57 protein-coding genes, 1 pseudogene and 1 riboswitch (1 of these 59 only partly in view) are annotated in these 57671 nt (G+C 61.8%); of the genes and pseudogenes, 24 read left to right on the top strand and 34 right to left on the bottom strand.

Annotated features, from left to right (window positions below):
* Positions 1-1093, top strand: partial view of an AAA family ATPase gene (locus QM600_RS13235; RefSeq protein ID WP_283261908.1) — the 3' portion only. The gene continues 1064 nt to the left of window position 1, outside the view; the window shows 1093 of its 2157 coding nt (coding positions 1065-2157); its start codon lies off the left edge, out of view; its stop codon occupies positions 1091-1093.
* 9 nt (positions 1094-1102) lie between these two features.
* Entirely contained in the window at positions 1103-2725 is a 1623-nt protein-coding gene (locus tag QM600_RS13230) for an amidohydrolase (protein ID WP_283261907.1), read from the top strand.
* Positions 2726-2825: 100 nt separating this feature from the next.
* On the opposite strand, the gene QM600_RS13225 is transcribed toward QM600_RS13230, so the two are convergent.
* From QM600_RS13225 to QM600_RS13210, 4 genes are all read right to left on the bottom strand, one after another.
* Positions 2826-3734 carry a hypothetical protein gene (locus QM600_RS13225; RefSeq protein WP_283261906.1) on the bottom strand — a complete coding sequence of 303 codons (909 nt, stop codon included), beginning with the start codon at positions 3732-3734 and terminating at the stop codon, positions 2826-2828.
* A 163-nt stretch (positions 3735-3897) separates the two neighbouring features.
* The gene (locus tag QM600_RS13220; RefSeq protein WP_283261905.1) at positions 3898-4920 is read right to left on the bottom strand and encodes a DUF2804 domain-containing protein; all 1023 of its coding nucleotides are present in this window, start codon (positions 4918-4920) and stop codon (positions 3898-3900) included.
* Positions 4917-5669, bottom strand: coding sequence for an isocitrate lyase/PEP mutase family protein (locus QM600_RS13215; RefSeq protein ID WP_283261904.1), 753 nt, complete (start codon positions 5667-5669; stop codon positions 4917-4919). Before QM600_RS13215 ends, QM600_RS13220 begins: the two co-directional genes overlap by 4 nt.
* Before the next feature lie 42 nt (positions 5670-5711).
* Entirely contained in the window at positions 5712-6980 is a 1269-nt protein-coding gene (locus QM600_RS13210; protein ID WP_283261903.1) for a cytochrome P450, read from the bottom strand.
* 129 nt (positions 6981-7109) lie between these two features.
* Here QM600_RS13210 and QM600_RS13205 point away from each other — a divergent pair, with 129 nt between their 5' ends.
* The 3 genes from QM600_RS13205 to QM600_RS13195 are packed head-to-tail and all read left to right on the top strand — an operon-like array spanning position 7110 to position 10475.
* Positions 7110-7724: a TetR/AcrR family transcriptional regulator gene (locus QM600_RS13205; protein WP_283261902.1), complete on the top strand. Its 615-nt coding sequence runs from the start codon at positions 7110-7112 to the stop codon at positions 7722-7724.
* 26 nt (positions 7725-7750) lie between these two features.
* A complete protein-coding gene (locus QM600_RS13200; protein ID WP_283261901.1) occupies positions 7751-9106 on the top strand; it encodes a hypothetical protein in 1356 nt (451 codons plus the stop codon).
* A 28-nt stretch (positions 9107-9134) separates the two neighbouring features.
* Positions 9135-10475, top strand: a complete 1341-nt coding sequence (locus tag QM600_RS13195) for a hypothetical protein (protein ID WP_283261900.1) — start codon at positions 9135-9137, stop codon at positions 10473-10475.
* On the opposite strand, the gene QM600_RS13190 is transcribed toward QM600_RS13195, so the two are convergent.
* Positions 10432-10845, bottom strand: coding sequence for an NUDIX hydrolase (locus tag QM600_RS13190; protein ID WP_502942962.1), 414 nt, complete (start codon positions 10843-10845; stop codon positions 10432-10434). The genes QM600_RS13195 and QM600_RS13190 overlap by 44 nt on opposite strands.
* A gap of 180 nt (positions 10846-11025) precedes the next feature.
* Between QM600_RS13190 and QM600_RS13185 the strand changes: the two genes are divergently transcribed.
* The 6 genes from QM600_RS13185 to mnhG are packed head-to-tail and all read left to right on the top strand — an operon-like array spanning position 11026 to position 17269.
* Positions 11026-13860, top strand: a complete 2835-nt coding sequence (locus QM600_RS13185) for a Na+/H+ antiporter subunit A (RefSeq protein ID WP_283261898.1) — start codon at positions 11026-11028, stop codon at positions 13858-13860.
* Positions 13857-14462 carry a Na(+)/H(+) antiporter subunit C gene (locus tag QM600_RS13180; RefSeq protein ID WP_283261897.1) on the top strand — a complete coding sequence of 202 codons (606 nt, stop codon included), beginning with the start codon at positions 13857-13859 and terminating at the stop codon, positions 14460-14462. The genes QM600_RS13185 and QM600_RS13180 overlap by 4 nt, the downstream gene beginning before the upstream one ends.
* Positions 14459-16096, top strand: a complete 1638-nt coding sequence (locus tag QM600_RS13175) for a Na+/H+ antiporter subunit D (RefSeq protein WP_283261896.1) — start codon at positions 14459-14461, stop codon at positions 16094-16096. The genes QM600_RS13180 and QM600_RS13175 overlap by 4 nt, the downstream gene beginning before the upstream one ends.
* Complete coding sequence (locus tag QM600_RS13170) at positions 16093-16662, top strand: Na+/H+ antiporter subunit E (RefSeq protein ID WP_283261895.1); 570 nt, start codon at positions 16093-16095, stop codon at positions 16660-16662. The genes QM600_RS13175 and QM600_RS13170 overlap by 4 nt, the downstream gene beginning before the upstream one ends.
* The gene (locus QM600_RS13165) at positions 16659-16928 is read left to right on the top strand and encodes a monovalent cation/H+ antiporter complex subunit F (protein ID WP_502942961.1); all 270 of its coding nucleotides are present in this window, start codon (positions 16659-16661) and stop codon (positions 16926-16928) included. Before QM600_RS13170 ends, QM600_RS13165 begins: the two co-directional genes overlap by 4 nt.
* Positions 16925-17269 carry a monovalent cation/H(+) antiporter subunit G gene (gene mnhG, locus QM600_RS13160; RefSeq protein ID WP_094271617.1) on the top strand — a complete coding sequence of 115 codons (345 nt, stop codon included), beginning with the start codon at positions 16925-16927 and terminating at the stop codon, positions 17267-17269. The genes QM600_RS13165 and mnhG overlap by 4 nt, the downstream gene beginning before the upstream one ends.
* On the opposite strand, the gene QM600_RS13155 is transcribed toward mnhG, so the two are convergent.
* From QM600_RS13155 to napA, 5 genes are all read right to left on the bottom strand, one after another.
* Positions 17235-18527, bottom strand: coding sequence for a phosphatase PAP2 family protein (locus QM600_RS13155; RefSeq protein WP_283261894.1), 1293 nt, complete (start codon positions 18525-18527; stop codon positions 17235-17237). The two genes, mnhG and QM600_RS13155, sit on opposite strands and share 35 nt — an antisense overlap.
* A gap of 165 nt (positions 18528-18692) precedes the next feature.
* A complete protein-coding gene (locus QM600_RS13150) occupies positions 18693-19817 on the bottom strand; it encodes a glutamate--cysteine ligase (protein WP_283261893.1) in 1125 nt (374 codons plus the stop codon).
* 88 nt (positions 19818-19905) lie between these two features.
* A complete protein-coding gene (gene sodC, locus QM600_RS13145; protein WP_283261892.1) occupies positions 19906-20610 on the bottom strand; it encodes a superoxide dismutase[Cu-Zn] in 705 nt (234 codons plus the stop codon).
* A gap of 116 nt (positions 20611-20726) precedes the next feature.
* A complete protein-coding gene (locus QM600_RS13140) occupies positions 20727-21305 on the bottom strand; it encodes a LytR C-terminal domain-containing protein (protein ID WP_283261891.1) in 579 nt (192 codons plus the stop codon).
* 89 nt (positions 21306-21394) lie between these two features.
* Positions 21395-21742, bottom strand: a complete 348-nt coding sequence (gene napA / locus QM600_RS13135; protein WP_283261890.1) for a nucleoid-associated protein NapA — start codon at positions 21740-21742, stop codon at positions 21395-21397.
* A 214-nt stretch (positions 21743-21956) separates the two neighbouring features.
* On the opposite strand from napA, the gene QM600_RS13130 reads away from it, so the two are divergent.
* From QM600_RS13130 to QM600_RS13120, 3 genes are read left to right on the top strand one after another with little or no spacing between them, the layout of a single operon-like run.
* Positions 21957-22556: a peptide deformylase gene (locus QM600_RS13130; protein ID WP_283261889.1), complete on the top strand. Its 600-nt coding sequence runs from the start codon at positions 21957-21959 to the stop codon at positions 22554-22556.
* A 3-nt stretch (positions 22557-22559) separates the two neighbouring features.
* The gene (locus QM600_RS13125; RefSeq protein ID WP_283261888.1) at positions 22560-23429 is read left to right on the top strand and encodes a GNAT family N-acetyltransferase; all 870 of its coding nucleotides are present in this window, start codon (positions 22560-22562) and stop codon (positions 23427-23429) included.
* A 16-nt stretch (positions 23430-23445) separates the two neighbouring features.
* Positions 23446-24249, top strand: a complete 804-nt coding sequence (locus tag QM600_RS13120; protein ID WP_283261887.1) for an exodeoxyribonuclease III — start codon at positions 23446-23448, stop codon at positions 24247-24249.
* Between the two features lie 5 nt (positions 24250-24254).
* Here QM600_RS13120 and QM600_RS13115 read toward each other — a convergent pair whose 3' ends face one another.
* Positions 24255-24608, bottom strand: a complete 354-nt coding sequence (locus QM600_RS13115) for a GNAT family N-acetyltransferase (protein ID WP_283261886.1) — start codon at positions 24606-24608, stop codon at positions 24255-24257.
* Positions 24609-24766: 158 nt separating this feature from the next.
* Here QM600_RS13115 and thiD point away from each other — a divergent pair, with 158 nt between their 5' ends.
* Positions 24767-25609 (top strand): bifunctional hydroxymethylpyrimidine kinase/phosphomethylpyrimidine kinase, encoded by an 843-nt coding sequence (gene thiD / locus QM600_RS13110; protein ID WP_283261885.1) that lies wholly within the window; start codon positions 24767-24769, stop codon positions 25607-25609.
* Here thiD and QM600_RS13105 read toward each other — a convergent pair.
* From QM600_RS13105 to thiO, 7 genes are all read right to left on the bottom strand, one after another.
* Positions 25606-26463: an adenylate/guanylate cyclase domain-containing protein gene (locus tag QM600_RS13105; RefSeq protein WP_502942960.1), complete on the bottom strand. Its 858-nt coding sequence runs from the start codon at positions 26461-26463 to the stop codon at positions 25606-25608. The genes thiD and QM600_RS13105 overlap by 4 nt on opposite strands.
* 61 nt (positions 26464-26524) lie before the next feature.
* On the bottom strand, positions 26525-27928 hold the full coding sequence (locus QM600_RS13100) for a M28 family metallopeptidase (protein WP_283261884.1): 1404 nt from the start codon (positions 27926-27928) through the stop codon (positions 26525-26527).
* Between the two features lie 89 nt (positions 27929-28017).
* Positions 28018-28794 carry an ABC transporter permease gene (locus QM600_RS13095; protein ID WP_283261883.1) on the bottom strand — a complete coding sequence of 259 codons (777 nt, stop codon included), beginning with the start codon at positions 28792-28794 and terminating at the stop codon, positions 28018-28020.
* A complete protein-coding gene (locus QM600_RS13090; protein ID WP_283261882.1) occupies positions 28794-29744 on the bottom strand; it encodes an ABC transporter ATP-binding protein in 951 nt (316 codons plus the stop codon). The genes QM600_RS13095 and QM600_RS13090 overlap by 1 nt, the downstream gene beginning before the upstream one ends.
* 107 nt (positions 29745-29851) lie before the next feature.
* Positions 29852-30604, bottom strand: coding sequence for a thiazole synthase (locus QM600_RS13085; RefSeq protein ID WP_283261881.1), 753 nt, complete (start codon positions 30602-30604; stop codon positions 29852-29854).
* Complete coding sequence (thiS, locus tag QM600_RS13080) at positions 30597-30812, bottom strand: sulfur carrier protein ThiS (RefSeq protein ID WP_283261880.1); 216 nt, start codon at positions 30810-30812, stop codon at positions 30597-30599. Before thiS ends, QM600_RS13085 begins: the two co-directional genes overlap by 8 nt.
* Positions 30809-31888, bottom strand: coding sequence for a glycine oxidase ThiO (thiO, locus tag QM600_RS13075; protein WP_283261879.1), 1080 nt, complete (start codon positions 31886-31888; stop codon positions 30809-30811). Before thiO ends, thiS begins: the two co-directional genes overlap by 4 nt.
* A gap of 173 nt (positions 31889-32061) precedes the next feature.
* Here thiO and thiE point away from each other — a divergent pair, with 173 nt between their 5' ends.
* Positions 32062-32754, top strand: coding sequence for a thiamine phosphate synthase (gene thiE / locus QM600_RS13070; protein ID WP_283261878.1), 693 nt, complete (start codon positions 32062-32064; stop codon positions 32752-32754).
* A 195-nt stretch (positions 32755-32949) separates the two neighbouring features.
* Positions 32950-33078 carry a hypothetical protein gene (locus QM600_RS13065; protein WP_283261877.1) on the top strand — a complete coding sequence of 43 codons (129 nt, stop codon included), beginning with the start codon at positions 32950-32952 and terminating at the stop codon, positions 33076-33078.
* A gap of 103 nt (positions 33079-33181) precedes the next feature.
* Here the strand turns inward: QM600_RS13065 and QM600_RS13060 are convergent, their stop codons facing one another.
* Positions 33182-33742, bottom strand: a complete 561-nt coding sequence (locus tag QM600_RS13060) for an NUDIX hydrolase (RefSeq protein ID WP_283261876.1) — start codon at positions 33740-33742, stop codon at positions 33182-33184.
* 211 nt (positions 33743-33953) lie between these two features.
* On the opposite strand from QM600_RS13060, the gene QM600_RS13055 reads away from it, so the two are divergent.
* The 3 genes from QM600_RS13055 to QM600_RS13045 are packed head-to-tail and all read left to right on the top strand — an operon-like array spanning position 33954 to position 38612.
* A complete protein-coding gene (locus tag QM600_RS13055; RefSeq protein ID WP_283261875.1) occupies positions 33954-35306 on the top strand; it encodes a GlnX family signal transduction membrane protein in 1353 nt (450 codons plus the stop codon).
* A complete protein-coding gene (locus tag QM600_RS13050) occupies positions 35303-36280 on the top strand; it encodes a glutamate ABC transporter substrate-binding protein (RefSeq protein WP_283261874.1) in 978 nt (325 codons plus the stop codon). Before QM600_RS13055 ends, QM600_RS13050 begins: the two co-directional genes overlap by 4 nt.
* A gap of 7 nt (positions 36281-36287) precedes the next feature.
* Positions 36288-38612: a serine/threonine-protein kinase gene (locus QM600_RS13045; protein WP_283261873.1), complete on the top strand. Its 2325-nt coding sequence runs from the start codon at positions 36288-36290 to the stop codon at positions 38610-38612.
* 22 nt (positions 38613-38634) lie between these two features.
* Here the strand turns inward: QM600_RS13045 and QM600_RS13040 are convergent, their stop codons facing one another.
* The 6 genes from QM600_RS13040 to QM600_RS13015 all read right to left on the bottom strand — a co-directional run bounded on the left by QM600_RS13040 (position 38635) and on the right by QM600_RS13015 (position 44769).
* The gene (locus QM600_RS13040) at positions 38635-39828 is read right to left on the bottom strand and encodes an acetate kinase (RefSeq protein WP_283261872.1); all 1194 of its coding nucleotides are present in this window, start codon (positions 39826-39828) and stop codon (positions 38635-38637) included.
* A complete protein-coding gene (gene pta / locus QM600_RS13035; RefSeq protein WP_283261871.1) occupies positions 39825-41909 on the bottom strand; it encodes a phosphate acetyltransferase in 2085 nt (694 codons plus the stop codon). Before pta ends, QM600_RS13040 begins: the two co-directional genes overlap by 4 nt.
* A 179-nt stretch (positions 41910-42088) precedes the next feature.
* Positions 42089-43102 (bottom strand): glucose-6-phosphate dehydrogenase (coenzyme-F420), encoded by a 1014-nt coding sequence (gene fgd, locus QM600_RS13030; RefSeq protein WP_283261870.1) that lies wholly within the window; start codon positions 43100-43102, stop codon positions 42089-42091.
* 135 nt (positions 43103-43237) lie between these two features.
* On the bottom strand, positions 43238-43585 hold the full coding sequence (locus QM600_RS13025; RefSeq protein WP_243618116.1) for a YidH family protein: 348 nt from the start codon (positions 43583-43585) through the stop codon (positions 43238-43240).
* Positions 43582-44055 (bottom strand): RDD family protein, encoded by a 474-nt coding sequence (locus QM600_RS13020; RefSeq protein ID WP_283261869.1) that lies wholly within the window; start codon positions 44053-44055, stop codon positions 43582-43584. Before QM600_RS13020 ends, QM600_RS13025 begins: the two co-directional genes overlap by 4 nt.
* Positions 44056-44769: a hypothetical protein gene (locus tag QM600_RS13015; RefSeq protein ID WP_283261868.1), complete on the bottom strand. Its 714-nt coding sequence runs from the start codon at positions 44767-44769 to the stop codon at positions 44056-44058. It lies immediately after the preceding gene.
* A 226-nt stretch (positions 44770-44995) separates the two neighbouring features.
* Here QM600_RS13015 and QM600_RS13010 point away from each other — a divergent pair, with 226 nt between their 5' ends.
* Entirely contained in the window at positions 44996-45904 is a 909-nt protein-coding gene (locus QM600_RS13010) for an alpha/beta hydrolase (RefSeq protein WP_283261917.1), read from the top strand.
* A gap of 115 nt (positions 45905-46019) precedes the next feature.
* Here QM600_RS13010 and QM600_RS13005 read toward each other — a convergent pair whose 3' ends face one another.
* The 9 genes from QM600_RS13005 to QM600_RS12965 form a co-directional block, all read right to left on the bottom strand.
* Positions 46020-47162: an LLM class flavin-dependent oxidoreductase gene (locus tag QM600_RS13005; protein ID WP_283261867.1), complete on the bottom strand. Its 1143-nt coding sequence runs from the start codon at positions 47160-47162 to the stop codon at positions 46020-46022.
* Complete coding sequence (locus QM600_RS13000) at positions 47159-47989, bottom strand: DUF1684 domain-containing protein (RefSeq protein ID WP_283261866.1); 831 nt, start codon at positions 47987-47989, stop codon at positions 47159-47161. Before QM600_RS13000 ends, QM600_RS13005 begins: the two co-directional genes overlap by 4 nt.
* Complete coding sequence (locus tag QM600_RS12995; protein WP_283261865.1) at positions 47986-49356, bottom strand: NtaA/DmoA family FMN-dependent monooxygenase; 1371 nt, start codon at positions 49354-49356, stop codon at positions 47986-47988. Before QM600_RS12995 ends, QM600_RS13000 begins: the two co-directional genes overlap by 4 nt.
* 20 nt (positions 49357-49376) lie before the next feature.
* A complete protein-coding gene (locus QM600_RS12990; protein WP_283261864.1) occupies positions 49377-50495 on the bottom strand; it encodes an LLM class flavin-dependent oxidoreductase in 1119 nt (372 codons plus the stop codon).
* Between the two features lie 179 nt (positions 50496-50674).
* Positions 50675-51247: a GNAT family N-acetyltransferase gene (locus tag QM600_RS12985; RefSeq protein ID WP_502942959.1), complete on the bottom strand. Its 573-nt coding sequence runs from the start codon at positions 51245-51247 to the stop codon at positions 50675-50677.
* The gene (locus QM600_RS12980) at positions 51244-52359 is read right to left on the bottom strand and encodes an FAD-dependent oxidoreductase (RefSeq protein WP_283261862.1); all 1116 of its coding nucleotides are present in this window, start codon (positions 52357-52359) and stop codon (positions 51244-51246) included. The genes QM600_RS12985 and QM600_RS12980 overlap by 4 nt, the downstream gene beginning before the upstream one ends.
* A gap of 10 nt (positions 52360-52369) precedes the next feature.
* Positions 52370-53341, bottom strand: coding sequence for an ABC transporter substrate-binding protein (locus QM600_RS12975; protein ID WP_283261861.1), 972 nt, complete (start codon positions 53339-53341; stop codon positions 52370-52372).
* Between the two features lie 33 nt (positions 53342-53374).
* Complete coding sequence (locus QM600_RS12970) at positions 53375-54160, bottom strand: amino acid ABC transporter ATP-binding protein (RefSeq protein WP_502942958.1); 786 nt, start codon at positions 54158-54160, stop codon at positions 53375-53377.
* Positions 54157-55131 (bottom strand): amino acid ABC transporter permease, encoded by a 975-nt coding sequence (locus QM600_RS12965; protein ID WP_283261860.1) that lies wholly within the window; start codon positions 55129-55131, stop codon positions 54157-54159. The genes QM600_RS12970 and QM600_RS12965 overlap by 4 nt, the downstream gene beginning before the upstream one ends.
* Positions 55132-55304: 173 nt before the next feature.
* Positions 55305-55399, bottom strand: a riboswitch (SAM riboswitch).
* 201 nt (positions 55400-55600) lie between these two features.
* Between QM600_RS12965 and QM600_RS12960 the strand changes: the two genes are divergently transcribed.
* The 3 genes and pseudogenes from QM600_RS12960 to QM600_RS12950 all read left to right on the top strand — a co-directional run.
* Positions 55601-56368, top strand: coding sequence for a sulfite exporter TauE/SafE family protein (locus QM600_RS12960; protein WP_283261859.1), 768 nt, complete (start codon positions 55601-55603; stop codon positions 56366-56368).
* 37 nt (positions 56369-56405) lie between these two features.
* Positions 56406-57224: an HAD-IIA family hydrolase gene (locus tag QM600_RS12955; protein WP_283261858.1), complete on the top strand. Its 819-nt coding sequence runs from the start codon at positions 56406-56408 to the stop codon at positions 57222-57224.
* A 188-nt stretch (positions 57225-57412) separates the two neighbouring features.
* A pseudogene (locus tag QM600_RS12950) lies at positions 57413-57671 on the top strand (alkaline phosphatase D family protein); the annotation flags it as partial.

The raw sequence follows: 57671 nt of genomic DNA, 5'->3' as shown, positions 1-57671 counted from the left end.
GTGCGACCGCGAACTGTCCCTGACGTTGCCCGACGGCGCAACACGCCGGGCACTCCTCGAACTGCTCCTTCGCAGAGTCCCCACCGGCACACTCGAACTGGACGCCATCGCCTCCCGAGCCCCCGGATTTGTGGTCGCCGACCTCGCGGCACTATGCCGAGAAGCCGCACTGCGCGCCGCAACCCGCGCATCCAAGTCAGGTGAGGCACCCGAAATCACTCAGGAAGACCTAGTCGGTGCACTCAAAGTGATTCGCCCACTGTCCCGTTCGAGTACCGAAGAACTCTCCATCGGCAGTGTCACCCTCGACGATGTCGGCGATATGGTCGAAACCAAACAGGCACTCACCGAAGCCGTGCTGTGGCCGCTGCAGCACCCCGATTCCTTTGCCCGCCTGGGCGTCGACCCGCCCCGCGGCGTCCTCCTCTACGGCCCACCCGGCTGCGGAAAAACGTATCTTGTTCGCGCCCTTGCCAGCTCAGGCCACCTCAGCGTCCACGCCGTCAAAGGTGCAGAGCTCATGGACAAATGGGTCGGCGCTTCGGAAAAAGCGGTGCGCGAATTGTTCCAGCGCGCCCGCGACTCCGCCCCCTCCCTCATCTTCCTCGACGAAATCGACGCCCTCGCCCCGCGTCGCGGGCAGAGCTCCGACTCCGGCGTATCGGATCGCGTCGTCGCAGCATTGCTGACCGAGATGGACGGCGTCGAACCGCTGCGTGATGTTGTGGTGTTGGGCGCCACCAACCGCCCCGATCTGATCGACCCCGCACTCTTGCGTCCGGGAAGATTGGAACGACTGGTGTTCGTGCCGCCGCCGGATGCCGAGGCCCGCAAGGCAATTCTGCGAGCCTCCGGCAAGTCCGTGCCACTCGCCGAAGACGTCGACTTGGACGCCCTGGCCGTCGATCTCGAAGGCTACTCGGCTGCAGACTGCTCGGCACTGTTGCGCGAAGCCGCGCTCACTGCCATGCGGCGCGACATGGACGCTGCCGACGTGAGCGCAGCCGACGTAGCGACGGCACGCAAAACAGTAAGGCCCTCACTCGATCCCGAGCAGGTAGCACACCTACAGGCATATGCGGACAACCGGTAAGGACTGAACATGGATGCAGATCTGGTGCTGTACGGCGACGTCGTCACGATGAACGACTCGCTACCGCGTGCGGAAGGCCTGGCCGTCACGGGCGGGCGGATCACGGCGGTAGGACCTCGAGCTGAGATCGAGACGCTCATCGGGACAGGCACCCGAGTTGTAGATGTCGGAAGTGCTTGCATCCTACCAGGATTCATCGAACCGCACGGGCATCCACTGGAAGAAGCAATCGTGCTCGGCCCCGCCGTCGTCGATATACGACCGGTCACGATCGCCGACGCCGATGCTGTGGTGGCTGCGATCACCGACACCGTCGCTGATCGTGGCGCAGCAGGCGCTGCCCTCAACGGTTGGGATCCGTTACTGCAGAAGGGCCTCCCCGAGCCCACACTCGAGTGGCTCGATACCGTCGCACCGGATCACCCCCTGGTGATCTTGCACAACTCCGGTCACGTCGCCTACTTCAACACTGCCGCAGCAGCACAAGCCGGAATCACCCGGGACACACACGATCCCGTCGGCGGCTCGTACGGCCACGACGCATCGGGCGCCCTGGACGGCACGGCCTACGAAACTCCCGCAGTGTTCACTGTTGCCGGACATGCCATGACCATCGGAGACGATTTCCCGGCGTTGTTAGCCGCTGAGTGTGCGCGTCTGAATGCTGCGGGTATCACCACCGTCGCAGAAATGTCGTTCGATCCACGAATGCGACCGGCGCTCAAAGCTATCGCCGACGCCGGACTGCTCACTACCCGGTTTCGCCTCTACGAAATGTCGACACCTGCCCGCACAACCGAAGCCGCACCCGGCGACGGCAACGACCTGGTCCGGCAAATCGGAATCAAGGTGTGGTCCGACGGTTCGCCGTGGGTGGGCAACATCGCCACCAGCTTCCCGTACCTGGACACCGAGGCAACCCGCGGCCTCGGAATCGCCTGCACCCACGGCCATGCCAACTACACGGGTGAGCAGATCCACGACATCAGCGCCGCCTACTTCGACAAGGGCTGGCAAATTGCATGCCACGCTCATGGCGACGACGCAATCACGATGGTCCTCGATGCGTGGGAACAACTCCTGCGGGAGTATCCACGACCGGATCACCGATTGCGTCTCGAACACGTCGGCGCAATGCGTCCGGATCAGTTCCAGCGAGCTGCAGATCTTGGGGTCACGGTCAGTATCTTCATCGACCACCTGCACTACTGGGGTGACGTACTGGTCGACGACCTCTTCGGGCCCGAACACGGCAGTGTCTGGGCCGCAGCAGGTTCCGCTCTTGCCGCCGGTCAACGCTTCACCTTCCACAACGACGGTCCGGTCACTCCCGCCAACCCCTTGCGGAACATGCAGGACGCCGTCACCAGGCTCTCGCCCAGCGGCCGCGTCATCGCGCCGCAGGAACGGATCCCGGTGGATGCTGCGCTGCGCGCTCATACCGTCAACGCTGCCTGGCAGCTGTTCAGCGAGGAGCACCTCGGCGCGATCTTCCCCGGCGCCTATGCGGATCTTGTTGTCCTGTCGGCAAATCCCCTCGACACGGAGCCCACCTCGTTGTCCGACCTGAAGATCCGTGCCACGATGCTGGAAGGGCGGACCGTGTACGGAGAATTGAGCGCTATCGGCTAGCCGCCGGAAGCTGGCACCCTTTGTGCGCAGTGAGCACCCCTTTCAGCACGCTGGAAAAGGTGCTCACTGCACAAAGACGGTGCTCACTTCGGGGAAACTGTCATGCACCGCGGCCACGCTCGAACGCCGCCGTGATCCGGCGCGCCACCAGCGACGGCGTCGACAAGTCCGCCCACGTCCACCGCGCAACCTGCCAGCCGGCTTCGCGCAGACGGTCTTCGCGAAGCTTCTCCTCCCACAGAACATCCTCGGCGGAGCGGCCCGCGGGCACCAGACGGCCGTACTTGACACGACCGTCAAACTCGCCGATGGTGCGGTGCTCACGCCACAGAAAGTCAACTCTGGCATTGCCGATTTGTACCTGCGGCTGCGGTATCGGAAGTCGCTCGCGTACGAAGAGCGCCAGGCTCCGAGACTCGCCGACGCTTTCGATACGTGCATCCATCGAGCTCACCGCATGGAATGCGTGGCGATGCAATGGGTGCCGCGGCACGCGGGACAAAGTGCCCTTGATTTCGTCGATCCCCACCGGAGTGCGTCGCAGCGCAGAGTTTCCCGCTACCAACGCCTGCTCGAAGGGCAGTGAGCGCGCAAGATCCACCACTGTGCGCCCTGGTGTCGTGACTGCAAGGCCGTCGACAGTAGTGACTTCGTCGTCTGCGAACTGCGCAGAATGCACGTGCCTGTCCGGGGACTGCCGACTGCCCCCACGGCGGTTCCGGCTGAGATGAACTCGATCGAGCGGCGTGTTCCAGAGCTCGAATCCGTGGATCACCGCAGCCGACGTGTGGCTGACGATTGAGCCTACGTGGGCAGCATTCGCCACGGCACGAACGCGTACACGATGCCGCTCGTGTACTGCCAGATCGGACAGTTGAGCTCTGGATACGTAGGCGCCGCGATGGATTCGGGTCCACTCGCCATTTGAGCAGGTCCTGCGGATCTCGGCGTCCGTACCGCCGATAGCAAGATGCTCAGGTCTGCGGATGATGTGCAGTTGTTCCCCCATGACCAGTGATCCTCGCGCATCCCGGCGGTGGAAAGCGGACACGATTCGGATCTGTGGATAACTCTTTGAAGTGAGCACCCTCTGTGCACAGTGAGCACCCCTTTCAGCAGACTGGAAAAGGTGCCCACTACACAGAAGCGGTGCCAGCTTCAGCAAAGCAGCCTTACCAGCGGTTCTGAACTTCCTCCGCAAACCCGAGGAGATCATGAACCGCGACAGTGCTTCCGTCGTCGAGAACAACAGTGCCGGAGAACTTTCCGAATACCTGGTGCTGGATCGAGCGCAGTACACCGACATTGAACGTCGCGGCTCTGTCGATGATCGGCTCGAACTTCATCTCGAAGCGGCCGTCGTTGCTCGTGAACTTCCACGGTGCGCCGTCGTAGGTTCCCTGTGGCATCTCGAACTCCAGCCGATCCAGTTTGTGCGCAACACCATTCACAAAAACGATATTCTCGCTGGCCGCTGAGGTATCACCGAATCCGTAACCGATGTTGAAGCCGAACCGCTCGCCGTTCACCAACCCCGATGCCGAACCCCAGTACCAGGTGTTGTCATACGTCCAGACGCCGCGACCCCAATCGAGCACGCCGAAAGCGTCTTCCGACCGAAATGCGAAATCCTGCTCCCCAACCCGAACCGTTCCCGCAGCGGGTAGGCAGTTGACCTTCTGGTTGTAGTAGAACGAGCGCGGAGCCTTCGCAAACGGCGTCGCTATCACCATGCGATCATCGGGAGGACTCTGCAAAAACAGGTCGACAGAGAACCCCTTCCCACCGTCAAACGCCGGATAGTCGACAACTAGCCGGCGCCCACCATCCACATGCCGAAACTCGAAGCACGCCTTACCCTTCGATACAACAACATCACCGGAATCAGCACTTCCCGGCAGACCCAGTTTGCCCATCGGAAACGGCAGCATCACGTTTTCCGTAACCTCACGCGGCGTCGTGAAATCCAACCACGACACACCGAGCAAGCCCATGTAACCGTTGTCCGCAACGGTCAACGCGATGCCGTAATCCGGCGTGAGCACGCAATAGTAGTCCCACTCCTTGAGTCGGAACTTGGGTGCCTTCACAGCCGAACGCTGATACCTCCGAACCTCCGAGGGCGCCCAGCCCGCCTCCACGAGCTGCCCACGAGCATCAAGAAGCGGGCCGGGCGCCAGAACCTGGTTGCTCAAGCCCAGCGTCCCAGAATCTCGGTGCCGCGATTCGACAGCGCCATCTGGAAGAACGGACCGAAACTCACACGGGCCACTCCGAGCGGCCCGAAGCTGGCCGGGTCATCCTGATCCGGGATACCGATTGCGTTGACCGGCAACGGAAGTTCCGACGTCAGACGAAGCTGAGTAGCCTCGTCGTGCCGTCCGACGGGATACAGAACATCAGCGCCCGCATCAGCTGCCAGCTTGAGGCGTGCAATTGCGCGGTCCACCCGATCAGACTCGTCGCCCACCTGCTTCACAAACAGATCGGTACGGGCATTGACAACGACGTGCACGCCGGCGTCGTCGGCAGCCTGCCGAAGCCCACCCACAAAATCGGCATGCTCTTGTGCCTCGCGCAACCGCCCGCCCTCGCTGTGCACGGTGTCCTCGATATTGAGGCCGACAGCACCGGCGTCGATCAAGCCTTCGATCAGAACAGCGGGCTCGAGCCCGTAACCACTCTCGATGTCCACCGAGACGGGAGCGTCGACGGCGCCGGTGATCTGCTTGATTCGACGCACCAACTCGCCGAACGTGATGCCCTCGTTGTCGGGCTTACCGATGGAATCTGAAACCGGATGGCTGCCGACGGTCAGGGCTGCAAAACCCGCAGCCACCGCAAGATTCGCCGACCACGCGTCCCACACCGTGGGGAGGATTACTGGGTTGCCTGGCTTATGTAACGCCAGTAAAGCGGTGGCCTTGTCATTGATCGATGTCATGCGGTGGCTCCTCGAGTCGTAGGAAATACCTCTCAACTCACCCTAGTGAGCTACCGGGCAACCTGTCCCCTTGTAATCCACCTGAAATTCCTTGATCGCGTTGATCCAGCCGGAACGCAGACGGCGCGGGTCACCGATCTTGCTGATATCCGGGACATTGTCGGCAATAGCGTTGAACATCAAATCGATTTCCATGCGCGCAAGGTTGGCGCCGATGCAGAAGTGCGCGCCAGTGCCACCGAAACCCAAGTGCGGATTGGGGTTACGGGTGATGTCGAAGGTCATCGGGTTCTCGAAGACGTCCTCGTCGAAGTTGGCGGAGCTGTAGAGCATGACAACGCGCTGGCCCTTCTTGATCGAGACGCCGGCCAGTTCGGTGTCTTCGGTCGCAGTGCGCTGGAAGGACACCACGGGGGTGGCCCAGCGGACAATCTCGTCGGCCGTGGTCTTGGGGCGGTCCTTCTTGTACAGCTCCCACTGATCGGGGTTGTCGAGGAACGCAATCATGCCGTGGGTGATCGCATTTCGGGTGGTCTCGTTGCCGGCCACCGCGAGGATCATCACGAAGAAACCGAATTCCTCGGAACTGAGTGATTCGCCGTCGATGTCGGCCTGAACGAGGGTAGTGACGATGTCGTCGGCCGGCTCGTTACGCCGAGCGTCGGCCATCATGTAGGCGTAGCCGAGCACCTCGGTGGACGCCACGGCCGGGTCACCCTCGTAATCGGGATCGTCGTAGCCGAGCATTTCGTTGGACCACTTGAACAGCTTGTCGCGATCTTCCTGCGGCACACCGATCAAATCGGCGATGGCCTGCAGGGGCAGTTCACTGGCGACCTGCGAGACAAAGTCTCCGGTTCCCGCGGACGCAGCTTCGCCGACGATGGATCGGGCGCGTCGGTCCAGTTCGTCCCGCATGCCGTTGATTGCGCGCGGGGTAAACAGCTTGGAGATCAGCTTGCGCAGCTTGGTGTGCTCGGGCGCGTCCTTGTTGAGTAGGAGGTGGCGCAGCATCTCGATCGCCTCACGCGGCATGTCATCGGCGAATCGCGTAATTGCAGTGTTTTCCCAGCTCGAGAAGATATCACTGCGCTGGCTGACCTCTTTGACGTCTGCATGACGCGAAACAACCCAGTAACCCTCGTCCTGGAACCCGCCGACGGTGGGCGACTGCTCGCACCACCACACGGGTGCGCTGCGACGCAGTTCCGCGAATTCCTCGAACGGAATTCGATCCATCAGGATGTCGGGATCGGTGACATCGAAGCCGGCCGGCAGGTCAGGTGTGCGAGTTGTTTCCGAGATGGTCATGGCGTCCTCTGATCGGTCGGTTTGTGCCCTGCACCACAGAGTAGCTTTCACTGACGCGCTGTCAAGTAAAAGACGGTAAGTCTCGCCCAACTACCCCAACCGGCACCTCGTCGCCGTAAGATTCCGCTAATGACCAACACTGCGGCCAAGCCAACTCTGCGCGAAAAGCAGAAGCAGCAAACACGCGCAGACCTCGTAGAAGCTGCCGACGCACTCTTCACCGAACGCGGATACGCGGCCGTCACCGTGGAGGACATCGTCGGCCGTGTCGGATGCAGCCGAGCCACCTTCTACCTGCACTTCCCCGGTAAACTCGACATCCTCAAAGCCCTCGGATCGAATACCGTCATGTCCAGCACACTCGCGATTTTCACCGACCTGGACCGCGTACTCGAATCCGGCTCACGCGAGGAATTCGCCGGATGGATCAACCGCGCCCTCGACTGGTGCCGCGATCACCACCACCTGATGCGCGCCTGGGACGAGGCCATGGTTCTCGAACCCGAATTTCGCGCCCTCGCCCGCGCCGGCATCTCCGCCCTACCCAATGCGATGACGTCGTACCTCGCTCGCTGGCCCGAAGAACGACGCGACGAAGCAAAACTTCGAGTTGAACTGCTACTCACCCAGATCGAGCGTTTCTTCATCCGCTGGGCCGAGCAGGGTGCCATCACCACCGGCGCCGACGTGGCCGCCGACGTTCTGACCGACATCTGGTTCCCCGCACTGACACCCCCGGTCTGAGGCCGAACCCGCGATAGGTTGGTTCGATGCCAGTCGATTTTCGAGCGATCCTCACCGCCTTCGCAGCCATGCACGCGGGTGTTCTCGCAGCCGTTGCTCTGACCAATCCAGCACTGAGCGACTGGGCGATCGTTGCCTCGCAATCAGAAGTCGATCGCTGGATCAGCACCGGACCAACCGCCGTGGGACTCGGCGCCGTGGTCGCGGTGCTCGCCTGCGCGCTGGTACAACGACGCGGTTCGCGCAGAGCTGCCTGGATTGCCGTGGCAGTAGCAACATTGGTGATCGCCGCAATCAGCGCAGTAGTACGCGACGTTGCGGTACTCGACTTGCTGATTTCCCTGATCATCATCAAAAGCATTGCAGCCGGGATCATCTTGGGTTGCGCAGTCGCGGCAGTGTGGGACCGGACCACCACCAGAAACATTCTGATGCTGGGTGCGCTCACTACCTTTCTCTCGATTCGAGTGTTCGCGAACGGGATGGGCAGCATGAGCACCTCGGCAGTCGGTGAACCGTCCTGGATACTCCTCGGCGGAATGACGATCGCCGCAATCGCTTGTGCCGCAACAGCGCAGGCCGAGTTCCGGATCAGGCGCCCCGACGCCGGCGAAATCCGCATCGCACTTGTCGTCATCGCCGCTCTGGCCATCGGGCACCGCGTGCTCGGATCCGTGATCGACCGACAGGAATATGCCAGCGAGGGCACCGCCTGGTTTGTGATGGCCGCGTGCGCCGCCGCAGCATTGGCGCTCACCGCAATTGCTGCACGCAGGCTCGGCGATCAGTCCGGAGCGGGCGGCACATTCCTCTGGGCAGCAACGGCACTCGCAGCCGCATCAGCCCCCGTCTTCGTTGATCTGGCGAAGCAACAAGACCTGTGGAGATCCCCCTGGAGACTGATTTTGGTTGCGGGAGTGGGAGTTGCACTGGGACTGCGACTGCGACTGGGCCGGAACCTACACAACCGACCCCTTCGGCTTGTCGCCCTCGCCATTCTTGTAGCCGTGCCACTATCCGCAGTACTACCCATGCAGGCCGCCCACGGAACCATCGCACTCGCGGTCAAGCTCGCCGCCCTCGGATTCGGTGGAGCATTGTTGATGAGCGCCCTCGCTCCCGGCAGCCTGGTCGACGCGACCCTGGGCCTCACGATTCCCTTTGCCGCGATGACCTTCTCCTCAATCGCCATCCTCGCCGATCAACTCACATGGGCACCGACGCGCGTGAACTTCAGCTTCGTGGGACAACCGACAGAGTTCACCTCCATCCCCGTCGACTACTTCACCGCCCAGACGATCGGTACAGCACTCCTCTTCACCGCGATCATCACGGTGTGCGCAATTCCCGTCACCCGACTGAGACCTTCAAATCCGGCGTAACCGGTGCCCAATTGACTACCGTGGAGCAGTGCACGCCGACATGAGGACGCTTCGCATCACACTCAGTGCTCTCACGGCGTTTGTTGTTATCGTCGTTGTACTCGCACCGTTTGTGAGCAGCCAACGGACGTCGATGTCGTCCGGCGAACGATTCTGGTCGATCGGAACCATCGGCACGGGCGTACTCGCTGTCGTTGCGGTCGGCACAGCCGCCGGCCTGGTTCGCTCTCGTACCCGAACCGCCGCAATGGTCGCGCTCGCGGGAATTTTGCTCGAACTACCGGGTTTGCACAACCAGGCTTTCGAAGCGTTCGCGCCCGTCGCAGCGGGAGTCGCGCTGGGAGCAGTCACATCGACGCTTCCGAAATCCCTCCTGGCAACCAGTGTCGCGGGAGTGCTTGTAGCCGTGTATGTTTCGACGGCCATCCTGGACCCTAACGCCCTTCCTCGTCGATACTCCGACTATCTGGCGCAGGATGCTTCACAGTTTCAACCGCCGTTCACAGTGGTCACATTGGCGGCGCTGGGACTGACTGCACTCTCGATTCTGGTGTTCTGGAACCACAACACCGACAACCGCCACGACCCGGACGCAGACGCAACGCAGCGGCGAGAGCAGATGGCGGTGCGGCCTGTTGTCATCACCGCCGTACTGACACTCACGGGGCTCATCGTGAACTGGTGGTTCGAGGTCACCACCGTCTGGGCGGCGGTTCCGGTCCTCATGGGCGCTCTCGCCGTCACGGTGATTGCGGCCCTGGCATTGGGAAACGGCAGTCACATCCTGCTGATGTCGACAGCCACTGCGGCAAGTCTCGCCGTGGTTGTCGCGAACCGCCCACCGGAAGCGGTGACATTGGCGCAGGAACTCACTGCTGCCCGCGCATTGTCTCTCGGTGCCCTGATCGTGGCGGCCGCGGTGCTCGCCGCTTTCCGTCCGTCGGTGGTTGTCAGTTACGGACTTCTCTTCGTTCTGACTGTCGCCGGCTTCGCGAACTATTCGGCAAGAACCACCCCGCTGAGCGAGTTCCTCGTCGTGATCGCCGGAGCAGCCGCGGCCTACGCGATAATCAGTGCGAAGATGTCGGAACCGCCTCGGACCGGCGGCTCGCGTCTGCTTGTCGGACTGGGCGTCATTTTCGGTCCGACAGCCTTCGCGTTGCTGGTGTATCCGCGATTCTCGTACGGGTGGACCGACTACACGCCGCTCGAGGGCGAGGCTGCGGTCTCCCGGTTCGAGCCTTCGTCAGATCTGGTGATTCTCGGATGCACGGCACTGGTCATCGTGACTGTCTGCGCGTACACGAGTCACCGACTCCGCAACGTCAGTCGATCAGGTCCATCGACACCAGTCGTCGGAACACCTTGAGAGAACCGGGCGCCACGTCGTCCATTGCTTCGTATTCGGCCAAAGTGAAGTACCGGAATTCTGCGATCTCGCTCGTGGGTCGCGGGTCGCCGTCCATCTCGGCGCGGTAGCAACTCATATGCAGTCCGGTATCAATCGAGTGCCCGAACGCATGGGCCTCGAAGACGTCGAGGAACTGCACGGTGCCCGGCACCAGTCCCACGTCCAGTTCTTCGCGGATCTCACGATGCAAGGCCTGTTCCGGCGTCTCACCAGGATCGATTTTTCCGCCGGCCATGTAGAACGCCGTCTTACCGACCGACCGGGTCTGGATCAGTCGACGGTCCCGAATATGGGCGAGGGCAGCGGTCCGAATGATCTGCGTTTTCACCTCGCCCAACGTACGTGTAGCAGTCGCTGCGGTTGTAGCTCGAACCGACTCGCTGCATAACGAAACCGTTCCGCCCGGTAATATGTGCACGTGGACGAAGTAATTTCGTCTGGAAATACTCGATAGGTTCGATTAGTTCGGACACCCCGCCGCACCGCTGACAACACGACGGAGTGCCTTTTGCTCGCTATTCTGCTTGCCCACGCAGTTGCCGCCCTCTTGGCTCCGCTTGTGGTGCGCAGGTTCGGGCGAAACGGTTTCTTTCCACTCGCACTGGTACCGCTGGCCAGCCTCGGCTGGGTCATCGACAAATGGGGCAGCGTCGAAACGCTGCACATCACCTGGGCTCCGGGCCTGTCGATGGACATCGACTTCAGATTCGACGCACTCTCCGCCATCATGGCCGTCCTGGTACTGGGCGTCGGCACCCTGATCCTGGTTTACTGCGCACGATATTTCAACGACGACGAACCCCGTCTGGGGATTTTCGCGGCCGAGATGGTTGCCTTCGCCGGCGCGATGTTCGGCCTCGTGACCAGTGACAACATGCTGCTGCTGTACATGTTCTGGGAACTGACCACAGTGCTGTCGTTCCTGTTGGTCGGGCACTACGCCGAGCGCGCCACCAGTCGTCGCGCCGCCACCCAGGCCTTGTTGGTGACCACTGCGGGTGGTCTCGCGATGTTGGTCGGCATGATCATCCTCGGCCAGGCCGGCGGTAGCTACAACCTCTCCGACCTTGTCGCGTCGCCGCCCACGGGTTGGCTTCCGTCGGTCGCGATCGTGTTGATCCTGATCGGTGCGTTGTCCAAATCCGCTATCGTGCCCCTGCACTTCTGGCTCCCGGGCGCCATGGCGGCACCCACCCCGGTCAGCGGTTATCTCCACGCTGCTGCCATGGTCAAAGCCGGAATCTACCTCGTCGCACGCCTGGCTCCCGGCTACGCCGATTCACCACCGTGGCGGGTCACCATCATCAGCCTGGGGTTGCTGTCGATGATCCTCGCCGGTTGGCGAGCCATGCGGGCCTACGACCTCAAACTGGTACTCGCCTTCGGAACCGTCAGCCAACTCGGTTTCATGATGGTGCTGGTCGGAATCGGTACGCGCGACGCGGCCCTCGCCGGCATGACGATGGTGGTTGCGCACGCCATGTTCAAGGCGGGGCTCTTCATGGTCGTCGGCATCATCGACCACACCACCGGCACCCGTGACCTGCGCAAACTCGCCCATCTGGGCAAGAAGGCCCCGGCACTGGCGGTTATCGCCGGACTAGCCGCGGCGAGTATGGCCGGTCTGCCACCGCTCCTCGGATTTGTCGGTAAGGAAGCCGCACTCGAGTCGGTACTCGAAACCGACGTACTCGGACACTGGTCGTCGATCGCCGTCATCACCGTCATCGTGATGGGCTCGATCCTGACCGTCGGCTACAGCATCCGCTTCATCTGGGGCGCTTTCGGACGCAAGACGCTCAAGAATCCCAGCCCCGCTGTCAGCAAGATGCACGCCCCGAGTTGGCTGTTCCTGTTCGCGCCCGGCCTGCTCGCAGTCCTCGGTCTGGCCGCGGGAATCCTGTCGCCGCAGCTCGAGAAGCTGCTGACGCCCTATACATCGACGCTGGCACCCGGTCAGCACGCCGATTACCACCTGGCTCTGTGGCACGGATTCAACACTCCGCTGCTGCTTACCTGCGTAGTCATCGCCGGCGGTTTTGCGCTCTACATCGCGCAACGCCAGATCAGCCGCCTGCACTTCGAGCATCCCCCGCTCGGCAACGCCGACCGTATCTACGACGCCACCCTGCGCGGCATGGACACCATCTCCATGCGTCTGACCGGCGCCACGCAGCGTGGTTCACTCCCCCGGACGCAGTCGACCATCCTCGCGACGCTTGTCATCGTTCCGCTGGTCCTGCTGATCATCGACACTCGCACGGGCGTGGACATGCGGTTGTGGGATTCCCCCATCCAGTTCACGATCGCGCTGATGATGATCGCCGCGGCACTTGCTGCAATTGTCATGCGCAACCGTCTGGCCGCCGTCATTCTCGTCGGCCTCACCGGTTACGGCTGCGGTGTCCTGTTCGCCTTGCACGGTGCCCCGGACCTGGCGCTCACCCAGTTCCTGGTCGAGACCCTGACTCTGGTGATCTTCGTGCTGGTGCTTCGAAAGTTCCCGGCCGAGGTCGACGAGAGCAAAGCCATCGGGTTCAAACTGCCGCGCGCGATCCTGGCCGTCGCCGTCGGCGCCACCGTCACCACGATTGCCGCGTACGCCGTCAACGCACGCAACACCCGTCCGATCTACGAACTCCTCCCCGACGCCGCGTACACCATCGGCAACGGCAAGAACGTCGTCAACGTTCTCCTCGTGGACATCCGCGCGTGGGACACCCTCGGCGAGATCTCGGTGCTGCTCGTTGCGGCGACGGGTGTCGCCAGCCTCGTGTTCCGTAACCGCCGGTTCGGTATCGCGCCCCGCGTCGCCGATGCACCGTCGGTGATCGTCGACAAAGCCGCCGCCAACTCCGATACGACGTGGCTGCGCGGCGGCGATCTCATCGACCCGCGCTACCGCTCCCTGGTCCTGGAAGTCACCACCCGGTTGGTCTTCCCCGCGATCATGGTGCTGTCGATCTACTTCTTCTTCTCCGGCCACAATGCACCCGGCGGCGGTTTTGCCGGCGGCCTGACGGCCGGACTCGCGCTCGTTTTGCGCTACCTCGCCGGTGGCCGCTACGAACTCGGTGAAGCCGTGCCCATCGACGCCGGAAAGATCCTCGGATTGGGCCTCGCGCTCTCGGCCGGTACCGCCATCATCTCCCTGTTCCTCGGTGCCCCGGCCCTCTCGTCGGCCGTCTTCGAGTTCACCCTCCCGCTCATCGGCCACGTCAAACTGGTCACCGCACTGTTCTTCGACCTCGGTGTCTATCTCATCGTCGTCGGCCTAGTGCTGGACGTACTCCGAAGTCTCGGCGCCCGCCTCGACGCAGAAATCGAGGTGAAAGCATCATGAGTGCCAATTTCATAATGCTGGTCCTGGTCGGTGTACTGATCTCGACGGGCGTCTACCTGCTGATCGAACGCAGCATCACCCGAATGTTGTTGGGCCTTCTCCTGTTCGGCAACGGCATCAATCTGCTGATCCTCACCGTCGGCGGCAGCGACGGCAATCCGCCGATCGTGGGCCGCGAATCGGTGCACGAGAAAATCGCGGATCCCCTGGCTCAGGGAATGATCCTGACAGCCATCGTCATCACGATGGGCATCGCCGCCTTCGTTCTGGCACTGGCGTACCGATCTTTCAAGATCAACACCGCCGACGCCGTCGAGGACGATCCCGAGGACACCAAGGTCATCAAGCGTCGACTCCCCTCCGACGCCCCCGACCACGACCGTTCCGACGACCCCGTCACCGGCGCACCCAGCATCGGCGGCGACGCATTCGACAAGGACGGCAACCCCATTCCCCTCGAACAGTTGGTCAACCTCGAGGACATCGAGTGCTACGACGACCTTCACGACGGCGACTTCGAGGACGAACCGGTGCCCGACTGGGCTACCGACCTCGCGCGTAAACAGGAATCCGACAAGCGCAAGGGAGGTGCTCGCTCATGACCATTTCGCACAACCTCATGGGAGCGCTCGCACCCCTGCCCGTCTTGATCCCGATGCTGGCCGCCGCCGCCACGCTCGTCGTCGGCCGACGCCCACGATTCCAGCGCGTCATCACCCTCATCGCGCTGGTCGCCGTGGTCGCGGTCTCCGGAATGCTGCTCTACCTGGCGGATCGTGACGGCACCACCGCTATCCAGGTGGGCGGCTGGGATTCCCCGATCGGCATCACTCTCGTCGTGGACCGCCTCTCGGCGATGATGCTGGTGGTGTCCTCGATTGTCCTGCTGGCCGTCATGGTCTACGCGATCGGTCAGGGTATCCGCGATGGCAGCGAAGCCCAGCCGGTGTCGATCTTCCTACCGACATATCTGGCGCTGACCGCCGGTATTTCCAACGCCTTCCTCGCCGGCGACCTCTTCAATTTGTACGTCGGTTTCGAGGTTCTGCTGTCGGCAAGCTTTGTGCTGCTCACCTTGGGCGGGAGTGCGGATCGCGTTCGAGCGGGCGTCTCGTACGTCATGGTCTCGATGGTGTCTTCGCTGATCTTCCTGGCCGGCATCGCCTTTGCGTACGCCGCGACGGGCACTCTCAACATGGCCGACATGGCCCTGCGGTTCGACGACATTCCACCCGGCACGCGGACTGCGATCTTCGGTGTTCTGCTCGTCGCCTTCGGGATCAAGGCCGCAGTCTTCCCACTCTCGGCTTGGCTCCCGGACTCCTATCCGACAGCACCAGCACCGATCACCGCCGTCTTCGCCGGCCTCCTCACCAAAGTCGGTGTGTACGCGATCATCCGCGCGCACACGCTCCTGTTCCCGCAAGGTGAACTCGACAACGTCTTGATGATCTGTGGTTTGTTGACGATGGTGGTCGGCATCATGGGTGCCATCGCCCAGAGCGATATCAAACGACTCCTGTCATTCACCCTGGTCAGCCACATCGGTTACATGATCTTCGGCATTGCTCTGTCGACGTCCGCAGGCCTCTCGGGATCCATTTACTACGTCGCGCACCACATCATCGTGCAAACGACGCTCTTCCTCGTTGTCGGACTGATCGAACGTCAAGCCGGCAGCGCGTCGCTACGACGCCTCGGCGGCTTGGCTGCGGCCAGCCCGATCCTGGCAATCGTGTTCCTGGTCCCCGCCCTCAATCTCGGTGGCATTCCGCCGTTCTCGGGCTTCATCGGCAAGGTCGCGCTCCTGCAAGCGGGTACTGCCGATGCCAGCGCACTCGCCTGGGTGCTTGTTGCCGGCGGCACCGTCACCAGCTTGCTGACGCTCTACGCCGTCGCCCGAGTGTGGACCAAAGCGTTCTGGCGTGCCCGCGCCGACGCCCCCGAAGGTGACCTCGCGGATGTCAGTCCGTCGGCGCTGATCGACGAATCCGAAGAGGACATCGCCTTCGTCGATCGTGAAGACGTCGGCAAGATTCCCGCGTTCATGCTGATCCCGACGGTCGGGTTGGTGGCCGTCGGACTCGCGCTGACGGTATTCGCGGGCCAGATCATCGACATCAGTGACCGTGCGGCGAAGGATCTACAGGATCGGTCCATCTACATCGAAGCCGTCCTCGGGGACCACCGCCCGATACCGCATTCGGATACCACCGCAGAGGAGCCGCCGCGATGAAACGTGAACTGGTACTCCGCGTCGGAATCTTGGTGTGGCTGACATTCGTGTGGGTTCTGTTGTGGGGCAACGTCAGCTACGGCAACATCTTCGGCGGGCTCGTCGTGGGCATCGTCATCATGGTCCTGCTCCCGCTCCCGCGGGTACCCGTCGAGGGCCGCGTGCATATTCTCTCGATCCTCCGTCTGACGTGGGTGATCGTCTACTACGCAGTGCTTTCGAGCATCCAGGTTGCGTGGCTGGCGATCAGGCCGTCGCCGCCTCCCGTCACCGGTGTCCTGCGATACCAGCTCGGCATCAAATCCGATCTGGTGCTTACCCTCTGCATCGACGTCCTGAATCTCATCCCCGGAACCATGGTTCTCGAGATCGACCAGAACCGCCGGATCGTCTACGTCCACGTGCTCGACGTCGGTTCGCAGAAATCCGTCAGCGCGTTCTATCGGTCTGTCGAAGATCTCGAGCGCCTGTTCATCGCATCCTTCGAACGTGATTCCGACTGGCAACCCAGCCCCTGGCACCAACGTGACTACGAATTCGATGCACCCCGATCGGAGGACCAATGAACGGGTTCATCACCACCACCCTGATCGTATCCGGGGTAATACTTTTGATTGCCGCCCTGCTGACAACATTTCGGCTGATCGACGGGCCCAGTTCGCTGGACCGGTTGGTCGCGCTGGACACCATCGTCGCCGTCTCGATGTGTGGACTCGCGGTGTGGGCTGCCTACAGCGCCGACACCACCATCATTCCCGCGATCGTCGCCTTGGCCCTCGTCGGATTCATCGGTTCCGTTTCCGTCGCACGTTTCCGGGTGAGTGACCGATGATCGGTAACATTCTCGACGTCATCGGGGCGGTCTCGATCTTCCTCGGCGCGCTCCTCGCACTCACCGCAGCGATCGGAATCGTACGATTCCCCGACACCCTGCGTCGTATGCACGCTGCTACCAAACCGCAGGTCGTCGGACTCATCCTCGTTCTGATGGGCGCAGTGTTCCTGCTTCGAGGCAGCGTCGACATCTGGATGCTGATCCTGGTCGGTGTCTTCACGTTGCTGACAGCGCCCGTGATTGCACACAGTGTGGGACGTGTCGCCTACCGCGAACAGCGCGAGCAGGACGCCGTCATGAAGATCAACGAACTGGAAGACCCGCCTGAGCTTCGGTAGGTATCAGAGCGTCGTCCGCTCGCTCGCCCCACTGCGCCAACGCGGTACCCGGGCGAGCGAAGAACGTCGCGTAATACGCCACCGACATCAGTACCAGAACAGCGATCAGCAACGGCCCGAACAACTCTGGATATGCTGCCATCTGTACCGATGCAAAGCGGTAGGACAGCAGAAGCCCGACGAGGATCGCACTGCCACCGAGGATCAACCGGACGCGGAACCAGCCCCAGCCACGTTCCGGATCATGCAGCGCCGCATCGAGAGTCAGGCACAGAATTGCGCCGGCAATGAGGTCGACGCCGTAGTGGAATCCGAAGCCCAGCGTTGCCGTCAGCGTCGAGAGAAGCCAGAACGTACCCAGGCTCCGCAACCACCACGGACCACGCCTCGAATGTACGAACAAGGCAACCGCCCACGCCGTGTGCAGACTCGGCATGCAGTTGCGGGGAGCCTCGTCGTCGAAAGGCAACGACGCGGGAGCTGAAAAATCAATGTTCGGAACGATATTCGGCCAGAAATCACCGATCTGGAATCCGAGCCCTCGCGGACCGAAAGCGAACACCGGACCCACCACCGGGAACAGTATGTAGAAGACCGGCCCGATCAATCCGATGAGCAGGAAAGTGCGCAGCAGGTGATGCGACGGCCAACCTTTACGTGACTGGTAGAGCGCGACCACAATCACGGCGACCGGAAGCTCGACATAGATCCAGCCGAGAGCAGCAGCGCCGACCGGTCCCATCGCGTCGACGATCTGTCCCATCACCCACGACGGGTTGCCCAAAGCCTGATCGGCGAGGAACACGTACTCGTCCCACACGTCGGTACCGAGCAGGATGGTGATCGAGAGCCACGTCTCGGCGACCTTCGCGGCAATGATCAACAGCGCGCCCAGAGCAACTCCGTGCAGGACCGCGCTACGCCGCTCGCCGCTCAACTTCCAGAACGCGTAGACCGCAATTGCCGTGAGCACCCAGGTGCCACCCGTACCCATCGTGAGCGGTCCGCCCGAAAACCAGCGGATGCCGCCCACGACAACATCGATGGCTACCGCAGCCGAGACTGCGTAGATACGTTCGCGGTTATTGAGGCCGACCAAGGCGAGCGCCAAGCCCACCCACGGCATCGTGGCCGAACGGGGAACCAGGAAATAATCACCGAACAGGCTTTCCACCGGACCCAGATAGCCCTTGTACGACGCAAACGCCTGCACACCCAGAACCAGCGCGACTACCCCGGCACTGCCGAGAATCAGCAACTTATGAGAATCGACCCCTGCATTACCTGGTCCCCCTGCATTACCTGGTCGCTCTGTTGCCCCCACCCGGGACCCGCGCTCTGTCAACACCGACCAATAGTAAACGGCGAGTGAACCCGACCTGGACAGATGGGTCGGTTTACCCTGTTCGGTCCTACAGAAGAATCAGGTGCCGAGTTCCGCGACCAACGCGTCGACGACGGCAACCAGATCGCCGCCCGTAGCCTCGGCAACTCGACGTTGACGCTGGTAGGACGCCCCACGGCGAGGAATATCCGCGACCGACGCCAACTCGTCGGCGCACCCCAGCGCAACAGCCACCGGCGTGAGATCCTCGAGCAGCCGTTCCAGATCGTCGGTGACCAAGCACTCGTTCGAATCGGAGTCGAGGATGATCTCGGCGTCGAGGCCGTACCTGGCCGCCCGCCACTTGTTTTCCTTCACATGCCACGGCTGCATGTTCGGCAACGTCTCACCCGCACTGAGACGGTGATCGAGATCCACGATCAGGCAGTGCACCAATGCCACCAGCGCGCCCAGTTCCGCACGCGTCGAAACCCCGTCGAACACACGGACTTCGATGGTTCCCCACTTGGGTGCCGGACGAATATCCCAGTGCATCCCACCGATTTTGGTGATCACACCCGTCTTCATCTGGTCGTCGATGAACGACTCGTACTCACTCCAGGTTTCGAACTGGTACGGCAACCCGGCCGTCGGCAACTGCTGGAACATCAATGCCCGATTGGACGCATAGCCGGTATCGACGCCCGCCCACATCGGCGACGACGCCGACAGTGCCAACAGATGCGGATACCGCTGCAACAAGGCATTGATGATGGGGAACACACGATCCGCCGAGGACACGCCGACGTGGACATGGACACCCCAGATCAACATCTGACGGCCCCACCACTGCGTGCGCTCGATCAGTTCGTCGTAATCGGGGGTACGGGTGACCAACTGAGTCGACCACTGAGCGAAGGGATGCGTTCCGGCACAGATCAGCTCGACGCCCAACGGATGGGCGGCCCGACGAAGAAGGTGCAGCGAGCTGTCAAGGTCGCTCATCGCCTCACCGACAGTGCCGTGAATACCGGTCACCAACTCGACAGTGTTGCGCAGCAACTCCTTGGTGATATGCGGCGTCTCGGAGCCTGCAAGCTCCTCGACAGCCGAGAACACCTCAGCTGCTGTGTTGGAGAGATCTCTGGTAACACGATCGACCAGCGCGATCTCCCACTCCACGCCCAGTGTCGGACGCGGCGAACCCGGAAATGGAACTACCACGCAGAGAATCCAATCACAGTGTCCGTGAGAACACAGTGCTGGCTACTGCGTGGTAGTTGCCGAAGTGATGCAAAACTCAGAAGTGGTGTCAGCTCTTACTGATGACACCGCAGGCAACGCGTCCACCGGCGTCACCGGTGTCGAGTGTCTGCTGATCCGGCGCCGGCGCGTAACGCGTCGGGATGTTGCCGAAATTGTCCGGGTCTGCGTGGATCATGACGGACGTACCGCCGTTGGCCACCAGCTCATCGACTGTGAACGCATCGGTGGTCGTGACGAGGCTGGCCGTGCCGTCCTCGAGAACCTGCACCGACGTCAAGTCGCCGCTGGCCGGATGGCCGGTGTGGCCGGCTGCCTGGAAGTGTCCGCCGGCCGAGAGGAAGTTACCCGGCTCGCCACCACTGGGAGCAACCGAATTGGTCTCGCACTTGGCGATCTGGTGAACGTGGAAGCCGTGGAAGCCCGGGGTCAGACCCTTGGCATCCAGCGAAACCTTGACGTCGCTACCGTCCTGAGTGAACGTGACCGTCCCGACCTTGGAACCGTCGGTTCCGCTCAGGCTGGCGGTGACCGTTTCCACGGAAGTGCCGGCGTGGGCGGTCGACGTCGGAGTACCGTGACCGGCGCTCTCGTGCGCACTGGGATCAGCGGCACCCGTCCACACAGGAGGAGTCGTGCCGGGGACGCTGCTGGGCTCTTCGTTGTTGCTGCAGGCAGTCAAGCCGAAAGCGGCGAGTGCGACTACGGGGGCAACGACGCGCCAAGACATACGCCGGGTGCTGCTGGGGGCCATCGAACCGCTCCTTTGAGGTGGCGAGGAAGTGCATCTGACTATAACGGCGTGAGTAGTACACGAATCCGATGGGTCACGCAGCGACGCTTGTGTCGCCGGCGGCGCCTTCCGACGAGTCAGTTTGTCGTCACGATGACGATCACGCCGGGGGACGCATTGGCGATACCCGCGAATCGCGGCTCAGCCGTGACACCGAGCTCAGCGGCGATCTGCTGCGCAGCTGCCTTCTCCGTTGCGGAAGTCCCGTAGAACACCGTGGTAGTGCTCACCGTGCCTTCGCTGTAGTTACCCGTCTCCTCGACGTTCCAACCAGCGGCAGTCAGCTCTTCGGCAGTCCCGGCGGCCAGACCGGACACGGTGCTGTTGTTGAGTACCCGAACATTCACGGTCGACGGATCGATGCTCGTCGATGCGCTTGCCGACGTACTTGTCGCGGTAGCGGACGGGCGTGTCGTGGTGGTTTTCTCGGAATCCGTGTCGGTCGCTGCGGCCGGAGCCTTGGTCACGGGGGAAGCTGTGGTCGTCGCCGCGGCGGGAGTTGACGTCGCGGTCTGCTCGGTCGCGGTGGTCTCGTCGGAATCAGATCCGCCGAGCGAAGCAGCACCGAGCCCGACGAACACGATCGCCAGAGCGATCAGCACCATGGCAATAGCGCGTAGTGGTGGTCCGGACGGCTGCTCTTTCGGGGTACTCACGATGTCGACCTTATCGCCAGTGTGCGGCGGCGCGGCTCACCGACAAGTTTTACGGCCAGGTTTTGCCGCATGCGACGAGGCAAAAGTCTTCAGGTGACGTCGAAACCGAGACGACGAGCCGCCCGGGCCTTCTGACGGCTGGCCCTGAGCCTGCGCAGGCGCTTGACCAGCATCGGATCGGCCGCCAATGATTCGGGGCGATCAACGAGCGCGTTCAGGACCTGGTAATACCGAGTTGCCGACATGTCGAACAACTCCTTGATGGCCTCTTCCTTTGCGCCGGCGTACTTCCACCATTGGCGCTCGAAGGAGAGAATATCGTGTTCCCGGCGGGTCAGACCGTCGTCGCCGATCTCGTGAATCCCCGCTGCATTGTCAGCACTGTCGACTCCAGCGCCTTCGGACTGGTCCCGACTACGCGCAATTGCGCTGTCCATGTCACTCCTCGACTTCTGTCCTCGCTCGGTATTCCAACGCGTGGTGTTCAAACCCAGCGGCGAGACGACGAGTCCCCCCGATAACCGCTTTCCCCTGGGCCGCAAGGGCCCGTCGAGCAACGAATCACACCGTTGTTCTTCACCAACCATTGAACCATGACCTACAGGACGGGCCGCGAAAACCGCGAAGGCGCGCCGCACTATCCTTGTACCCATGGCTATCCTCCCCATCCGAATCGTCGGTGACCCTGTACTGCACGAGCCGACCAAACCTGTCACTCAATCCCCAGCGGAAATCGCTGAACTGATTGCGGACATGTACGAGACGATGGACACTGCCAACGGTGTCGGTCTGGCAGCGAATCAGGTCGGTGTTTCACTTCGCGTGTTCGTCTACGACTGCCCCGGTGATGATCGTACCGACACCCGCCGACGCGGAGTTGTTGTCAACCCGGTCCTCGAAACGTCGGAAATCCCGCAGACGATGCCGGATCCGGAGGACGACTTCGAAGGCTGCCTTTCCGTCCCCGGCGAGCAGTTCCCGACGGGCCGCGCCGACTGGGCCAAGGTCACCGGCACCGATGCCGACGGCAACCCCATCGAAATCGAAGGCACCGGCTTCTTTGCCCGCATGCTTCAGCACGAGGTAGGTCACCTCGACGGATTCCTCTACACCGACGTCCTGATCGGCCGAAATGCCCGCGCCGCCAAGAAGGCCATCAAGGCGTCCGGCTGGGGCAAGCCCGGTCAGACCTGGACTCCGGGCAGCGTCGACGACCCGTTCGGTCACGACGACGACGAGTACGAAGACTAGAGATTGACCATCTCGATCGGTAGCCGGGTGGTGCTGCGATACAAACTCCCACCCGGCTATTCGCATCCGATGACGGATGTGATCGGCGTCCTCGAATCCACGGACCCGATTACGGTGCGCCGCAGCGACGGGCGCGTCGTCACTGTTTCGTCCGATCAGGTGATTGCGCTCAAAGCGCTTGCTGCGCGACCCATTCGAATCGGCGACATCCGCAACCTCGAAGTCGCCGCAGCCGCCGGTTCGCGGGGCGTCGAGCAGGCACGGATCGACGGTTGGCTGCTGCGGGTGGGGCACTCCCCCGGTTCCACGGACTCGGCGATTCCTCTCGGCGAGCCCGGTAGCACCGCGTCGAGAACAGCCGAGACACTCGCCGGTATCCGCGCCTGGTTCGCCGATCGGGGACGTCCGACAACCCTGCTGCTACCCGACCGCCTCGGAACTGCTCCCCCCGCTTGGCTTTCCGGTGGCGAAGGCATCATGTTCGCCGCGGATCTCGACAATTTGCCGCCGACGCCGCAACAGTCCACAACCACCCTCGACGTGACGTCCGATCCGGTAGCCGCCGTCGCCCACGGGATGGTCGGAAGCGACGACACAATGGTTCTGGCAACGGGGCGAGCGTCGGTCACCGATGCGCCGGACAACCGTCGCTGGGTCGGACTGACTGACATCGACGTAACCGATCAGCACCGACGCCACGGAATCGGCGCTCTGATCTGCACGGATCTGATCGCGTGGGGACGCACACTCGGCGCGACACACGCGTATGTCGCTGTTCCGGAGAACAACGTCGCCGGCCTTGCGACGGCCCACGCCCTCGGCTTCGTCGAACATCATCGCTACCGGTACGCGAGCGCGCCTGTCGGTAGCTGACGCTAGGCTTGCCCGCGTGCGCATAGCTACCTGGAACGTCAACTCAGTCCGTGCCCGTACCGACCGGATCATCGATTGGCTCGAACGATCCGACGTCGATGTCCTGGCAATGCAGGAAACCAAGTGCAAGGACGCACAGTTTCCGTTCGAGCGTTTCCAGGAAATCGGTTACGAGGTCGCCCACGTCGGACTCAGTCAGTGGAACGGCGTGGCCATCGCGTCACGCGTCGGCCTCGAAGACGTGCAGATCGGCTTCGAAGACCAGCCGGGCTTCACCAAGGATCCCGAGGCGGAGCAGATACGCGAGGCTCGCGCTATCGGCGCGACGTGCGGCGGAGTCCGGGTGTGGAGCCTGTACGTCCCCAACGGACGTGAACTCGACGATCCGCACTACGAGTACAAGTTGAATTGGCTCGCGAAACTTCGTGACGACGCCGAAGGCTGGCTGAAGAAGAACCCGGACCAGCAGATCGCTCTCGTCGGCGACTGGAACGTCGCGCCCACCGACGAGGACATCTGGGATCCCGCCGTCTTCGAAGGCAAGACGCACACGTCGCCGGCCGAGCGCGCGGCGTTCGACGCATTCATCACGTCCGGTTTTGCCGACGTCGTCCGACCCCACACACCGGGTCCCGGCGTGTACACGTACTGGGACTACACGCAGCTCCGCTTCCCCAAGAAGCAGGGAATGCGTATCGATTTCATTCTCGGATCACCGGCCTTCGCTGCGCGAGTCGAGTCGGCTGAGATTGATCGAGAAGAGCGAAAAGGCAAGGGCGCCAGCGACCACGCTCCCGTGATCGTCACCCTCGGAGCTTAAGCAGTTCAGTCCTCGGCGAGCATGTCCAGATATTCGGGGTGCTCGCCAAGGTACCGCTGCACGTAAGTGCAGACGGGACGCACTGACCATTCACGCTCACGTGCGCAATCCATCGCGAACTGAACCAGTACCCCGGCCATGCCCTGACCGCCGTATTCTTCCTTGACGACGGTGTGCATGTACGCAACCACGTCACCAGCGGCGGCGCCGCAACCCATGATCTCGTCTTCGTCTCGGTAACCGAGGATGCCGACGAGTTCGTCGCCCACGAGCAGTTCGAACCGTTCGTGTGAATCGTTGTCGACCAGCGTGAAGGCGGACGCCTGCTCGGTGCTGTTGTTCTGCACGGTGTCGTTCATGGCGGGAACCTCCACTGCTGTACAAACGGTACTCAAACTGTGATCCATGCCACTAATAGAAACAGTTACTGACGACGCTGTCCTGGCTTCACTCAATCTTTGCACCGACAGAGACACGACCGCAATCGGACCGAGACCCGATCGGTAGGCTCAGCACTGTGAAACTGCTGCCTCTGACACCCCCCGGCCAGACTCCGATTCGTGTCCTCACCATTGCCGGAACCGATTCCGGCGGAGGCGCAGGAATTCAAGCCGACTCCCGGACCATGGCACTGTGCGGAGTTCACGCCTGCGTCGCCGTCGCGGCCGTCACCGTACAGAATTCGGTGGGCGTGAGCGGATTCCACGAGATCCCCCCGCACATCGTCGCCGACCAAGTTCGGACCGTCGTCTCCGACATCGGTATCGGCGCCGCCAAGACCGGCATGCTCGCATCCACGGCAATCATCGAAGCCGTCGCCGCCGTCGCCGCCGAGGTCGGAATCGGGCGAGATCGGGCCATCCCCCTGGTTGTCGACCCGGTCTGCGCGTCGATGCACGGCGATCCACTCCTCCACGAGGAAGCACTGGACGCCGTCCGCAACATCCTCATTCCGGCTGCAACGGTCGTGACACCGAACCTCGACGAAATCCGCTTGATCACGGGCATCGAAGTAATCGACGACGCGACAGCCCGCCGGGCAGCCGAAGCCCTCCATGCCTTGGGCGCCCAGTGGTCAATCGTCAAGGGTGGACATCTGCGTACCTCCGAAGCCAGTACCGACTTGCTGTTCGACGGAGATACTTTCCTCGAATTCAGCAGCGCCCGCATCAAGACCGGCAACGATCACGGCGGCGGCGATACCCTCGCGGCAGCCATCACTTGCGCACTGGCACACGGCTATTCGGTTCCCGATGCCGTTGCCTTCGGCAAGGAATGGGTCACCAAATGCCTCGAGGCGTCCTACGATCTCGGAGCCGGACACGGCCCCGTATCGCCGCTGTGGAGACTGCAAATCTAGTCGCGCCACACTCGCCAGATCCCCAGATCCTGGGGAACACCGTTGGGCGTCGTCGCAAAGAACCCACGGCGCCACGGTCGGATCGCAAGGTCCAGTTCGTCGAGAGTTCCCGGTTCGAGTTCTTCGAGGGTGGCGGCGGACATCATGACGTTGCCGTCACCTCCCAGACCCATCATCCGGGCGGCGATGGTCACGTCCACACCCAGCCAGTCGTCGCCCATCTGCCGCGGCGTGCCGGTGTGCAGGCCGACGCGCATCCGTGGCCGGTACCCGTCGAGGTTGACCTCGGCAAGTGCGTCCTGCGCTGCGAACACGGCAGCCAGAGCCGCATCGGGCCTGCTGAACACTGCCATCAGCCCGTCGCCCATTCGTTTGACAACCTGACCGCAGTTCTCGACGATGGGGGTTTCGACGGCCTTCGCAACGGTCCGCAGAAGGACGAGGGTCGCTTCGTCGCCCGCCTCGAGTGACCAGGTGGAGAATCCGACGAGGTCGGTGAAGACGATGGTCAATTCCTGATCGCCACGTCCGCGGCCCATCTTTTCGAGGGCGGCCTGCCAGACCTGCAGGGCGCCCAAGCTCACTTCCCTGGTCGCGGCCGGTTTGTGATCGAGGAATCGGTCTGCGACGCGGGCGACCGCGCGTGCACCGCCGGGGCCGGACAACGAGAGCGGATCACCGAAGCCCGGATCGCCCGGGAGTGCCCGCCGCAGCCGTCGTAATGCCTCGATGAGCTGCTGATGTCCGTTCAGATCCGATGCCGTGGCCAGCATCGTTCCGATCACCGAACTGACCCCGACGGGAGCGGTATCCACCACTTCGTCTGGGGCCTCACTCGGGTTCCGGTCACTCATTACTCGAGAGTAACCCAGAGTTACAGGCAGCACGTTGCAGCAGCATGAACATCACTCGACGCTATTTCGGACTGTTCTGCGCATACGTCGCCGTTCCGAACGCGACTGCTGCGGAGTTCACGGCAAGGGCGTCTCGATCGATATTGTCGAGAGTGTCGAGGGCGGTGTGATAGTTCGGGTCGAACATCGCCTCAGCCACCCCTCCCCATTGTTGTGCTTGCGCAACGGTTTTCCGTTCTTCTGCACCACTGAACACACCACCGGCCGGAATACCGGCGTCGATGAACGGACCGTAGTCGGACCGGCCGTCGAAATCAGTTCCCGCGGCTGCAATTCCTCGGCTGGAAAAGAATTCAGCGAAGGTGCGTTCGATACCGGCGCTGCCTTCCGGACCGGGACCTTCACCCACGTTGTCGGAGTTGTCACCGTCGTAGACCAGGTATCCGGGGTTGGGTGAGCCGATCATGTCGAAGTTCAGATACAACGCGATGGCTGCGCGTTCCTGATCACTGAGCCCCTCAACGTAGTCGGTCGATCCGACGAGTCCGAGTTCCTCGGCGCCCCAGAACGTAAACCGCACCGCGTTGGCAACATTCGGTGAACTACCCAGTTGCAGAGCAGTTTCCAAGACGGCCGCACTGCCACTTCCGTTGTCGTTGATTCCGGGCCCTTCCGGAACGCTGTCGAGGTGAGCACCGACCACCACGACGTTGTCGGCAGAACCGGTGGATGTTTGCGCAATGACATTGCGCGACTTGACTGTTGACATCATCGTGTCGAGAATCAGATTTACGGTGCCCGCGCTCGCAGCCAGTGCGTCGCCGGCAGATTTGCTGATGCCGGCAGTAGGAATTCGCGCAGTTTCCGGATCTCCCAGAGTCCCGCCGCCCAGCATGCCGTCCTCGTTGTTGACGATCAGCAAGGCAGCGGCACCGCGATCCGCGGCCATATTCTGCTTCTCTCCGAATTGGCAGACGCCGCGAGCAACAAGCACGATAGCGCCGGCGACATCAAGTCCGTCGTAGTCGGAGGATTCACAACCCGGAGTCTCGTCGGCCGGAATGCTCACTACCCGCGAGGCAATGCCGGTTGGTCCGGTCGAGGCGGAATACGTCAGCGCTCGGACATCGATACTGCCCCCACCGGGAAGGGTCAGTGACTCCAACCCGGGATCGAACGAGGTGTATTCGAACTCCGGGGTCTTCACCTCGAAGCCCTTGCCCTCGAGCAGGTTGACCACATAATCGACACTGGCGTCGTAGCCGGATGTGCCGGCGGCCCGGTTGCCGTTGTTGGTGGCCGCGATCTTCTCGAGTTGTTCGAGGTGCCCGGTCACGGCGTCGACGGTGACGGCTTCCGAGAACGCCGCTGGGTCGATCGGTGGAGTCTGCGCGCCGCCGGACGAGCATCCGCTGAGCATCAAAATCCCGGTCAGACCGATGGTCAACGCGGCGCGGTATCTCATGTTCGGAGAGTAGCCGGGAGGAAGCAAACGGAAACAAGTTCGAGCCCGGTGCAAGAAATTCGCACCGGGCTCGAACGTGTTTTTCAGACTCAGGCGTCGCGCTTGTTCACAAGGACAACGCTGATACCGAAGACCACCAAAGTGAAAGCCGCGAAGTAGAACAGGCTCCCCCACGGTCCCCAATGGAAGTCGATACTCGACGATCCCGAGCTCATGAAATGGTTCGCATTCACGAACGGCAGGAACGGGGTGACCTTTTCGCCGAAGCTTCCGAACAGGTTGAACAGGCTCTCGATGAGCAGCGGCCACAGCAGGAGCAACGCGATCGCGCCGGCCGACTGGCGAATGATCGCGCCGACGGCAACGGCCAGAACCACACTGAAGAACGAGATGATCGCGAGGCCGTAGATGGCACGCCAATCGTCATCACTCGACAGGGTCAATGCGACGCTGGCGTCCGATCCGGCGAAGACCTTGGCGATCGCGTACGCGCCGAACGACAGGACGAATGTCAAGACAGCCCCGAAGGCACCGATCAGGCCGGCCTTCGCGATGAGAACAGAAGCCCGGTTCGGAACTGCCTGGAACGTGGTGCGGATGGTCCCGAAACGATACTCACTGGTGATCGCGAGGGCGGCCATGATCATCAGGACCATCATGCCGAAGCCAGAAATACCGGCGGTTGCAATGCTCATGTCGAGATCAGGTGTACCGCTGGAACCCATGTCAGTCGAGTTCAGAGCCGACTTTGCGACCGTACCCATGATGGCGGCGAATCCGAGTCCGAGGACGATGATGATGATCGTGCACCACAGCGGCGATTTGGTCGTGGTGATCTTGATTCGTTCAGCACTGAGAACAGCCATTACAGTGCACCTCCCATAACCTTCTGAGCGCCGTCGGCAACGGTCGCATGATATTGGACATCGTCACCGGTCAACTTCATGAACGCTTCCTCCAACGATCCCCGCTGAGCAGCCAACTCGTGCAGCACAATTCCCTGTGCACCGGCCAAGCTGCCCACGATTTCGGTGGTGGAATCGACAACGACCAACGCCGGAACAACACTCGAACCGTCTTCGCGCACAGTCAGTCCCTGCGACGTCAGCACGCTCCGCAACGCGTCGAGCTGAGGGCTACGCACCCGCACCGTCGACTCGGACGAGCGATCCACAAACTCAGCGACAGTCGAATCCGAGATCAATCGACCCCGGCCGATGACCACCAATTGTTCTGCGGTCAAAGCCATTTCCGACAGCAAGTGGCTCGACACCAGAACCGTACGTCCCTCGGCAGCGAGTCGCTGCATGAACTTACGAATCCAGACGATGCCCTCCGGATCGAGACCGTTGACCGGCTCGTCGAACAACAGCACCTTCGGGTCGCCCAACAACGCGCCGGCCAGGCCGAGACGCTGAGACATACCGAGCGAGAACCCGCCGGCCTTCTTGCCCGCTACCTCGGACAGTCCCACCAGGGCGAGAACCTCGTCGACGCGGGACTTCGGGATCCCGTTCGACGCAGCCATCCACTGCAAGTGCGCACGGGCACTGCGGTTGGGATGAACCCACTTCGCGTCGAGCAAAGCTCCGACGGTACGCAGCGGCGCCTTCAGATCGCGGTACTGCTTGCCCTCGATCAGCGCCTGCCCCGACGTCGGCTGATCCAATCCCAGGATCATCCGCATCGTGGTGGACTTGCCGGCGCCGTTGGGTCCGAGGAACCCCGTGACGATGCCGGGACGGACGGTGAACGTCAGGTCGTCCACCGCTTTTGTCGGACCGTAAACCTTGGTCAATCCCCTCAGTTCAATCATGAGGTGAACTATGCCCGATCCGATACCGTCTGCACATCGTCCGCAGGTCTAGTCCGCAGTGGTACCCAGGTACGACACCGACCCTGGGGACCACCCCGAGAAAACCCTCAGGAAGATGCCTGCGCCCAGAACCGTTTCGGGATACGCCCAGCGTGACGGGCCTCGAAACCGGCCACAACTGCGTGCCGCATCGCCGACGCCATCAGCGCGGGATTCTTGGCACGGGTGACGGCTGTTGCCAGCAATACGGCGTCGCAACCCAGTTCCATCGCGAGTGTGGCGTCGCTGGCCGTTCCGATGCCGGCGTCGAGAATGACGGGAACACCGGCGCCTTCGACGATCATCTCGATGTTGTGGGGATTTGCGATACCGAGCCCGGTACCGATGGGTGAGCCCAGGGGCATGACAGCTGCGCACCCGATGTCTTCGAGCCTACGAGCCAAAACCGGATCATCCGTGGTGTACGGCAGGACGATAAATTCGTCGTCCACCAATTGTTCTGCGGCAGAGACCAGTTCGATCGCGTCAGGGAGCAACGTCCGCTCGTCGGCGATGACTTCGAGTTTCACCCAGTTGGTCTCGAGCGCTTCACGCGCCAACTGCGCCGTCAGCACCGCTTCTGCCGCGCCGCGACATCCGGCAGTATTCGGTAGCGGTTCGATACCGAGCCTGCGCAAAAGATCCAGCACGCCGGTACCGCCGGCGGCGTCGACGCGTCGCATCGCAACGGTTGTCAGTTCGGTGCCGGAAGCAACCAAGGCTTCTTCGAGAACCGCAAGGTTGGCCGCACCACCCGTGCCGGTGATGAGCCGCGAGCCGAAGGTTCGGCCGGCAATTCTGAGAAGTTCCTGCTCAGCCACCCTGCACCGCCGTGAGGATCTCGATTTCCCAACCGCGCTCGACGGATTCGTCCCAGCGCCCACGCGGGAACAGCGCACCGTCGACGGCGACGGCAATTCCCTTGCTCGGCAACCCTCGATGCGTCAGAAGTTCGGTCACCGTGACGGCTCGATCGAACTCGAGATCTTCGCCGTTGACGGTGATCCCGATCGGGATCTGCTCACTCATGAAATTTCCTTACCGGTACCGAACCGTTGCGGTTCAGTTCCTTTTACCTCGACCAAAGATGTGCCGTTCAACAATGCAAGTGTTGCGTCTGCGGTGACCGGCGTCAGGAGTATTCCGTTGCGGCCGTGTCCAGTGGAAACGACAACACGCTCGGATACGCGTCCGATCAACGGCAGGTTGTCCGGCGTCATGGGACGCAACCCCGCAGCACATTCGTACAGTTCGTATTCACCGATCGCCGGCATCAGAGCCTCGGCGTCGTTGATCAGATCGCGCACGCCCGCCATCGTGACCCGCGTGTCGTCGCCGGATTCGTATTGTGTTGCGCCGACCACGATTCCGTCGCTGCGGGGTACCAGGTACGCGGGCCTCCCGTGGACACTTCCACGGATGGTCCGGCTGGGCGCCGGCGTCACTCCAGGCCTTGCGCGCAGGCGCAGAATTTCGCCTTTGACCGGCCGAACCGGCAGTCCGGGCCAGAGCTTGGGCGAGGAGATCCCCGCCGTCAGAACAATCTGATCTGTGTCGAGTTCCGCAAGATCATGCACTTCACGTTCGATCAGTTCGACGCCGGATTCGATACAGGCTGCCTGCAATGCCGTCAGCAATGCCCGGTTGTCGACGGCGGATTCACCGACGGCCATGAGTCCCGATCTGATTCCCCGGCCGAGCATCGGTTCGAGGTCGCGGACCTCGCTGCGGTTCAAGACCTGGAGTTCATGCCCTTGTGCGCTGACCCATTCGGCGATGGTGTTCAAGTCCTGGGCGTCGGCGCTGTCCAACGCAACAGTGAGTGAAGTGTCGCCGGTGAACACCGACGGTCCGAACTTCTCGAGCCTGGCTCCGAACTCCGGCCACCGCGCCAGCGACGCCGCCCCGATGGTCAGCGCCGTCTCTTCTCCCGGCCACCCTTCGGACAGCGGTGCCAGCATTCCACCAGCTACCCAGGAGGCGCCGGTTCCGACCGCTGGGTCGTACAGCTGCACTGCCCATCCGTCGCGCGCTGCGTGCCAGGCAATGGAAAGTCCGATGACTCCGCCGCCGACCACCGCGACCGAGCGTGTCTGCGTGCTCATGTAAAACTCCACCTCCGCTTCCTGCGCCGGCATGATCCGGGTCAGGTCTGACGGTCGGGATCTACCGCGATCCCCTCTCAACCCCACGAACTTCGCCCTTCGCACCAAATGCGACAGCGCAGTTTCGGGACTCCCGTGTCGAACCTTGCTCTCTAGAGGCTACCGTTTGCTCCGTGCACCCCACACATCCCAGTAACGTCACCGACCGGCGCGAACGCCTGGCAGCAGCACGGCTGTACCTGTGCACCGATGCGCGTCGCGACAAAGGCGACCTCGCGCAGTTCGCAGAGGCCGCATTGTCGGGTGGCGTCGACATCATCCAACTTCGGGACAAAGGTTCCGTGGGTGAGCGCGAATTCGGTCCGCTCGAAGCCAAGGACGAGCTCGTAGCACTGGGGATTCTTGCTGCTGCCGCCCAGCGTCACGGCGCACTCCTGGCCGTCAACGACCGTGCCGACCTGGCTTTGGCCTCCGGCGCCGACGTCCTGCACCTCGGCCAGAACGATATCCCCGTCCCCTATGCGCGCACTGTGGTCGGCGACGACGTGATCATCGGCCGCTCCACCAGCTCGCGTGCGCAAGCCAGCTTGGCCGCGATCGAAGAGGGCGTCGACTACTTCTGTACGGGTCCGGTGTGGGCGACACCGACCAAGCCGAATCGCAGCGCGGCCGGGTTGGACCTGGTTCGATCCACTGCCGACGCGAACCCGTCACGTCCTTGGTTCGCGATCGGCGGCATCGACGAAGAGCGAGTCGCCGAGGTTCTGGCTGCGGGAGCGAGAAAGATCGTCGTTGTTCGGGCAATCACGGATGCGGCTGATCCACAGGCTGCTGCGCGTCGACTCTCCGACATGATGTCGATCTAGTTATCTTTCAGCTCTAGTCCAATTACCATCTGTTCATCTTGTAGACAAATACAAAGAAACCACCGTTCATTTGTCCGATTCAAGGTCCAAATAGTCCGAATAGGTGACTTTGATCACAGAATTGTCAATCGGGTTACGGTCGGATAACATCCTGATGTAGCTTATTCCTAGCTAACCATCTACCAAGGAGTTTCAATGGGATCCGAATCCTTCACCGGCTCGCTCGGCTCTGTCGACCCCACCGACATCAAGACCCTCAATGACCTCTTCAAGCTCGGCGTCACCGCGATTTCCTTCATCACGGCGGCCAGCGCGCTCAGCTGAGCATCATTTTGGCTCCCCAGCCAAAACTGTGACAGGAAAGGGTCGGACTCCACGAGTCCGACCCTTCTTGTCTGTGTCGGGCAATAACGCCGGCCAAGAACTCCTAAGCCGGTGACACCCTCTGCTCGTCACCAGTGCCCCAGCCGAACCCGCCACCAGACAAAACGACGGTGCAACCAGCGCCTTCACCCGTTCCCAGCGAAACGGCCGTAGTGCGTAGCGTCGGCCAGGCCGCCTGGAAGCCCGGATGCAGCGGCAGCAAATCGACGTCTTCCTCTCGCACCCAACGCAACTCGGTGCTCTCACCGTTCGCAACCGTGTCCAGCGGACGTTCGACGTCGGCGACCACCGTCGTATAGGTCCAGCCGCTCTCGGCGCGCATAGTCACGACCTCGCCGCGCACCCGAACCGCAGCCTCGTCGATTCCGGCTTCTTCATGGGCCTCACGAACAGCAGCATGGGTAGTGCTCTCGTGTGAATCGCGTGCCCCACCGGGCAACGCCCAGGTTCCGCCCTGATGACTCCACGCCGCGCGGTGCTGAAGCAGCACCATCGGCGTTCCGTCCACATCTGGGGCACGCAACAACAATCCGGCGGCGCCGTGACGCCCCCAATGCCGAGTACCGTCCGCTCCGATCGACCAACCGTCACCGTCACCGTGCATCGACTGCCCTCGCCCTACCTACTCGGATAACTCTGCCTTCGACCCACACTAACCGGTTCAATCAACCGCAGGTGTGGACCATACTTATATGCTCGCGAAGACGCCGAAATTCGCCGGTCTTTCACCAGTGAGTGCAAGCCGAACCAGGCAGTACGCAAAGGCTGACCCCGGCCCGTACGCAGAGATCGAGAGGTGTTCGATGGTCAACCGAGTGACCCCGTCCCTCGAGCCTCGAACCACCGGCCCGGCCCCCGACATCGACGCGTCTGATCCCCGCACTTCACGACCGGTGTTGCGACACGAACTTCGCGCGTTCATGGCGTCGACGCCCGGACGCCTCACATCACTGGGTGTGGTCCTGATCCTCCTCACAATGGCCGCGGGATTGCTGGCCGCCACCACCGTCGGGAACCGCCAAACGCATCTCGGCAACGTGCTGGAAGAAACCGAACCCCTCGCCAACTCGGCGCAAAACCTGTACAGCGCACTCTCGCTGGCCGACGCCGCAGCTTCTACCGCCTTCATCTGGGGAGGACTCGAGCCGTCGGCGGTTCGCGACCGGTACACCCAGTCGATCGGTGAAGCGTCAGCTGAGATCGTGACCGCATCGGCCGGACTCGACAGTGCTGACGAGGTCGGCCACAACACCCTCACCACCATCTCGGCTGATCTGAGCGTCTACACCGGGTTGGTGGAAACAGCCCGCGCCAACAATCGGGTGGGCAATCCGGTGGGGGCCGCTTATCTCAGCGAAGCGTCACATCTGATGCAGACGTCGTTGCTTCCGATGGCTCAGCAACTGCACTCGGCCCAGGAATCGCAGGTAACCGGGGTCCAGAACGACTTTGCGCGGCCACCATGGTGGCCGGTTGCAGCATTTGCGCTCGCACTGTCCGCGTTGATCGCCACGCAGATTCGGCTTGCGCAACACAGCCGACGACGGTTCAACCTCGGGTTGATCCTTGCCACGCTGTCCGTGGCTGCAGCCCTGATCTGGATCCTGACCGTCGGACTCATTTCGGCGTCGACCACAGCGCGGGCACTCGATGCCGGTGCCGGCCCGTTGCACGAATTGACCGAGGCGCGCATTATGGCGCAACAGGCTCGGACCGTCGAAACGCTGAGTCTGGCTCGGCGCGATTCCACCGAAGCTGACAACACCGTATTCATCGAGAAGGTGAACAACGTCGACACCATCCTTCGCAACTTACAGAGTGACCAACGCTCCGAAGTCGACGCCGACGTACTTGCCACGGCACTCGATGCGCGCGATCAGTGGGTGTCAGCGCATCAGCGGATGACCGACAGTCTCGGGGTCGGCAACTTCATCGGAGCCGCGAATATCGCGGTCGGTGACGGAAAACAGGATTCGACTGCCGCCTACGGAGTACTCGACAACGCCCTCTGGCAGGCAATTCTCAATGCGCGAGAGAATCTCCGTGCCGATATCTCCCATGCATCACGCGTGCTGTCCGCCTCGGCGCCGGGCGTATCTGCACTCGCTGTGGTTGCCATCGCCGGCATCTGTATCGGTTTCTGGCCCAGATTGCGGGAGTACCAGTGAACCGCCGTCGCCTCTTCGTAGCGTTGTGCGCCGCGGCCACACTGCTCACCGGGTGCGGCGTCGACCGCGCCCCGGACATCAACGCGCAGCCATTCACCGCCTACACGGAGCCTCCGCTGCCGGCCGAAGTGACTATCGCGCCCAGTCCCACGCCGACAGCCCCGGCCGATTGTGGCGACCCGACGGCCAGCCTTCATCCGGTACCCGCACAAGCCGATCCACGTCCGCCGACACCGAGTGTGGACAAGATCCGGGAACGCGGTCGCCTGATCGTCGGACTCGATACCGGCAGCAATCTCATGAGCTTCCGAGATCCCGCGACGGGACGAATCGAAGGTTTCGACGTCGACATCGCCCGTGAAGTTGCCCGCGACATCTTCGGCGACCCCGACAAGATCGAGTACCGGATCCTGGCGGCCGACGAGCGGATTACGGCATTGCAGGAGTCCGCCGTGGACATCGTCGTCAAAACTTTGACCATCAACTGCGAGCGCCGCGAGAAAATCGAGTTCTCGACCAAGTATTTCGAAGCACTCCAGCGGATACAGGTTCTGAAGGGTTCGCCGATTCACAGCCTCGACGACCTTGCCGGTAAACGAGTGTGTGCCGCACGCGGAACCACCTCGCTGATGCGTCTGCAACAAGTGCAGCCAGCCGCAACGGTCGTCACCGTCCCGATGTGGTCGGACTGCCTCGTAGTCCTGCAACAAGGTCAGGTGGACGCAATCAGCACTGACGACACGATCCTTGCCGGGCTCGCCACTCAGGATCCATATCTCGATATCGTGGGAAATCCACTAGGCAGCGAACCGTACGGAATCGGTATCAACCTCGCCAACACCGATCTGGTGCGTTTCGTGAACGGGACCCTGGATCGCATTCGCGCCGACGGTACGTGGAACGCCCTTTACGATCACTGGCTTTCCACTCTCGGACCGACGCCCGGTCCCCCACCCGCCGTGTATCGGGATTGAGGCAACGATGACGGACAAGGACGAACCAGAATACGAGTCGACACAAGCTGCGTCGCGCGTCGAACCCGATTTCACACAGGCCTCGGAACGCCTCGAGCAGACGTCCGCGCAATCACGGTCCCCATCGCTGCGCTCACCCCAACGTCGTCAAACCAGCCCCTCCACAATCTCCACGCCGACGGGTCGGTCCAACCGTTCCCGTCGTTCCCGATCAACTCGCAAACTCCGCTTGGGCGGCGGACTGGTCGAAGTTCCGCCCGTTCCGCCGGTAGATCCGTCCTCGGCGGTCATGAGCGACCCGATGGTTCCCGAACGCAAACGGTTCTGCTGGAAATGCGGAGAACCTGTGGGCCGCAAAGCCGCTGGAACTGCCGCGCGGCAAAGCGGCGTGTGTCCCAAGTGTGGTTCGACCTTCGATTTCCGGCCGGTACTGGAAGTAGGCGACCTAGTTTCGGCGCAGTACGAAGTGCAGGGGCCGATAGCGTACGGCGGCCTCGGATGGATCTACCTTGCAATCGACCGTAATGTCAGCGATCGATGGGTAGTTCTCAAGGGCCTCTTGCATTTCGGCGATTCCGAAGCACAAGCTGTTGCGGTGGCCGAACGGCAGTTCCTGGCCGAGGTAGCGCACCCGAGCATCGTCAAGATTTTCAACTTCGTCGAGCATCCGCGGCCCGACGGCACCCTCATGGGTTACATCGTCATGGAATACGTCGGTGGCCGATCATTGCGAGAGGTACTGGCCACCTTCCCGGATGCCAGTCACATGCCGATCGAGCAGGCAATCGGGTACGTGCTGGAAATCCTTCCCGCACTGAGCTATCTGCATTCCATCGGATTGGCGTACAACGATCTCAAACCTGAAAACGTCATGGTGACCGAAGATCAGTTGAAGCTGATCGACCTGGGCGCTGTCTCGGGGATCGAAGACTACGGATACCTTTACGGCACAGCCGGTTACCAAGCTCCCGAGATCATCGAGACCGGGCCGACCGTCGCATCCGACATCTTCACGGTGGGTCGCACCTTGGCCGTACTCACCCTCGACATGCCCTCCAAACACGGACGCTATCGCGGCGGTATCCCTGATCCCGCAGACGAACCTGTGCTCCGCGAGTTCGAGTTCTTTCATCGCTTGCTCCTGCGCGCAACCGATCCCGATCCCAAGAAGCGGTTCCAGTCCGCGGAAGAGATCAGCGGCCAATTGATCGGCATTCTCCGTGAAGTCCTCGCCCAGCGGAGCGGCCAGGAAAATCCGGGACTGTCGAACGTATTCAGCAGACAGAGAACATCTTTCGGCACCGATAACCTGGTGGCGCAAACGGACGTGTACGTCGACGGCATTCCTCGCGAGAGCGGTCTCGATCCACTCGAAGTTGCACACGCGCTGCCCATCCCGTTGGTCGACCCGGCTGATCCGAGCGCACTGCTGCTTGCAGCCGCAGTGCACAGCGAACCGTTGCAAACTCTCGACGCCCTCCGCCGAGCCCGCGAAGACGGAATCGATCGGGTTGTCGGAACTGCCGAAGTTGCGTTTTCCGGCGAATTCCGGTTGGCCGAAGCCAAAGCTCATCTGGACTTGGGCGATCCCGTTTCTGCGCAGGCAATCTTGGACGAACTACACGCCGCGATCGGAGGCCACTGGAAAATAGAGTGGTACCGCGGGCTTGTGGCGTTGCACCACAACGAGTTCGAGTCCGCCTTCAGTAACTTCGAGTTGGTCCTGAACGCCCTCCCCGGGGAAATTGCACCCAAGCTCGCCTTGGCCGCAACAGCCGAATTGATTCTGCAACAGTGGGATTCCGAAGATCCGGAGCAATGGCGCCGCTTTGCCGAAAAGTACTACCTCACCGTCTGGCGGACCGACCGCAACTACGTCAGTGCCGCATTCGGATTGGCACGCCAACTCGCCGACCTCGGCAACAAGGCCGCTGCCATCACCGCACTCGACGAAGTTCCCACCAGCTCACGTCATTACAACGTTGCCCGCATGTCCAGCGTACTGACCATGCTGTCCTGCGTGCCCACAGCAGAGCTCGACGAACAAACCCTGCGCGAAGCTGCCCGACGCGTCCACGCCTTGCCCGCCGACGAGAGTCGAAGCCTTCAGTTGCGAACCCTGGTGCTGGGCACCGCACTCGATTGGATCAAAGCCGGCAACCGCGCCCACGACCCGAGCGAACCCATCCTCGATCTGCCGTTCACCCAGCGAGGACTGCGCACCGGCGCCGAAGCCTGCCTACGGGCACTGGCCCGCACGACGACGTCGCGAACGCACCGGTACGCCCTGGTCGACCTCGCGAACAACTTCAGGCCGTACAGCACGTTCTAGGGGCCTCCGGCCCCGGTGGGTCTTACCCAAACACCAGCGCTTGTGCTGCGCGCGCTATCGCCAACTCCTCGTTGGTGGGAACAACCAGTACCGCGGTGGCCGACGACGCCGCCGAGATCCGTCGCTCCTCGCGACTCTTCGCCGTATTGAGAGCGTCGTCGACCTCGATGCCCAGACGCCCGAGGCCCGCGAGACTGTCGCGCCGAACGTCGATGTTGTTCTCTCCGACCCCACCGGTGAAGGTGATCACGTCGACGCCGCCCAACGCAACGATGTAGGCCCCGATGTACTTTCGCAGCATGTGCACGTAGACGTCGTAGGCCAGCTTCGCGTCCTGATCCCCGGCGTCTACCAACTCGAGAAGCGCCCGGAAGTCGTTGACCCCGGAGAGCCCTTTGAGCCCGGAGCGGCGATTGAGCAGGTCGTCGATCTGGTCGACCGTCATTCCGGCGTTTCGATTGAGATGCAGAATGATGCCGGGGTCGATGTCACCACTGCGGGTTCCCATGACCAGACCTTCGAGCGGGGTGAGGCCCATCGACGTGTCGATTGCCTTACCGCCCTTGATCGCCGAGGCCGAAGCGCCGTTTCCGAGGTGGAGAACTATCTGGTTCAGTTCGGCCGGATCTTTGCCGAGGAATGCGGCGGCTCGTCCGGACACGTATTCGTGTGACGTGCCGTGAAATCCGTAGCGCCGAATCTGGTTGGCTTTCGCGACATCCCGGTCGATCGCGTATGTCGACGCGGCCACCGGTAAGGTATGGAAGAACGCGGTGTCGAAGACTGCGACGTGCGGAACATCGGGGAGTTCCTCGCGTGCCACCTCGATACCGATCACGTTGGCCGGATTATGCAGCGGTGCAAGGGCGGACAGATCCGCGATGGCCTGTACGACGGCGTCGTCAATCAGCGTCGGCGCCGAGAAGACGTTTCCGCCGTGCACCACCCGGTGACCGACCGCGATCACGCCGGCTTCACTCAAGGGTCGCCCCACCTCCGCGACGATGTCGAGAACCATCTTCAGGCCGCCGCGGTGATCGGCAATCGGCAGGTTGCGGTCCTCGACCCCGGTGCTGTGGTTGTAGACGATATGCCCGTCCGGTTCACCGATACGTTCGATGAGCCCGTGTGCCACCAGTTCTGCTGTATCCGGATGTACCAGTTGAAATTTGATGGATGACGATCCGGAATTGATGACCAGTACGGTGCTGCTCACGCCTGTGCTCCTTGTGCCTGAATAGCCGTGATGGCCACGGTGTTGACGATGTCCTGGACCAGCGCGCCACGCGAAAGGTCGTTGACCGGCTTGTTCAAACCCTGCAGTACCGGGCCCACGGCCACGGCGCCGGCGCTGCGTTGCACAGCCTTGTACGTGTTGTTGCCGGTGTTGAGGTCGGGGAACACGAACACCGTCGCTTTGCCGGCGACACGCGAATCGGGCAGTTTCTTGTCCGCCACACTCTGCTCGACAGCGGCGTCGTACTGAATCGGGCCCTCCACCAATAGATCCGGTCGACGCTCGCGCACCAACGCGGTTGCCGCACGCACCTTGTCCACGTCTGCGCCGGAACCCGAGTCTCCGGTGGAATATGACAACATCGCTATCAGCGGTTCGATACCGAACTGACCGGCCGTCTGCGCGGACGAAATGGCGATGTCCGCCAACTGCTCCGCACTGGGGTCCGGGACCACAGCGCAGTCGCCGTAGGCCAGTACCCGGTCGGCCAGGCACATCAGGAAGATGCTGGAAACCGTCGACACACCCGGCGCGGTCTTGATGATCTCGAACGACGGCCGGATCGTATGCGCGGTGGTGTGCGCAGCACCCGAGACCATACCGTCGGCAATTCCCAAGTGCACCATCATGGTTCCGAAATACGAGATGTCTGCGATCACTTCGCGGGCACGTTCGATCGTCATTCCCTTGTGCGCGCGAATCGCGGTGTACTCCTGCGCAAATCGCTCCGTGTACTGGGACTGCGCGGGCGCCAGGATCCGAGCATCACTGATGTCGACGCCCAGTTCCGCGGCACGGCGCCGAATGCTCAACTCGTCTCCGAGAATTGTCAGATCCGCGACCTGACGCTGCAGTACTCGGCCGGCGGCGCGCAGGATGCGGTCGTCCTCACCTTCGGGAAGAACGATGTGCTTACGATCGCGCCGAGCGCGGTCGATCAACTTGTACTCGAACATCTGCGGTGTCATCACCGACGGAATCGGCAGCGCCATGCGGCCCAGAAGAGCTTCCGCATCGACGTGTTGCTCCATCAAACTCAACGCGGTATCGACCTTGCGCTGCGAGCCGACTCCCACTCGTCCGCGTGTTTGTGCTGCGGCACTGGCGGTGTCAAAAGTTCCGAGCGCCGTCGTCAGGATGGGGAGTCGTTGTTTGAGTCCGGCCATCAGTGCGGCGATCGCGGGATGCGGGATGATCCCACCGTTCATGATGATCCCGGCCAACGACGGAAATCCTTCTGCTTCATGCGCATTCATCAACGCCAGCAGAACGTCCGAGCGATCACCCGGAGCGATCACGACCATTCCTTCGGTGAGTCGCTCGAGAATGTGTTCGGCTGTCATTCCGCCGACCATGACCTTCAACGCTTCACGGTGCAGCAATTCGGCGTCACCCGAATAGAATTCGCCGTCTGTCGCGTCCATCAACTCGGCCATGGTCGGCGAGATGAGCAGCGGGACCTCGGGCAGACTCCACGTCGGAACTCCCAGCCCGGACAAGGCTTCGGCGACCTCGTCGAGCTTGTCCGGATCACAACGGTTGGCCACCACGGCAAAGAGGTGTGCGTGGTTGGCCGAGAGCTCACCGGCACACAGCTGAGCAAGCTGAGCCAATTCGTCGACACTGCGTCGTGCCCCGCGGACAGCCAGCAATACCGGGGAGCCCAGGTTGGCTGCGATACGGGCGTTGAAACTCAACTCACTCGGACTGGCGACGTCCGTGTAGTCACTGCCTACGATCACGACGGCATCACACTGCTCGGCCACGTTGTGATACTTCGCGACGATATCAGCCAGAGCAGCTTCGGGATCCGCGTGCACCTGCTCGTACGTGACACCGAGAGCGTCCTCGTAGGCGAGGTCAGCCGTCGTGTGCTCGAGCAGTAACTCGAGGATGTAGTCGGGGGTCTCGGTGGACCGGGCGATGGGGCGGAAGACGCCGACACGGGCGACGCTCGCACACAGCATCTGCATGACGCCCAATGCGATAGTGGACTTCCCGGTATCACCTTCGGGGGAAGCGATGTAGACACTCGACACGGCTGCGGGCGCTGACGACATGCCCCACAGCCTAGTGGTGGCGCCCGGCCGATCCGTCAGGGACGGACGGGCACACCGACGGGAAAAGGCGAACGGCGCCTGCCACGCGTTCAGTGGCAGACACCGTTACCGGACTTCGATCTACGCAGACAATTCAGCCCAGCGCGTCTCGCGATATCAGCCCAGCGCGTCTCGCGATATCAGCCCAGCGCGCGCAACCGCGGCGCCAGATCGCGCTCGAACAGATCGAGGAACCGTCGCTGATCGTGGCCCGGCGCATGGAACACCAGGTGATTCAATCCGGCGTCGACGTACGCCTTGACCTGCTCGACGGCGTCGTCCGGATCGGATGCGACGATCCAGCGCTTCGCAACCTGCTCGATGGGCAACGCGTCGGCTGCAGCTTCCATCTCGATGGGGTCTTCGATGCTGTGCTTCTGCTCCGGGGTGAGTGAGAGCGGCGCCCAGAAACGGGTGTTCTCGAGCGCTGCTTCGGGATCGGTGTCGTAGCTGATCTTGATCTCGATCATCTTGTCGATCTCCGCGACGTCGCGCTCAGCCTTGGCAGCGCCCTCTGCCACTGCCGGCAGCAACTTCTCGGTGTAGAGATCCATGCCCTTACCGGATGTGCAGATAAAACCGTCACCGGCACGGCCGGCGTATCGTGCGACAACAGGTCCACCGGCGGCGATGTAGACGGGGATACCGCCCTCGGGCACGTCGTAGATCGAGGCACCACGCGTCGTGAAGTACTCGCCCTCGAAATCGACGCGATCGCCGAGCCACAACTCGCGCATCAGGCGAACCGACTCACGAAGCCGCGCAAAGCGTTCCTTGAACTCCGGCCATTCACCCTGGAATCCGGTGGCGATCTCGTTGAGTGCCTCACCGGTGCCGACGCCGAGCATGATGCGTCCCGGGTACAGGCAGCCCATGGTCGCGAACGCCTGCGCGATAACCGCCGGGTTGTACCGGAACGTCGGTGTCATCACGGAGGTGCCGATCTGCACGCGCTCGGTGCGCTCGCCCACGGCCGTCATCCACGCGAGTGAGAACGGTGCGTGGCCACCGTTGTGGCGCCACGGCTGGAAATGGTCACTGACCGCAACCGAATCCATGCCGTGGCGTTCTGCAAGAACCGCCAGCTCCACCAGTTCCCGAGGTCCGAACTGCTCGGCCGAGGCCTTGTATCCGAGCTTGAGTTCCTGCGCCACTATCTGCTCCTCTGTGTTGTTGCGTCACTATGACTGCGGCTGTGCATCGTCATTGCCGGGACCGAGTCCCGTGTCCGCCTACGCAGACCCTTCTTTGCAGACTAACCAGCGGGCCCGCGGACTTCTACGCGGATCTCACCGCGCGAGGCTCGTGACAACCGTCGCCACGCCGGCGGCGACGGCAACTCCGGCCAGTACCAGGGCAAACAGCCACAGCGCGTGGGGTTCCGGCATCGGGGCACCGTCTTCGAGAGCCTTCTTCACCTGCAACCACCGACGCATACCCACCAACGCCGACGCGGCTGCCATTGTGATCAGAATCAGCCCGAGGGTTGTGCGTACCCAACCCGTACTCCACTCCGGGACCAACTGAACTACCGCGATCCCACCGGCCAACAGTGCCAACGAACTTCGCATCCATGCTAGGAACGTGCGCTCACTGGCAAGGGTGAATCGTTCGTCGGGGCGATTGGGCTCGGTCACGATTCCTCGACTCCGTGGGTGACGACAATGTCAGGATCCTGACTCCAGTCGTACACCACCGCCGTCCGAAGCACTATGTCCTGCAACGACCGTCGACGCTTGTCTACCGCCGCCCACAGAAGTCCGAACGCGAACAGCGTGCACAGAACTGCACGGACCAACGCCAACGGCCATCGCACAAGACGATGACGGGACTTGACGACGCGTAATCCCATCACCAAGGCACCGACGGTCCGTCCGGTGGTGGCCCAGCACACCGTCAGATAGCTGATCGAGACCGCAAGAAAAGCTGTGGTGGACAAGAAGATTCCAGGTTGTGTGAAGGTGAAGTTCTGCGGCGAGAACAACAGCCGCACAAACCCGACCCCGGCATAACCTGAACCCATCAGAATCAGTACGACGCCCAGGTCGATCGCTCCGGCGATGCCGCGGGTGACAATTCCGGCGGGACCGGAGTTCTGACTCGCCACCTACTTCCTGCCTTCTTCGGACGTGGAGTTCTCGTCGGCCTTGGCGTTATCTCGGTCGCTGTCTCGCCCGAACAACCGGCCGACAAAACCGGCGACAGCGTCGTCGGCCTGCATACCTTGAACGCGCGCGCCCCGAACAGCTTCGGTGGACAGCGAACCGGTGGATTCGCGAATGATCTGCGGCAAGTCCACATCTTCGATGATCTCGTCGGCAAGCTTCACCAGATCGATGCGATTGATCTGCCGTTCCAGATCCACGGAATCCACGATGCCGTCGAGGTCGAGGCGTTTGATCACAGCTTCGATGTCCAGGCGGCCGGCAATGTCGTCGACGTCGATACGGTCGATGATCGGTTCCAGAGAAACTCGTTCGGCGATCTTGTCGACGTCGATGGTTTCGGCAATCGTGTCGAGGTCGACGTTGTCGATGACGATCTTGGTGATGTCGACTTCGGCCAAGGCCGCTGCCACCACTGCCTTGATCACCGCGCGCAGCGTTGTGTCCGCAAACTCGGCGGTCGATGCAATCGCATCGCTACCCAGTGCGCTCACCGACGCGATTGCGTGATCCAACGGTTCACCGATGATCGGTATTCGCGCCACCGATCCCAACGCGGCATCCGCAGTTCTGCGCGCCACGCCCAGCGTGATCGATGCCAGACCGAAGCCCAGACGGACCAGATCAGTCTCGGGTCGATCCGCCTGCCCACTCATCAGTCCGCCTCCGTCACTCACCCAACCATTTATCGGACATTCGCCGCTCTGATTCGCATTGTGCCACTGTTGGTATACACACAGCATCGGGACCGCGTACACAGTCCGACCCGGACCGAGCAGACAGTCCGACCCGGACCGAGCACACAGTCCGACCCGGACAAGCCGACCGTCAGGAGATGTGATCGTGAGACGCTTCGGAAAACACTTCGGCATCCATCTCACGATGGCAGCGGTGATAGTGGCGGGGTTCCTGAGCCTCACCGCGCAGAGCGCTTCCGCGCAGTCCACAACCAGTCGGTTCGACGTCTACTCACCGTCGATGGACCGCTGGATCAGCAACGACGTCATCTCCCCGGCCGGCGGCGGACCCGCACCGACCTTCTACCTGTTGACCGGAGTCGGCGGCGGTGAAGACGGGATCTCGTGGTTCAACAACACCGGTGTCCGCGACTTCTTCGACGACAAACACGTCAATGTGGTGATGCCGATCGGCGGCAAGTTCAGCATGTATACCGATTGGAATGCCGACGACCCCGTTCTGGGCCGCAACAAATGGCAGACGTATCTGACGAAGGAACTACCGGCCGCAGTGAACTCTCGGTACAACACCACCGGAGTGAACGCCATCGGCGGCGTGTCGATGGCCGGTGGCCCCGTGTTGGATCTGGCTGCCCAAGCACCTGGCCTGTACCGCGCCGTCGGTTCGTACAGTGGTTGCGCGCGAACCGCCGACCTCATGGGGCAGACCGCGGTGCGATCTATGGTCGAAGTACTCGGTCGCGGGAACGTTTCCAATATGTGGGGACCTCCGGGTGGCCCGGAGTGGGCGGCTCACGACCCGATGGTCAACGCCGAAAAGCTGCGCGGTACAGCACTGTTCATCGCCACTGGCAACGGAATCCCCGGGCCGGTGGACGGAATCAATTCTCTCGTCGGTGTTCTAGGAGTCATACCGGGAAGTGCACTCGAATCCATCACGCAGATGTGTACCGCCGGGTTGCAGCAGCGATTCAATCAACTCGGCATCCCGGCGACCTTCAGTTATCTCCCGCAAGGCTCCCACACCTGGGGACTATTCGAAGCGGACATGCGCGCTTCCTGGCCGATGATCGCGGGCGCTATCGGGGCGTGACCGTGGGCTGTACCCAAGGCCAGAGGGAAGCAGGCACCCCTTCTGCATAGTGAGCACCCCTTTCAGCGCGCAAAAAGGGGTGCTCACTTCACAGAGGGGGTGCTCACTCGACCGATCATGCGGCAAGTAATGCCGTCAGCCCCCACTCCCTGGCCAGTAACTCGTACGAGCGCACACGATCCTCATGCCGATGAGTCACACCGGAAATCACCAATTCATCGGCACCGGTCAGTTTTTGCAGACTTTCGAGCCGATCCGCAACAGTGCCGGGAGAGCCGACGAACTGGGTGATCAGCCGGTCTTCGACCACCGCATGCTGCTGCGCGGTCAACGGCAGCGCCGTCGCCGGGTCGGGATACGGGATCGCCCCGTGCCCACTGCGAATGCTGTGCGCCCAGTGCCCGAATGTGGACGCCAATTCCCGCGCAGTGGCGTCGTCCTCGGCCGCAACTACGTCAGCCGAGACCACCACATAGGGTTTCGACAACGTCGACGACGGACGGAACGCGCCGCGGTATGCCTCCACAGCCTCGACGGTGCTGGACGGGGCGACGTGGTAGTTCGCGCCGAAGGGCAGGCCGAGCCTCCCGGCGAGTTCCGCGCTGGGCCCGGCGCTGCTTCCGAATATCCACAATTCGAGATCAGCGCCTTCGCCTGGATTCGCATGCAGTTCGACGCCGTCCCGACTGCGGTAAGTACCGCTGAGCAGCGACTGAATGTCATCGACTTGCTCGTCGAAATCGGGAACCTGCGCACCCGAGAATGCAAGAGCTTCGAACGACGCCTGAAGAAGCGGTGATGTCAGCAACCCTGTCGGATCAAAGGGCGCCGGGATGACGACGCCCTCACGCACCACCGTATCCCGCCGTGCTCGTTCCGCTGAAACATTCTCGGATGCAACGGCTTTCAGCGCCTCGACGCGACGCTGACCCGAGCGTCCGATTCCCAAATCGATACGTCCGGGGTACAACGCTTCCACGGTCCCGAACGCCTCCACTACCTCGGCAGCGGTGTTGTTGCCCAGCAGTACTGCTGCCGAACCGACACGAATTGTGTTGGTAGCAGCAGCGATAAGGCCCACCAGAACAGCCGGCGACGAACTTGCCACACCGGCGAAGTGATGCTCGGCCACCCAGTACCGTCGATAACCCCAGGCTTCGGCCGAGAGGGCAAGGTCCAACGAATTCCTCAGCGCTTGTCGGGCTGTGCCGCCCTCACTGATCGGTGCAAGGTCCAGGATTGACAGTGGAATAGTCACGACAGCGCCCTTCCTGAGCGGCCCTCGGGGGTCTTTTCGCCGGCGTCCACCGCGAACGGCAGACGATTCTCGGCGGGCGCGACGGGGCAGGTTGCGTAGTCGGTGAAGGCGCACGGCAGATTCGACGCCCGATTGAAATCGAGCACCACCGCGCCTCCCGGAACGGGTGCGCTCACGTGCAACGACCGAGCAGCCGGGTAGGTGGATACACCACTGGTCGTATCCGTGAACAAGACGTGGAAACCATCGTCTCGACCCGCAAAGGCGATCAGTTCACGGGTTGAGCCGTCGTACTCGAAGTTGATTGTTCCCCGAGCGTCGTGGTGATGCTCGAGTCCGGGCACCACGGCACCCGTCGTCACGGTTCGGGCCTGCGGGAAGGCAGTGAAAACGCCCTCGATGATCCACTCCGATCGCGGAGCGAACGTCGGGATGCCGCTGAACTGCACCAAGGCCGGCGCCGACGAGTCATGAATCCGCAGAGCAACATTGCCAGTGCGACGGATGACCTCGACCAAACGTGGTCCGTGCTTCACGATGAGTCCGGGCGCGCCTTCGACCGGTGTGAGCGTCGCTGAACCATCCACCGCGAACCCGTCGACCGAAAGGTCGTCCGACAGTTCGGCCGTGATGATCACGGCGTCCTGGTCCGCTCGCCAGGTCCCCGGTAGGTCCGGAAACGTCGAATCAACATCTACCAGCCAGTGCAGTGCCGTCAGACTCAGCCAGCCCAATGGTTCACTGAATGTTTTATCGCGCAACGTATGCCATGCATTCCAATCGCTGACAAAGATGTCGGAGGGAATGTCGGTTTCGGTAACAGTCATGATGCGCGGACTCCTTCAGCCTGCTCGTGGGGATGGCGCAAACTCAGGTGGCTGCGCAAGGTGGTTCCTGCATATTCGGTGCGGAAACTGCCGCGGTCCTGCAGTTCCGGCACCACGGTGTCGATGAACTCGTCGAGGCCGGCCGGCGTGAGGTGTGGAACGAGAATGAAGCCGTCACTGGCGTCTCCCTGAACGTAGCTGTCGATCTCGGCTGCCACCTCGGCAGCACTGCCTACAAACTGTTGGCGGGCAGTGACTTCGATGATGAGTTCGCGGATGCTCAAGTTCTCCGCCTCCGATTTTGCGCGCCACTGATCCGCCACAGCACGGGGATCCTTGACGTGGCGGACGCGTCCACGCGTGATGTTGACGTCGTCTGTCGGATCTTCCTTCGGCAGCGGACCGTCTGCGTCGTATTGCGAAAGGTCCCTGCCCCACACCTGTTCGAGGACGGCGATGGCGGTCTGGGGGCCGACCTGCTGCCTCCGGATCTGATACGCCTTCTCCTGTGCGTCGGCCGCGTTGTCACCGAGGACGAAGGTGGCGGCGGGGAGAATCTTCAGGTCGGCGTGCGTTCGTCCGTACTTGGCGAGACGCCCCTTGACATCGGCGTAGAAGGCTTTGCCCGCGTCGAGGGTTCCGTGACCGGTGAAGATGGCGTCGGCCTTGGCGGCACCGAACTCTCGACCTTCGTCGGAATCACCCGCTTGAAACAGAACTGGATGCCCTTGCGGACTGCGCGGCAGTTCGAAGCGTCCCGAGATGTCGAATTGCTCTCCGGTATGCGAGAACTGGCCGACCTGTTGATCTGTTGCGAAGATCCCGCGTTCACGATCGACCAGCGGTCGATCGATGCTCCAACTGTCCCACAGTGTCCGTACTGCATCGACCAATTCATTGGCGCGGGCATAACGCTGGGAGTGCTCCAAATACCCACCACGACGGAAGTTCTCGCCGGTGAAGGCATCCGAGGATGTGACCAGGTTCCAGGCAGCGCGACCGTCGGAAAGATGGTCGAGGGTGGAGAACTGTTTGGCCAGCTCGTAAGGTTCGTTGAATGTGGTGTTGATCGTTCCGGCCAAACCGAGGTGCGTGGTTACACCGGCTACGGCATTGAGGATGCTGAAGGTATCCGGTCGTCCGACAACATCGAGGTCGTGAACCTTGCCCTGATGTTCGCGTAGTCGCAACCCTTCTGCAAGAAAGAAGAAGTCGAACAAACCGCGCTCGGCGCTTCGCGCAAGGTGCTCGAACGAGCTGAAGTTGATTTGACTCTTCGAAGCCGGGTCGGTCCACACCGTGGTGTTGTTCACGCCGGGAAAGTGCGCGCCCAGATGAACCTGCTTGCGAATCCTGTTCTGCGTCATCAATTTTCCTTAATCTTCTGTTACGCAAACTGATTAACGGGAAGTTCGAATCCCAGCCGCTCACGTAGGGTCGGGCCGGCTATCGGTCGCGGATTCAGTTCCGGCAACACGTCGGCGACGATCTTCTCCACTCCGGATGACAGGGCCAGCGGTCGCAGGACCACGCCGTCGAGCCCTGAATATCCACGAATCTCACGTAGTAGAGCAGTGAGCCCTGCTGCGTCACCGCGATAGAACAGGGATTTCGGTGCATAGGGCGCGGCGGCCCATTCTTCGAGTTCGGCCAACGCATCGTCTGCTGCTCCCCGATCGGCGCCGAGCAGGACGTCGACGTCGAGCAGAACTCGCACGCTCCGGCCGATCTTCTCAGCATGATCGTGGACAAGCCGAGCGGTAGCACTGGCCTCGTTGACGTCAGGGGCAGAGATTCGGATGAGATCGCCGCGCTGCACTGCCAACTCGCGTGCCTCGGCACGTCTCGCGTCCACGGTGATCAGCGGCTGTCCCTGCGGCGAACGAGGAGTGATGGACGGCCCCTTGACCGAGAAGTTCTTTCCTTCGAAATCGACGTAGTGGAGCTTGTCCCGATCGATGAATCGGCCGGTCGCGGCATCTCGGATCTCGGCGTCATCCTCCCAGCTATCCCACAGCCGGCTGACCACCTCGATAGCTTCAGACGCTTCCTCCCATAAAGATTCGTTGCTCTGCAGAGTTTTCCGGCCGAACAGGGACACCTCCACGTCGGTATCCGACACCTCTACCTGCCACCCCGCCCTACCGGTGGACGAGAAGTCGATACTCGCAATCGCCTTGGAAATGTGGAACGGCTCGGTGTGTGTGACCGTTGCGGTGGGAATCAATCCGATCCGCGATGTCACTGCACTGAGCCGGGCCGCGGTCGCGACCGCTTCGAGCCGTCCACGCGTCGTATGTCGACCCTCTGCCTGCAGGGCAAACGAATCCGGAAAGAAGGCCAGATCTACCCCGCCGCGATCAGCGGCCGTCACAAGGTCCACCCAGTACGATGCTGTGAAGAGTTGTTCGGCCCGCGAATCCTCGCGGCGCCATGAATGGGGATGCGCTCCGGTACCTTCGAATTCGAGGCCGATCAGAAACGCTTCGGAACTACGCTCAGACATGTTCAGCCTTTCGTGTTGAGTAACTCACCCGACTACTCGCAAACTTGCTCCGACTTCGTGGAGCCAGGACTCTCGATTCCTCGAGACGGTCTTGGGCAGGCCGGCAAGTTGATGCCAGAAGGTTGTCAAACGCAATGATGGGAAGTGCTGTTGTGAGACTTTCGAGTGCTCAGCGATCCTCATGCCGGCACCCTTCTGTCGTCGTCGTGCCGTACCCGCAGTTCCTTCTCGAACGGGTGAATACCCACTTCCAGCGAAGTAAGTGTGGCGTCGTACAACGGCGTGTACCCGCTGGACAGGTAAAGCGCCACCGCTTCGGGTTGCCGAGGACCTGTCGTCAGGTACACCTTGCGATAGCCACGACGCGCGATCTCAAATTCCAGTTCTCGGACGACAATCTTTCCGAGACCTCGCCTCCGGTGGTCCGACGACGTCCAGATCCTCTTCAATTCAGCAGTAACGGAGTCGAATTGGCGAAACGCTCCCCCGGCAATCGGCTGACCATCGTGAACCAGAACCAACAGCGCTCCGCGCGGCGCCGCAAATTCTTCCGCCGGGTACGTCGTCAGATCCTCGAACACCGCCTCACGAGTTCCGCCGTATCTCGAACTGTATTCCTCGGCGAGTTCCGCAATGAGAGGCGCGGCTAACGGATCCTCTTGAGATACCGAACAGACCTCTATGCCACCGATTCCCACGATTTCCAGAGTCACAGCATTTCCTCCACTCCCCGGTTCAAGTCTTCCCGTCATTTTCTTCGCTCCCCCAGCCGGAACTGGTCCGGAGGCAACACATTTCCGTCCACCAGATCCGATACGAGTTCACCCAGCGCCGGACCGAATTTGAATCCGTGTCCGGAGAATCCTGCGGCGACAGTAACGGCCCCGACTCGGTCGATCACGAAATTACTGTCCGGCGTGCTGGTGTACAGGCAGGTCATCGACTCGACCTGCGCCGAATCCACTCCTGGCAACCATGATTCGGCATACACCACCAGACGATGCTGACCGGCAGCATCGGCGATGTAATCTCGCGTTTCCGGGGTCACTACCGGGCCCGTCGCATGCTCACCGATCTTGATGCCGTCCACGGATCCGAGTCCGTAGATTCCGGCGGTCTTCAGCTCCGCCCCGGCATGATGAACAAAGCTGGGCCATTGAACTTCCGGGTCGAGGGGCGCAAAATGTGCCGGCTGTTCCTGCGTCGTAACCAATGTCGGCAAGTCGATCGCCGAACGGAACCCGCTCCTGTCGATCAATTCTACGGTCCACGCCCCGGCCGCGATCACGACGTGCCGAGTTCTCAGCGTCTCGCGGTCAGTGATGACGTCGACACCGTACGACGCTTCCACCACCGACAGCACGCGGGTGTCATGGCGAACCTCCGCTCCAGCGAATGCTGCTCCCGCTTTCATCGCGGTAATCGCTCGATCTGCGTGCAGCCGTCCCGCATCGGGGTGATGCAGTACGGTGGTGTCGAATCGCAGTCCCGGCCAGCGCGCGGAGGCTTCGGCAGGAGTGAGGATCTCGCCCTTGATGCCGGCCTTTACCAGTATCCGAGCCTTGCTCAGCACTGCTTCGGGCAAGCCGTGGTCGACGGCACCTGTCAGCTCCAGGAACCCGATGTCAGTTGCAATCTCCAGTTCCCGCCACAGCGGCAAAGCCTCAGCAGCCAAGCCGGTGTACAGGTGATTGTCGTAGGCCTGCCGGTAGATACGCGAAGTACCGTGCGATGCACCATGTTTGTGGCTCGGACCGTACTGCTCGAGCTGGACGACACTCCGACCTCGCTTGGCGAGCCGCCACGCGGCGGAGGACCCGACGAGCCCTCCGCCGATGACGATTACATCGATAATTTCACTCATTGCCAAGTGCTCACTTGGTCTTCGGGAGACCGGGCGGGTTGATCAGCGAGGTGTCCACAGCTTCACCGGTGATATTCCAGCGTTCGAGGATCTGCTGGTACGTCCCGTTCTCGATAGTGCGGTTGATGGCGTCATTAATGGCTTTGATCAGTCCGTTGTCCTTCTTCACCAGCACTGCGATCTGACCTTGCAAGGAGTCACCGGCACCGGAGAACTCCCCCACCACCTCGGTTTCACCCGACTGCTTGGCATGGAACTGCGAAGACGGGTTCGGACCGAAGTAGGCATCGATACGACCCGACTGCAACGGCAGGTAGTAGTCGGTGGTGTTCTGGTAGTAGGTGATGTCGGTGGGCGCCAAGCCGGCAGCGACGTTTTGCTCACTCCATTTGACCAGCAGTGCTTCCTGATTGGTGCCGGAGCCGACTGCGATCTTCAGTCCTGCGACGTCCTTGGGATCCTTGACGGAGATTCCCGATCCCTTCTTCGCTTCAAAGGCCAAAGTGTCGAGGCGGTATGTCGCGAAGTCGTACTTTTCCTTGCGTTCCTCCGTGACAGTCACATTGGAGAGGAATGCATCTGCCTCCCCGGAGTCGACGCGGACAAAGTTCTGCGCCCAATCAGCCGTCTGCAGGTCTACCTTCAACCCGAGAACGTCGCCGATCAGGTAAGCGAAGTCGGTTTCGGATCCGATCAACGTCTTGTCGTCGTCGGCGTAGAACCTCAGGGGCGGAGCGGATCCGGCACTACCCGTGACCCGCAGTGTCCCGCGGTCACGAATATCCTGGGGCACCTCGGCTGCGATCGTGTCCACTGTGTCGGTGGTGATGCGATTCTGATCTGCGGTGAGGTTGTAACCCGCTGCGGCAGTGACCTGGCCGCCGTCGGGTTCGGCATCGGCACTGCTGCACGCAGCACTCAGTAGTCCGACAACGGCGAGAGCCGAGATGAGGAAGGTGGCGCGGCGGGATGGGGAGAACATCAAGGGTTCCTTTCAGGAAGTACTGGTGGGGCGTCAGAAGACGCGGGAAAGAAAAGCTCTGGTGCGTTCGTGAACCGGATTGTCGATGACCTGCGAAGGAGGGCCCTGCTCGACGATCACCCCGCCATCCATGAACACCGCGGTATCGGCGACTTCGCGGGCAAACCCGACTTCGTGTGTGACGATGACCAGAGTGGCGCCGTCACGGGCTAATTGGGCCAGCACCTCGAGAACTTCGCCGACCAGTTCAGGGTCGAGCGCCGAGGTCGGTTCGTCGAAAAGAATCACTGCCGGCCGCAGTGCCAGCGCTCGGGCGATAGCAACACGCTGCTGCTGGCCACCGGAGAGTTGCCGCGGATATTGGTCGGCCTTGTCGGCTACACCCACCCTTTCGAGCAAAGCCCGTGCTTCTCGGTACACCTCGTCACGATCGCGCTTCTGTGCCGACAGCGGCGCTTCCACCACGTTCTCGAGTGCGGTCAGATGTGGAAACAAGTTGAAGTTCTGGAATACGAACCCGATATGCGAGCGCTGCTTCAGGATGTCGCGGTCACGGAGTTCGTGGAGCCGATTTCCCTTGCGCCGGTAGCCGATCAGTTCTCCGTCGATCCGTACGGTCCCACGATCGACCTTCTCGAGATGATTGAGTGTGCGCAGCAACGTGGACTTGCCGGATCCGGACGGTCCGAGGATGACCGTTACCTCACCTTTGCGGACCAATAGATCAACTCCGGCAAGAACTTCCAGAGATCCGAACGACTTGTGGATCCCACGTGCTTCAACGGCATACACCGTATCGCCGATCAGTTCAGCGGTCATCGAGTAGCACCTCTCGGAATGTCGAGACGCGCATCACGAATCTGTTCGAACTTGTTGCGCACCTTCTGCAATGGAGTCAACGGGAGCGCCCGCACCGAACCTCGGGCATAGTGCCGCTCGACGTAGTACTGGACGATGGAAAGCAGGGTGGTGAGAATGATGTACCAGATGGTGGCGACCATCAACAACGGCACAACGCGGCCGTTGCGCCCGAAGATGACCTGCACCTGATAGAACAGCTCGGCGATCGCCATGGTCGAGACGATGGACGTGCCCTTGAAGAGTCCGATCACCTCGTTGGCAGCGTTCGGAAGTATTGCCCGCATCGCCTGCGGGAGAATGATCTTGAAGAACTGGCGACTACGAGGAATACCGAGCGAGTGGGCCGCTTCGATCTGGCCGTGGTCGACGGAGATGATGCCGGATCGGATGATCTCCGCCGAGTACGCTGCCTGATGTAGTGCCAAACCGATTACTGCTGCGGTGAATCCACCGATCACACCACTGACCTGGAACGTGAAGAACTCCGGGCCGAACGGTATTCCGAGTGACAGCGTCTGGTACAGGTACGTGATGTTGAACCAGAAGAGCAACTGCACAATCAGCGGAATCGAGCGGAACGCCCAAATATAGGTCCAGGCGATCACCTGCAGTACAGGATTCTTCGACAGCCGTCCGAGCGCCAGGAAGACCCCGAGGCCGAAACCGAGGAACGTTCCCCACAACGTCAGCTTGATCGTCATCCACAACGCCGCCAGCACCGATTTTGCCGTGAAGTACTGCGCGAATGTCGGCCAGTCCCAGCCGGGATTGACCACAAGCCCATGAATGAACTGGGCAAGAAGTATGAGCACAGTCGCGCTGATCACCCAGCGAAGCGGATGCCAGGTTCGAGCAACGACAAGTTCCGAATCCGGAAGTTTCTGCTGGGCCACCGACTCTTCGGGGCGAATATCGGTGGGCGCACTCACGGCGCACTACCTGACGGTGTGGACATCACAAATAGACCTTTCGAGAAGGGCGGGAACGCAACTGCGCGGGGCTGAAAGTGAACCGGATTCAGCGACAGTGACACGAAGCCGTGCGGCACAAGTCGATATGACGCCGACTGTGTGGCGCGTACGAAGTGGAACCCATGTGATGCCTTCCATCGGTCCTGGCGGTAGCACCCGCTCCCGAATGTTCGGTGGGTTGCTGCGACGTCGACGAGCCAGGTCTCTCGGTCGCTCTGGATGGTGAGCAAAGACTAGACGCAGAATTCGCACTCGTCAAATGTTGTATTTCCCTGCACTGCAAGGGAAATAGCGCCGATCGGAAGTTGAATTCGCACTGATTTCAACACTGTCCGAAGATCAAAACACAGTGTTGAATGGAAGAGCCGAAACTGCGGTGCCGAACCACCGAGAGCCCCTCGACCAGCCCTGCCGTACCGTCTGCAACGTGAGTGGACTAGACGCATTTATCATCCTGCTGGCCGGCGTGGGCGCGGGCGCAATCAACGCCGTCGTGGGAAGCGGAACCCTGATCACCTTCCCGACGCTCGTCGCGTTCGGTATGCCTCCGGTGACGGCGACGATGTCCAATGCCGTCGGACTGGTTGCCGGCGGCATCTCGGGAACCTGGGGATATCGACGCGAACTGTCGGGGCAATGGGATCGGCTGCGCTGGCAGATTCCGGCGTCATTTGCGGGTGCTGTTCTGGGATCATGGCTACTCCTGCATCTCCCCGAGAAGCTGTTCGAAACAATCGTGCCGATTTTGCTGATCCTTGCTCTGGCACTGGTTGTTCTGCAGCCACGCATCCAAGCCTGGGCGAAAAAGCGCTCCACCACCGAAATGGAACTCTCGCCCACACGGCTGATGGTTCTGACCGGCGGAACGTTTGCCGTCGGCATCTACGGCGGGTATTTCACCGCTGCGCAGGGCATTCTTCTGATCGGTGTGATGGGGGCCATCCTGCCCGAAACCCTGCAGCGAATGAACGGCGCCAAAAACCTACTCGCACTGATCGTCAACATCGTCGCAGCCGTTATGTACACGACCCTGAGATTCGATCAAATCAACTGGGCCGCTGCGGGATTGATCGCCGTGGGTTCACTCGCCGGAGGAGTGCTCGGAGCCCGCTACGGCCGCCGACTCTCCCCGACCGCGCTGCGTGCCACCATCGTCGTCGTCGGCTTGATCGGTCTGTGGCGTTTGCTCGCTTAACTGCCCACTTCAGTCGCTGCTCCCACATACTGGAGATATGACCAAGACCGCGGATCAAACCCAGTGGACTTACCTGATGGACATGGACGGAGTTCTTGTTCACGAAGAGCACTTGGTGCCCGGTGCGGATGTCTTCCTCGCAGAGTTGGCGTCAAACGAGATTCCGTACATGGTGCTCACCAACAATTCCATCAGGACACCGCGAGACCTGCGCGCCCGCCTGCTCAATTCCGGTCTCGACATCCCCGAGAAGTCGATCTGGACATCGGCACTTGCGACGGCCACATTCCTCGGCAACCAGCGACCTCACGGCAGTGCGTATGTCGTCGGCGAATCCGGTTTGACGACAGCCCTCCACGACATCGGATATGTCCTGACCGACAGCGATCCCGATTACGTCGTCCTGGGTGAGACACGCACCTATTCGTTCGAGGCAATCACCACTGCTATCAGGCTCGTCGAGCGAGGTTCACGTTTTATCGCCACCAATCCCGACGCCACCGGACCCTCACGCGACGGTTCCCTCCCGGCCACAGGTTCCGTCGCAGCCCTCATCACCAAGGCCACAGGACGCGAGCCGTACTACGTCGGTAAGCCGAACGCACTCATGATGCGGTCTGCACTACGGGCGATCGGTGCCCATTCCGCCAATACGTTGATGATCGGCGACCGGATGGACACCGACATCGTGTGCGGTCTCGAAGCCGGACTGCAGACAATTCTTGTGATGACCGGAATTTCCACGCGGGCTTCCGTGGAACTTTTTCCGTACCGACCCACCATCGTGCTGGAATCTGTGGCCGAGCTCGTCGGAACTACGACGGATCCGTTCCGTAACGCTAAGAACAATTCCTGACCCTGGGATTCGGAGATGCGATGCGATGAGCGGTGGCCGCCCACCTGGTAATCGGAGTGGGCGGCCATGCAGACGTAGTCGCCATCGAAGATCATTGCCACCTCGACGAGATGAACATTTGTCCAACAAATCGGATTTCAGCGTCTAAGGTCTTGAGGGATCAATCCCCTACGCATCCGAGGTGGCTCGTGTCAGTTCCTCCCCGCAGTGTCTCCCGTCGCGCCGTCCTGACCGGCCTGGCCGCACTCGGTGGCGCCACCCTGCTGCCTGCCACCGCGCACGCCACCCCCGTTCTGCGCCAGGCGCCGGACACTGTGGCGGGGTTGATCCGCAACCCTGAATTCGGCAACGGCGTCATGGCCGGAGTGCCTCGTACCGACGGCGCGACGCTGTGGACGCGGGTGGGCGGAGCATCCGGCACGGGCAGTGCGGGCAGCAGTTCCGGCA

The sequence above is a fragment of the Rhodococcus sp. IEGM 1379 genome, from assembly GCF_030056815.1.
Classification (GTDB): domain Bacteria; phylum Actinomycetota; class Actinomycetes; order Mycobacteriales; family Mycobacteriaceae; genus Rhodococcus_F.
This window is presented reverse-complemented; position numbering and strand designations above follow the sequence as displayed.

Bases quoted from the DNA above. Each gene is read 5' to 3' on its own strand.
- QM600_RS13230 (WP_283261907.1), top strand. From the start codon at position 1,103: ATGGATGCAGATCTGGTGCTGTACGGCGACGTCGTCACGATGAACGAC.
- QM600_RS13115 (WP_283261886.1), bottom strand. From the start codon at position 24,608: ATGAACGACACCGTGCAGAACAACAGCACCGAGCAGGCGTCCGCCTTC.
- QM600_RS13060 (WP_283261876.1), bottom strand. From the start codon at position 33,742: ATGCACGGTGACGGTGACGGTTGGTCGATCGGAGCGGACGGTACTCGG.
- thiO (WP_283261879.1), bottom strand. From the start codon at position 31,888: ATGAGCACGCAGACACGCTCGGTCGCGGTGGTCGGCGGCGGAGTCATC.
- QM600_RS12980 (WP_283261862.1), bottom strand. From the start codon at position 52,359: ATGAGTGAAATTATCGATGTAATCGTCATCGGCGGAGGGCTCGTCGGG.
- QM600_RS13090 (WP_283261882.1), bottom strand. From the start codon at position 29,744: ATGATTGAACTGAGGGGATTGACCAAGGTTTACGGTCCGACAAAAGCG.
- pta (WP_283261871.1), bottom strand. From the start codon at position 41,909: ATGTCGTCAGCGCCCGCAGCCGTGTCGAGTGTCTACATCGCTTCCCCC.
- QM600_RS13095 (WP_283261883.1), bottom strand. From the start codon at position 28,794: ATGGCTGTTCTCAGTGCTGAACGAATCAAGATCACCACGACCAAATCG.
- QM600_RS12955 (WP_283261858.1), top strand. From the start codon at position 56,406: ATGACCAAGACCGCGGATCAAACCCAGTGGACTTACCTGATGGACATG.
- QM600_RS13225 (WP_283261906.1), bottom strand. From the start codon at position 3,734: ATGGGGGAACAACTGCACATCATCCGCAGACCTGAGCATCTTGCTATC.
- QM600_RS13205 (WP_283261902.1), top strand. From the start codon at position 7,110: ATGACCAACACTGCGGCCAAGCCAACTCTGCGCGAAAAGCAGAAGCAG.
- QM600_RS12975 (WP_283261861.1), bottom strand. From the start codon at position 53,341: ATGTTCTCCCCATCCCGCCGCGCCACCTTCCTCATCTCGGCTCTCGCC.
- QM600_RS13065 (WP_283261877.1), top strand. From the start codon at position 32,950: ATGGGATCCGAATCCTTCACCGGCTCGCTCGGCTCTGTCGACCCCACC.
- QM600_RS13105 (WP_502942960.1), bottom strand. From the start codon at position 26,463: ATGAGTGACCGGAACCCGAGTGAGGCCCCAGACGAAGTGGTGGATACC.
- QM600_RS13170 (WP_283261895.1), top strand. From the start codon at position 16,093: ATGAAACGTGAACTGGTACTCCGCGTCGGAATCTTGGTGTGGCTGACA.
- napA (WP_283261890.1), bottom strand. From the start codon at position 21,742: ATGGACAGCGCAATTGCGCGTAGTCGGGACCAGTCCGAAGGCGCTGGA.
- QM600_RS12990 (WP_283261864.1), bottom strand. From the start codon at position 50,495: ATGTCTGAGCGTAGTTCCGAAGCGTTTCTGATCGGCCTCGAATTCGAA.
- sodC (WP_283261892.1), bottom strand. From the start codon at position 20,610: ATGGCCCCCAGCAGCACCCGGCGTATGTCTTGGCGCGTCGTTGCCCCC.
- QM600_RS13100 (WP_283261884.1), bottom strand. From the start codon at position 27,928: ATGAGATACCGCGCCGCGTTGACCATCGGTCTGACCGGGATTTTGATG.
- QM600_RS13130 (WP_283261889.1), top strand. From the start codon at position 21,957: ATGGCTATCCTCCCCATCCGAATCGTCGGTGACCCTGTACTGCACGAG.
- QM600_RS12970 (WP_502942958.1), bottom strand. From the start codon at position 54,160: ATGACCGCTGAACTGATCGGCGATACGGTGTATGCCGTTGAAGCACGT.
- mnhG (WP_094271617.1), top strand. From the start codon at position 16,925: ATGATCGGTAACATTCTCGACGTCATCGGGGCGGTCTCGATCTTCCTC.
- QM600_RS13175 (WP_283261896.1), top strand. From the start codon at position 14,459: ATGACCATTTCGCACAACCTCATGGGAGCGCTCGCACCCCTGCCCGTC.
- QM600_RS13215 (WP_283261904.1), bottom strand. From the start codon at position 5,669: ATGACATCGATCAATGACAAGGCCACCGCTTTACTGGCGTTACATAAG.
- QM600_RS12995 (WP_283261865.1), bottom strand. From the start codon at position 49,356: ATGACGCAGAACAGGATTCGCAAGCAGGTTCATCTGGGCGCGCACTTT.
- QM600_RS13015 (WP_283261868.1), bottom strand. From the start codon at position 44,769: ATGAGTGGGCAGGCGGATCGACCCGAGACTGATCTGGTCCGTCTGGGC.
- QM600_RS12985 (WP_502942959.1), bottom strand. From the start codon at position 51,247: ATGACGGGAAGACTTGAACCGGGGAGTGGAGGAAATGCTGTGACTCTG.
- QM600_RS13165 (WP_502942961.1), top strand. From the start codon at position 16,659: ATGAACGGGTTCATCACCACCACCCTGATCGTATCCGGGGTAATACTT.
- QM600_RS13000 (WP_283261866.1), bottom strand. From the start codon at position 47,989: ATGACTGTTACCGAAACCGACATTCCCTCCGACATCTTTGTCAGCGAT.
- QM600_RS13010 (WP_283261917.1), top strand. From the start codon at position 44,996: ATGGCAGCGGTGATAGTGGCGGGGTTCCTGAGCCTCACCGCGCAGAGC.
- QM600_RS13210 (WP_283261903.1), bottom strand. From the start codon at position 6,980: ATGACCATCTCGGAAACAACTCGCACACCTGACCTGCCGGCCGGCTTC.
- QM600_RS13180 (WP_283261897.1), top strand. From the start codon at position 13,857: ATGAGTGCCAATTTCATAATGCTGGTCCTGGTCGGTGTACTGATCTCG.
- thiS (WP_283261880.1), bottom strand. From the start codon at position 30,812: ATGAGTGAGCAGATCCCGATCGGGATCACCGTCAACGGCGAAGATCTC.
- QM600_RS13200 (WP_283261901.1), top strand. From the start codon at position 7,751: ATGCCAGTCGATTTTCGAGCGATCCTCACCGCCTTCGCAGCCATGCAC.
- QM600_RS13045 (WP_283261873.1), top strand. From the start codon at position 36,288: ATGACGGACAAGGACGAACCAGAATACGAGTCGACACAAGCTGCGTCG.